At 71.0% G+C, this 57,671-nt stretch carries 47 protein-coding genes and 1 other RNA gene (1 of these 48 cut by a window edge); 32 read left to right on the forward strand and 16 right to left on the reverse strand.

Going from position 1 to position 57,671, the window contains the following annotated elements; translation table 11 throughout:
* The first annotated feature begins 130 nt into the window (after nt 1-130).
* The 4 genes from hpf to DA085_RS17265 all read left to right on the forward strand — a co-directional run bounded on the left by hpf (nt 131) and on the right by DA085_RS17265 (nt 5,636).
* Nucleotides 131-820, forward strand: a complete 690-nt coding sequence (gene hpf / locus DA085_RS17250; RefSeq protein WP_109474228.1) for a ribosome hibernation-promoting factor, HPF/YfiA family — start codon at nt 131-133, stop codon at nt 818-820.
* A gap of 112 nt (nt 821-932) precedes the next feature.
* A complete protein-coding gene (locus tag DA085_RS17255) occupies nt 933-2,132 on the forward strand; it encodes a winged helix-turn-helix domain-containing protein (protein WP_109474229.1) in 1,200 nt (399 codons plus the stop codon).
* 148 nt (nt 2,133-2,280) lie between these two features.
* A complete protein-coding gene (gene secA, locus DA085_RS17260; RefSeq protein ID WP_419866520.1) occupies nt 2,281-4,995 on the forward strand; it encodes a preprotein translocase subunit SecA in 2,715 nt (904 codons plus the stop codon).
* A gap of 164 nt (nt 4,996-5,159) precedes the next feature.
* Complete coding sequence (locus DA085_RS17265; protein WP_109474231.1) at nt 5,160-5,636, forward strand: hypothetical protein; 477 nt, start codon at nt 5,160-5,162, stop codon at nt 5,634-5,636.
* 108 nt (nt 5,637-5,744) lie between these two features.
* Here DA085_RS17265 and DA085_RS17270 read toward each other — a convergent pair whose 3' ends face one another.
* A complete protein-coding gene (locus DA085_RS17270; RefSeq protein ID WP_109474232.1) occupies nt 5,745-6,320 on the reverse strand; it encodes an Rv3235 family protein in 576 nt (191 codons plus the stop codon).
* Nucleotides 6,317-7,132: a LysM peptidoglycan-binding domain-containing protein gene (locus tag DA085_RS21400; RefSeq protein WP_202619295.1), complete on the reverse strand. Its 816-nt coding sequence runs from the start codon at nt 7,130-7,132 to the stop codon at nt 6,317-6,319. Before DA085_RS21400 ends, DA085_RS17270 begins: the two co-directional genes overlap by 4 nt.
* Before the next feature lie 153 nt (nt 7,133-7,285).
* Here DA085_RS21400 and DA085_RS17280 point away from each other — a divergent pair, with 153 nt between their 5' ends.
* Nucleotides 7,286-7,846: a hypothetical protein gene (locus DA085_RS17280; RefSeq protein WP_154402241.1), complete on the forward strand. Its 561-nt coding sequence runs from the start codon at nt 7,286-7,288 to the stop codon at nt 7,844-7,846.
* Between the two features lie 86 nt (nt 7,847-7,932).
* Here the strand turns inward: DA085_RS17280 and DA085_RS17285 are convergent, their stop codons facing one another.
* On the reverse strand, nt 7,933-8,184 hold the full coding sequence (locus DA085_RS17285) for a helix-turn-helix domain-containing protein (RefSeq protein WP_109474234.1): 252 nt from the start codon (nt 8,182-8,184) through the stop codon (nt 7,933-7,935).
* A 179-nt stretch (nt 8,185-8,363) separates the two neighbouring features.
* On the opposite strand from DA085_RS17285, the gene DA085_RS17290 reads away from it, so the two are divergent.
* The 5 genes from DA085_RS17290 (at nt 8,364) to pruA (ending at nt 14,002) form a co-directional block, all read left to right on the forward strand.
* Complete coding sequence (locus tag DA085_RS17290; RefSeq protein WP_109474235.1) at nt 8,364-9,035, forward strand: CpaB family protein; 672 nt, start codon at nt 8,364-8,366, stop codon at nt 9,033-9,035.
* Nucleotides 9,036-9,075: 40 nt separating this feature from the next.
* Nucleotides 9,076-10,419 carry a CpaE/TadZ family protein gene (locus DA085_RS17295; protein WP_202619296.1) on the forward strand — a complete coding sequence of 448 codons (1,344 nt, stop codon included), beginning with the start codon at nt 9,076-9,078 and terminating at the stop codon, nt 10,417-10,419.
* A gap of 12 nt (nt 10,420-10,431) precedes the next feature.
* On the forward strand, nt 10,432-11,847 hold the full coding sequence (locus DA085_RS17300) for a WS/DGAT/MGAT family O-acyltransferase (protein ID WP_109474236.1): 1,416 nt from the start codon (nt 10,432-10,434) through the stop codon (nt 11,845-11,847).
* A gap of 11 nt (nt 11,848-11,858) precedes the next feature.
* Nucleotides 11,859-12,296: a DUF6912 family protein gene (locus DA085_RS17305; RefSeq protein ID WP_109474237.1), complete on the forward strand. Its 438-nt coding sequence runs from the start codon at nt 11,859-11,861 to the stop codon at nt 12,294-12,296.
* 77 nt (nt 12,297-12,373) lie between these two features.
* Nucleotides 12,374-14,002 carry an L-glutamate gamma-semialdehyde dehydrogenase gene (gene pruA, locus DA085_RS17310; RefSeq protein ID WP_109474238.1) on the forward strand — a complete coding sequence of 543 codons (1,629 nt, stop codon included), beginning with the start codon at nt 12,374-12,376 and terminating at the stop codon, nt 14,000-14,002.
* Between the two features lie 52 nt (nt 14,003-14,054).
* On the opposite strand, the gene DA085_RS17315 is transcribed toward pruA, so the two are convergent.
* Entirely contained in the window at nt 14,055-14,558 is a 504-nt protein-coding gene (locus tag DA085_RS17315) for a DUF2505 domain-containing protein (protein WP_109474239.1), read from the reverse strand.
* A gap of 4 nt (nt 14,559-14,562) precedes the next feature.
* Nucleotides 14,563-15,030, reverse strand: a complete 468-nt coding sequence (locus DA085_RS17320; protein ID WP_109474240.1) for a hypothetical protein — start codon at nt 15,028-15,030, stop codon at nt 14,563-14,565.
* 182 nt (nt 15,031-15,212) lie between these two features.
* On the opposite strand from DA085_RS17320, the gene DA085_RS17325 reads away from it, so the two are divergent.
* The gene (locus tag DA085_RS17325; RefSeq protein WP_109474241.1) at nt 15,213-20,006 is read left to right on the forward strand and encodes an NAD-glutamate dehydrogenase; all 4,794 of its coding nucleotides are present in this window, start codon (nt 15,213-15,215) and stop codon (nt 20,004-20,006) included.
* 95 nt (nt 20,007-20,101) lie between these two features.
* Nucleotides 20,102-21,628 (forward strand): sensor histidine kinase, encoded by a 1,527-nt coding sequence (locus DA085_RS17330; RefSeq protein ID WP_109474242.1) that lies wholly within the window; start codon nt 20,102-20,104, stop codon nt 21,626-21,628.
* 21 nt (nt 21,629-21,649) lie between these two features.
* Here DA085_RS17330 and DA085_RS17335 read toward each other — a convergent pair whose 3' ends face one another.
* Nucleotides 21,650-21,898 (reverse strand): WhiB family transcriptional regulator, encoded by a 249-nt coding sequence (locus tag DA085_RS17335; RefSeq protein ID WP_109474243.1) that lies wholly within the window; start codon nt 21,896-21,898, stop codon nt 21,650-21,652.
* A gap of 402 nt (nt 21,899-22,300) precedes the next feature.
* On the opposite strand from DA085_RS17335, the gene DA085_RS17340 reads away from it, so the two are divergent.
* Nucleotides 22,301-23,491 carry an amidohydrolase gene (locus DA085_RS17340; RefSeq protein WP_109474244.1) on the forward strand — a complete coding sequence of 397 codons (1,191 nt, stop codon included), beginning with the start codon at nt 22,301-22,303 and terminating at the stop codon, nt 23,489-23,491.
* Nucleotides 23,492-23,510: 19 nt separating this feature from the next.
* On the opposite strand, the gene DA085_RS21405 is transcribed toward DA085_RS17340, so the two are convergent.
* The 4 genes from DA085_RS21405 to DA085_RS17360 all read right to left on the reverse strand — a co-directional run bounded on the left by DA085_RS21405 (nt 23,511) and on the right by DA085_RS17360 (nt 28,268).
* Entirely contained in the window at nt 23,511-23,798 is a 288-nt protein-coding gene (locus tag DA085_RS21405) for a hypothetical protein (RefSeq protein WP_109474245.1), read from the reverse strand.
* A 24-nt stretch (nt 23,799-23,822) separates the two neighbouring features.
* Entirely contained in the window at nt 23,823-24,638 is an 816-nt protein-coding gene (locus tag DA085_RS17350) for a (2Fe-2S)-binding protein (protein ID WP_109474246.1), read from the reverse strand.
* Between the two features lie 2 nt (nt 24,639-24,640).
* Nucleotides 24,641-27,304 (reverse strand): pyruvate, phosphate dikinase, encoded by a 2,664-nt coding sequence (ppdK, locus tag DA085_RS17355; protein WP_109474247.1) that lies wholly within the window; start codon nt 27,302-27,304, stop codon nt 24,641-24,643.
* 127 nt (nt 27,305-27,431) lie between these two features.
* The gene (locus tag DA085_RS17360) at nt 27,432-28,268 is read right to left on the reverse strand and encodes a pyruvate, water dikinase regulatory protein (RefSeq protein WP_109474248.1); all 837 of its coding nucleotides are present in this window, start codon (nt 28,266-28,268) and stop codon (nt 27,432-27,434) included.
* A gap of 88 nt (nt 28,269-28,356) precedes the next feature.
* Between DA085_RS17360 and miaA the strand changes: the two genes are divergently transcribed.
* The 4 genes from miaA (at nt 28,357) to DA085_RS17380 (ending at nt 31,747) form a co-directional block, all read left to right on the forward strand.
* Nucleotides 28,357-29,292, forward strand: coding sequence for a tRNA (adenosine(37)-N6)-dimethylallyltransferase MiaA (gene miaA / locus DA085_RS17365; RefSeq protein ID WP_237565584.1), 936 nt, complete (start codon nt 28,357-28,359; stop codon nt 29,290-29,292).
* Between the two features lie 288 nt (nt 29,293-29,580).
* Complete coding sequence (locus DA085_RS17370) at nt 29,581-30,867, forward strand: MFS transporter (RefSeq protein WP_109474250.1); 1,287 nt, start codon at nt 29,581-29,583, stop codon at nt 30,865-30,867.
* A 49-nt stretch (nt 30,868-30,916) separates the two neighbouring features.
* A complete protein-coding gene (locus tag DA085_RS17375; RefSeq protein ID WP_109474251.1) occupies nt 30,917-31,303 on the forward strand; it encodes a cupredoxin domain-containing protein in 387 nt (128 codons plus the stop codon).
* Between the two features lie 6 nt (nt 31,304-31,309).
* Nucleotides 31,310-31,747, forward strand: coding sequence for a hypothetical protein (locus DA085_RS17380; RefSeq protein WP_109474252.1), 438 nt, complete (start codon nt 31,310-31,312; stop codon nt 31,745-31,747).
* Here DA085_RS17380 and DA085_RS17385 read toward each other — a convergent pair.
* The gene (locus DA085_RS17385; protein ID WP_109474253.1) at nt 31,725-32,327 is read right to left on the reverse strand and encodes a class I SAM-dependent methyltransferase; all 603 of its coding nucleotides are present in this window, start codon (nt 32,325-32,327) and stop codon (nt 31,725-31,727) included. The two genes, DA085_RS17380 and DA085_RS17385, sit on opposite strands and share 23 nt — an antisense overlap.
* Before the next feature lie 88 nt (nt 32,328-32,415).
* On the opposite strand from DA085_RS17385, the gene hflX reads away from it, so the two are divergent.
* The 3 genes from hflX (at nt 32,416) to DA085_RS17400 (ending at nt 37,980) form a co-directional block, all read left to right on the forward strand.
* Nucleotides 32,416-33,891, forward strand: a complete 1,476-nt coding sequence (hflX, locus tag DA085_RS17390; RefSeq protein WP_109474254.1) for a GTPase HflX — start codon at nt 32,416-32,418, stop codon at nt 33,889-33,891.
* A gap of 331 nt (nt 33,892-34,222) precedes the next feature.
* The gene (locus DA085_RS17395) at nt 34,223-35,242 is read left to right on the forward strand and encodes an isopenicillin N synthase family dioxygenase (RefSeq protein ID WP_109474255.1); all 1,020 of its coding nucleotides are present in this window, start codon (nt 34,223-34,225) and stop codon (nt 35,240-35,242) included.
* Nucleotides 35,243-35,322: 80 nt separating this feature from the next.
* Complete coding sequence (locus DA085_RS17400; RefSeq protein ID WP_109474256.1) at nt 35,323-37,980, forward strand: MGH1-like glycoside hydrolase domain-containing protein; 2,658 nt, start codon at nt 35,323-35,325, stop codon at nt 37,978-37,980.
* 18 nt (nt 37,981-37,998) lie between these two features.
* Here the strand turns inward: DA085_RS17400 and DA085_RS17405 are convergent, their stop codons facing one another.
* Nucleotides 37,999-39,582 (reverse strand): PQQ-binding-like beta-propeller repeat protein, encoded by a 1,584-nt coding sequence (locus tag DA085_RS17405; protein ID WP_154402242.1) that lies wholly within the window; start codon nt 39,580-39,582, stop codon nt 37,999-38,001.
* A gap of 225 nt (nt 39,583-39,807) precedes the next feature.
* Here DA085_RS17405 and DA085_RS17410 point away from each other — a divergent pair, with 225 nt between their 5' ends.
* The 3 genes from DA085_RS17410 to DA085_RS17420 all read left to right on the forward strand — a co-directional run bounded on the left by DA085_RS17410 (nt 39,808) and on the right by DA085_RS17420 (nt 44,695).
* Nucleotides 39,808-42,072 (forward strand): ATP-dependent DNA helicase, encoded by a 2,265-nt coding sequence (locus DA085_RS17410; protein ID WP_109474258.1) that lies wholly within the window; start codon nt 39,808-39,810, stop codon nt 42,070-42,072.
* A complete protein-coding gene (gene holA, locus DA085_RS17415; protein WP_237565585.1) occupies nt 42,069-43,064 on the forward strand; it encodes a DNA polymerase III subunit delta in 996 nt (331 codons plus the stop codon). Before DA085_RS17410 ends, holA begins: the two co-directional genes overlap by 4 nt.
* A 173-nt stretch (nt 43,065-43,237) precedes the next feature.
* On the forward strand, nt 43,238-44,695 hold the full coding sequence (locus DA085_RS17420; protein ID WP_237565586.1) for a nitronate monooxygenase: 1,458 nt from the start codon (nt 43,238-43,240) through the stop codon (nt 44,693-44,695).
* A gap of 1 nt (nt 44,696) precedes the next feature.
* Here DA085_RS17420 and DA085_RS17425 read toward each other — a convergent pair whose 3' ends face one another.
* Nucleotides 44,697-45,686, reverse strand: coding sequence for an NAD(P)/FAD-dependent oxidoreductase (locus DA085_RS17425; protein WP_109474261.1), 990 nt, complete (start codon nt 45,684-45,686; stop codon nt 44,697-44,699).
* 60 nt (nt 45,687-45,746) lie between these two features.
* Between DA085_RS17425 and DA085_RS17430 the strand changes: the two genes are divergently transcribed.
* Both DA085_RS17430 and prfB read left to right on the forward strand, forming a co-directional pair.
* On the forward strand, nt 45,747-46,196 hold the full coding sequence (locus DA085_RS17430) for a MerR family transcriptional regulator (protein WP_109474262.1): 450 nt from the start codon (nt 45,747-45,749) through the stop codon (nt 46,194-46,196).
* Nucleotides 46,197-46,207: 11 nt separating this feature from the next.
* On the forward strand, nt 46,208-47,326 hold the full coding sequence (gene prfB, locus DA085_RS17435) for a peptide chain release factor 2 (protein WP_109474263.1): 1,119 nt from the start codon (nt 46,208-46,210) through the stop codon (nt 47,324-47,326).
* A gap of 10 nt (nt 47,327-47,336) precedes the next feature.
* Here the strand turns inward: prfB and DA085_RS17440 are convergent, their stop codons facing one another.
* Entirely contained in the window at nt 47,337-48,062 is a 726-nt protein-coding gene (locus DA085_RS17440; protein ID WP_109474264.1) for a L,D-transpeptidase family protein, read from the reverse strand.
* Between the two features lie 231 nt (nt 48,063-48,293).
* On the opposite strand from DA085_RS17440, the gene ftsE reads away from it, so the two are divergent.
* The 4 genes from ftsE to smpB all read left to right on the forward strand — a co-directional run bounded on the left by ftsE (nt 48,294) and on the right by smpB (nt 51,995).
* Nucleotides 48,294-48,995: a cell division ATP-binding protein FtsE gene (ftsE, locus tag DA085_RS17445; protein ID WP_109474265.1), complete on the forward strand. Its 702-nt coding sequence runs from the start codon at nt 48,294-48,296 to the stop codon at nt 48,993-48,995.
* A complete protein-coding gene (gene ftsX / locus DA085_RS17450; protein WP_109474266.1) occupies nt 48,992-49,915 on the forward strand; it encodes a permease-like cell division protein FtsX in 924 nt (307 codons plus the stop codon). Before ftsE ends, ftsX begins: the two co-directional genes overlap by 4 nt.
* Before the next feature lie 12 nt (nt 49,916-49,927).
* Nucleotides 49,928-51,430 (forward strand): M23 family metallopeptidase, encoded by a 1,503-nt coding sequence (locus DA085_RS17455; protein ID WP_154402243.1) that lies wholly within the window; start codon nt 49,928-49,930, stop codon nt 51,428-51,430.
* Between the two features lie 88 nt (nt 51,431-51,518).
* The gene (smpB, locus tag DA085_RS17460) at nt 51,519-51,995 is read left to right on the forward strand and encodes an SsrA-binding protein SmpB (protein ID WP_109474268.1); all 477 of its coding nucleotides are present in this window, start codon (nt 51,519-51,521) and stop codon (nt 51,993-51,995) included.
* A 27-nt stretch (nt 51,996-52,022) separates the two neighbouring features.
* Here smpB and DA085_RS17465 read toward each other — a convergent pair whose 3' ends face one another.
* Nucleotides 52,023-52,505 carry a hypothetical protein gene (locus tag DA085_RS17465; RefSeq protein ID WP_109474269.1) on the reverse strand — a complete coding sequence of 161 codons (483 nt, stop codon included), beginning with the start codon at nt 52,503-52,505 and terminating at the stop codon, nt 52,023-52,025.
* A gap of 150 nt (nt 52,506-52,655) precedes the next feature.
* On the opposite strand from DA085_RS17465, the gene ssrA reads away from it, so the two are divergent.
* From ssrA to icmF, 3 genes are all read left to right on the forward strand, one after another.
* Nucleotides 52,656-53,022, forward strand: a transfer-messenger RNA (tmRNA) gene (ssrA, locus tag DA085_RS17470).
* Nucleotides 53,023-53,231: 209 nt separating this feature from the next.
* The gene (locus DA085_RS17475; RefSeq protein ID WP_109474270.1) at nt 53,232-53,735 is read left to right on the forward strand and encodes a MarR family winged helix-turn-helix transcriptional regulator; all 504 of its coding nucleotides are present in this window, start codon (nt 53,232-53,234) and stop codon (nt 53,733-53,735) included.
* 70 nt (nt 53,736-53,805) lie between these two features.
* Nucleotides 53,806-57,036 (forward strand): fused isobutyryl-CoA mutase/GTPase IcmF, encoded by a 3,231-nt coding sequence (gene icmF, locus DA085_RS17480; RefSeq protein WP_109474271.1) that lies wholly within the window; start codon nt 53,806-53,808, stop codon nt 57,034-57,036.
* Nucleotides 57,037-57,085: 49 nt separating this feature from the next.
* Here the strand turns inward: icmF and DA085_RS17485 are convergent, their stop codons facing one another.
* Nucleotides 57,086-57,671 carry the 3' portion of an RDD family protein gene (locus tag DA085_RS17485; protein ID WP_109474272.1) on the reverse strand. Its footprint extends 350 nt past the window's final position, so 586 of the gene's 936 nt are visible here — the last part of the coding sequence; the start codon falls outside the window, past its right edge; the stop codon is at nt 57,086-57,088.

Below are 57,671 nucleotides of genomic sequence, written 5' to 3' on the forward strand. Positions count from 1 at the left end.
CCACCGGACCAGGTGGTCGACAGGCCTGTGAGAGGCGACTGGGGAACCGCCGCGAGGAGGTGGTGCCGAACGGGTAGAGGGCCGGGACAGCCCAAGGTTCAGCACTGTTCTTCAGTATGAGGAGGATCCTATGGAAATCACCGTGACCGGCCGGAAGAAGCAGGTCTCCGACCGCTTCCGCCGCCACCTGGAGGAAAAGCTCGACAAGATCCCGCAGCTGGCGCCGCGGGTCTCCCGTGCCGACGTGGTGCTCACGCACGAGGCCAACCCACGTCAGGCCAAGGAGAGCGAGCGTGTGGAGATCACCTGCTACATCAAGCGCACCGTGGTCCGCGCAGAGGCGGCGGCCGATGAGGACTACGCCGCCCTCGACCTCGCCATGACCCGTCTCCTGGAGCGCCTCCGCCGGTCCAACGACCGCCGCCGGATCAGTCACACCGGCAAGCACCGCCAACCGTCTGTCGCCGAGGCGACCTTCGGCCTACCCACAGATCCACTGCCGATGCCGGCCCACTCCGAGATGTCCGCCAACGGGGTGCCCATGGACAAGGAGGAGGCGGTCGCGCAGGCCCTCGGCACCGAGGGCAACAGCCCGATCGAGCTGCGGGAGAAGGTGCACCCCTCCGAGCCCATGTCCGTGGGCCAGGCCCTCAACGAGATGGAGCTGGTGGGGCACGACTTCTACCTCTTCCACGACACCGAGACCGACCAACCGAGCGTGGTGTACCGCCGACGCGGGTGGTCCTACGGAGTGCTGCGACTGGACAGCTCCGGCAGCGAACAGCCAGAGTCCGCCGGGGAGCGGCTCGCGGCCGGATGAGCCGTCCCGTCGGCGCCCCTGAGCGCTGAGCAGACACCAGGCGCCCTGAGGGCGCACACAGCCACGGACGAGGGTCCCGACCACTGTCGGGGCCCTCGTCTATGTTCGGTGCATGACAGCCCAGCTGACGGCCGGACAGGCGCGCCGGATCGCCCTGGCCGCGCAGGGCTTCCTCGACCCACGTCCCGAGCGGGCGACGATGCGGCACCTCCAACGCGTCATCGACCGGCTGCAGGTCGTGCAGATCGACAGCGTCAACGTGGTGACCCGTAGCCAGTACCTCCCGTTCTACTCCCGTCTCGGCCCCTACGACACCGCCCTGCTGGACCGCGCCCGCGACGGCAACGGTCCGCGGTCCCGCACACCCAGGAGGCTCGTGGAGTCCTGGGCCCACGTGGCCAGCCTCATCCCGCCCGAGACCTGGCCGTTCCTCGGTTTCCGGATGGCGCGGGCTGTCGAGGACTCCTGGAGCCGGCGTGTCGTGCGCGAGCACCCGGGTGTGCTGGAGCGGGTGCGTGCGGTCGTCCGCGAGCTGGGGCCCCTCACCGCCCGCGAGGTCGACGGGTATGTCGAGCACAGCGAGGTGCACAGCCGCGACAACTGGGGCTGGAACTGGTCGCTGGTCAAGGAGTGCCTGGAGCACCTGTTCTGGGCGGGCGAGATCGTCAGTTCCGGGCGCAACGCCCAGTTCGAGAGGCGCTATGCCGACCCGTCGTTCGTGCTGCCGTCCGAGGTGCTCGCCCGGGCGCCGGGACAGCCCGACGCACCCGACCTCCGCGAGTCCGGGCTCGAGCTCATGAGGCGTGCCGTGCGCGCACACGGCATCGGCACGGCGGCGGACCTGCGCGACTACTTCCGCCTCCGCCAGTCCATGGCCGGGCCGGCTCTCACCGAGCTGGTCCGACTGGGTGAGGTCGAGCAGGTGGCTGTCCGCGGCTGGGACCAGCCGGCCTACCTCGACGCTGCGGCCCGACGTCCCCGGGCGGTGGAGACGCGTGCCCTCCTGAGCCCGTTCGACTCGCTGGTCTGGGAGCGGACACGCACGGAGCGGATCTTCGGCTTCCGCTACCGCATCGAGATCTATGTGCCCGAGCCACAACGTGTCTTCGGCTACTACGTGCTGCCCTTCCTGTGGGGTGACCAGCTGGTGGGTCGGGTCGACGTCAAGGCGGACCGGGCAGCGGGCCGCCTCGTGGTGCGGCGCCTGCACCTTGAGCCGGGTGCGCCGGCCGGGTCGCGGCATGCGCTCGGGGAGGAGCTCGTCCAGCTGGCGGGCTGGCTCGGTCTGGAGCGGGTCGAGGACCAGTCGTGAGGCACGCGGCCGTCGCCGGCAGGGCGCGCGGGGCCACTCGGGTTTCGGGGGAGCGGCCCCGACGATTAGCCTTGGCCTGAGGTCCGCGTGCGGTTCACGCGGTCACCACGACGCGTCAGGAGACTCCGTGCCCAAGTTCTTCGAGAAGATGCTCCGCGCCGGTGAGGGCAAGACCCTGCGCCGGCTGGAGGTCATCGCTCAGCAGGTGAATGCCCTGGAGGAGGACTTCCAGGGACTCACCGACGCCGAGCTGCGCGAGGAGACCGACAAGTTCCGGGCCCGGCTGAAGGACGGCGAGACGCTCGACCAGCTGCTGCCGGAGGCCTTCGCAGCGGTGCGCGAGGCGGCCTCACGCACGATCGGCAAGCGCCACTTCGACGTGCAGCTCATGGGTGGTGCCGCGCTCCACCAGGGCAATGTGGCGGAGATGAAGACCGGTGAGGGCAAGACCCTCGTGGCGACCCTGCCGTCCTACCTCAACGCGCTCACCGGCGAGGGCGTCCACGTCGTCACGGTCAACGACTACCTGGCGGAGTACCAGGCGGAGCTCATGGGCCGCGTCCACCGCTCGCTGGGCCTGGAGGTCGGCGTCATCCTGTCCCGGATGACCCCCGAGCAGCGACGCGCGGAGTACGCCAAGGACATCACCTACGGCACGAACAACGAGTTCGGCTTCGACTACCTGCGTGACAACATGGCGATGGCCACCAAGGACCTCGTGCAGCGCGGTCACCACTACGCGATCGTGGACGAGGTCGACTCGATCCTCATCGACGAGGCTCGCACCCCGCTCATCATCTCCGGTCCGGCCGACGGGTCGCCACGCTGGTACACCGAGTTCGCCACGATCGCCAAGCGCCTGACCCGCGGCGAGGACGGCTCTGGTGACTACGAGGTCGACGAGAAGAAGCGCACCGTGGGGGTGTTGGAGTCCGGCATCGAGAAGGTGGAGGACTACCTCGGCATCGACAACCTCTACGAGAGCGCGAACACACCGCTGATCGGCTACCTGAACAACGCCCTGAAGGCCAAGGAGCTGTTCAAGGCGGACAAGGACTACGTCAACGTCGACGGACAGATCATGATCGTCGACGAGCACACCGGCCGGATGCTGGCCGGGCGCCGCTACAACGAGGGCATGCACCAGGCGATCGAGGCCAAGGAGGGAGTGGAGATCAAGAACGAGAACCAGACCCTGGCGACGGTGACCCTGCAGAACTACTTCCGGATGTACGAGAAGCTCGCCGGCATGACCGGCACCGCCCAGACCGAGGCGGCCGAGCTGCACCAGATCTACAAGGTGGGCGTGGTCTCCATCCCCACCAACCGGCCGATGATCCGCAAGGACCAGTCGGACCTCATCTACCGCACCGAGGCGGCCAAGTTCGCCGCGGTGGTGGAGGACATCGCCGAGCGCCACGAGAAGGGCCAGCCGGTCCTGGTGGGCACGACGTCGGTGGAGAAGTCCGAGCGGCTGTCCGAGCAGCTGCGACGCCGGGGGATCCCGCACGAGGTGCTCAACGCCAAGCAGCACGCTCGGGAGGCGGCCATTGTCGCCGACGCCGGTCGCAAGGGCGCGGTGACCGTCGCCACCAACATGGCCGGCCGTGGCACCGACATCATGCTGGGCGGCAACCCCGAGTTCCGCGCCGTGGCCGAGCTGAGGGCCAGGGGGCTGGACCCCGCCGAGACCCCGGAGGAGTACGAAGCGGCCTGGGACGAGGCGCTCGCCGCGGCCGAGGCGGCCGTGAAGGAGGAGTACCAGGAGGTTCACGACCTCGGGGGCCTGTACGTCCTCGGCACCGAGCGGCACGAGTCGCGGCGCATCGACAACCAGCTGCGTGGTCGGGCCGGCCGCCAGGGCGACCCGGGCGAGAGCCGGTTCTACCTGTCCCTGGAGGACGACCTGATGCGGATGTTCAATGCCGCCATCGTCGACCGGGTGATGCAGACGACCGGGATGGACGACAGTGTCCCGATCGAGTCCAAGGTGGTCAGCCGCTCGATCCAGAGTGCACAGGCCCAGGTCGAGGCCCAGCACTTCGAGACCCGCAAGAACGTCCTGAAGTACGACGACGTGATGAACCGTCAGCGCGTGGTCATCTACGACGAGCGTCGCCGGGTCCTGGAGGGCGAGGACCTCGAGGACCAGATCAGGGACTTCATCAACGATGTCGTCGGCGACTTCGCCCAGTCGATGCAGGGGGATGAGCTGGAGAAGGAGGAGCGCGACCTGACCAAGGTCCTGGCGGAGCTCCGGACCGTCTATCCGGTCAGCCTCAACGAGGCAGAGCTCGCGCAGGCGGTCGGAGGACCCGGCGGCCTCACCCCCGACGTCCTGGCCGAGCAGCTGACGTCCGATGCCCAGCACGCCTACGACGAGAAGGAGGCGCTGGTCGGTGAGGAGCGGATGCGCGAGCTCGAGCGGCGGGTCGTCATGCAGGTGCTGGACCGCAAGTGGCGCGAGCACCTCTACGAGATGGACTACCTCAAGGAGGGCATCGGCCTGCGCTCCATGGCCCAGCGCGAGCCCATCGTGGAGTACCAGCGCGAGGGCTACCAGCTCTTCCAGGCGATGATGGAGTCGGTCAAGGAGGACGCCGTCAGCACGCTGTTCCGGCTCGAGGTGAAGCCTGCCGAGCAGGCTCCGGCCGGAGGCCTCGCGGTGCCTGCCGCTCTCGCCGGGCTCGTGGACGCCCGGCCCACGCCCGCCAGTGCACTGACCTACACCGCCCCGTCCGAGGACGGTTCGGTGGAGCAGCGCCGTGGCTCGGGAGACGGCTCGACCCTGACGCGCGCGCGGGCCGCCCAGGCGGACTCGGGCAACCGCGCCGACCGCCGGAAGGCGCGCAAGGGGAAGTAGGCGACGGCGGAAACCCCGGTCGCCGGTCACCGGCTCCAGCGAGCAGTGCGCGCTCACCGCGGCGGAGCGGGCTGCCTCGACAAGGGTTGCCGCTTTACCAAATCTTGACTAACTTTACTTCCACGTAACCTCCAGTCGGGAGGTTCTCAGGGTAGGAGTTCGTCATGAAGTCAGCTCTGCGTTCTGCCTTGGCCGCGGTTGCCGCCGCGGCCCTGACCGTCAGCCTGGTGCCCAGCGCCATGGCCGAGAACATCGGCCACGAGGGGTGCACGCCCGGGTACTGGAAGAACCACACGGACAACTGGGAGGAGACCAGCCCCTCGATGACCGTGGGCAACCTCTACTCCGCCGCGCCGGCGTCGGTGTCCGGCTCCACGCTGGCCAGTGCGCTCAACGGCGGCGGCGGTCCCGGCGTCGACGGCGCCGCCTCGATCCTCGCCAGGGCGTCCGTGGCCTCCTGGCTCAACGCCGCCCATGAGGGGCTCGGCTTCCCGTGGCGCCGCTACGAGGCAGGCCTGGACGGTCGCACCGCCCTCGTCGCTGCGGTCAATGCCGCCTTCGCCTCCAGCGACCGGGCGACCATGCTGGCCCTGGCTGACACCCTGGATGCCGACAACAACCTCGGGTGTCCGCTCAACTGACCGGTCAGCCCCACAGCCTGTCGGTCCACACCGCTCGGCGCCCTGACGTCGAGCGGCGTGGACCGACGCCCTGTCAGCCCAGCTCGAGAGTCGCTGGCCGACGCGGCGTCAGCCCAGCTCGAGAGCCGTGATCAGCCAGCGGCCGTCCACACCGCTCATGCGCAGGGCGAGTGCCCTGACCCGCGAGCGGTAGCCGATGACCGCCGCGACCTCGGCCACGCCGTCGATGGGTTCGCACACGCGGAGGGCCCGCACCTGCAGGGCGCCGCCGGGTCGCTGGTGGCGCTGCCGGGCCAGGATGCCCCGGCGATCGATCCGTTCCCTGATGTCGGGCGCGACCCAACGGCTGAGCTGGGACGCGGGCCGCAGCCCGTCCATCGCCTCCAGGATCGCGGTGATCAGGCGCCGCGCCCAGGCCTCGGGGTCCGGGAGGTCCAGGCGCCGCGTCGACTGGGGGCCGAAGAGCTCGTCGTGCCCCTCGCGGCGGAAGTCCACCGCCAGGGACCCCTGGACGTAGCGCGGGTCGGGCGGCTCCGGTCGCGCGCCCGGCTGCAGCGGGGGTGGCTCGTTCTCCGGGATCGCCAGGACCGTCAGGTGCCCGGCGCGGCCGCGGGGTCTGCCCGCCGTGGGGCCTGACCGGCCCGCAGGTCCGGGCCGGCTCTGCGCGATCGGCTGCGCGCTCATGACGCGACCCCGGTCGCGTGATCCGTCGCTGGGGGAGGCAGCAGGCGCATTCCGGGCAGCAGGAGGTCGGGGTCGGCACCGATCACGTCGCGGTTGGCCGCGTGCCACCGCGGCCACTCCTGGGCGATCTGCGCGGCATCTGCCTCAGGCCCCAGGTGGTGGGCCGTGATGTCCCAGAGGGTGTCGCCCTTGTGCACCACGACGGCGTCGGGCTCCGCGGTGCCGCGGCTCACCAGGTTGATCGCGTCCCCTCCGGGTCCCGGCCCCCGGGGTGGGGACGTGGGGCGCCATCCGGGCTCGGGTGCCTGTGGTCCCCGGTCGGCCGCCGGCTCGGACCCGTGGTCGGCGGTCGGCGCACCGAGCGGTGCCGTCGCGACGGCACCGCTGCCCTCGGGGGCCTGCGCCTGGGCGCCCCCGGCGGAGAGCAGGACGACAGAGGCCGTGGCCAGGGCGGTGGCGACACGCGGTGCCAGCCCGGGGGTCGCGAGGCTCGCCGCCGTGCGCAGCCACGCCGCACGGTGGCCGGGCAGCACCGTCACCGCAGCCGCGAGCAGCACGAGGGCGAGCCATGCGGCGACGAGGCCGGCGGCTGCGGTCACGACGAGCTCGAGGCCGAGCGGGGCTGCGGCGACCCCCGCCGGCGTGAGCGCCGGGGCCAGGCTGGTCACGTGGTGCCAGCAGGCGGCTGCGAGCAGGCCTGCACCCCCGGCCCCCGCGACGCCGAGAACCGCGGCGCACGTCGAGACCTGCTCGTCCCCAGTCCCGGTCCCACTGCGTGTCGGCGGCCTGCTTCCGACGTCCAGTCCGTCCATGGTCCCACCCTCCCAAACCAGCGTCATGCGTTCGATTGCGTTCAGTTGCGGTCACTAGAAGGGTATTAGAGCGCATGCGCGGACCGTGCGCAAGAGGATCTCCGACCTGTGGACAAGGGACCGGACCCGGCAGACTGCGGCACAATCGGCCTCATGCGATGGTCCGACCTGTTCGACGACCTCGAGGCGCAGCTGGCTGCCCGGGAGGCCGCCGAGCTGCGGGGCGAGGTGGCGGAGCAGACGCGCGCCGCGAGGGGGAGCGTGCGGCTCACCGAGCGGCTGCTGGCCGATGTCGGCACCAGGGTGCGACTCGGACTGCGCGGCGGCGCCGTCCTGGAGGGCGTCCTCGGTGAGGTGGCGCAGGACTGGCTCGTGCTGGTCGAGCAGCGGTCCCCCCGGGACCACGAGGTCCTCGTGGTGACCGCGCACCTGATGACCGTCCTCGGGCTGTCTGGACGCTCCGACCAGGGGCGCATCAGTCGGGTGGAGCGTCGGCTGGACCTGCGGCACGCCCTGCGGGCTCTCAGCCGCGACCGGGCCGTGGCCCGGGTGCTCCTGATCGACGGTGAGGTGCTGACCGGGACCATCGACCGGGTGGGCGCGGACCACCTCGACCTCAGCACCCACCCCGAGGACCTGCCCCGCCGGTCGCGTGAGGTGCAGACCGTGGTGTCGGTCCCCTACAGTGCGCTGGTCTCTGTGGCACGCCGGTGACGCGTGAGCTGGGGGACCGGAGGCCCCGCAGCTGCACCGGCATCGAGGCCCGGGCGGTGTGGTCCAGCAGCCGGGTCAGTGACCGGTCAGGAGCCCTCGCCCCGCGCGTCGGCGGGAGGCACCTGCGCCTCGCTGTTGGTGCGCTCGATGGCCTCCCGGGTCTCGGCATACATGCGCTCGATGTAGTCCTCGAGCATGCTGACCTCGACCCGCCAGACGCCTCGGCCACCGATCTTCACAGCCGGCAGGGAGCCGCTGCGCACCAGCGCCTTGGTCTGCGCCATCGTGATGTTCAGGGTCTCCGCGACATCGGTCAGGGTCAGGAACCGTGGCTCCACGGGGCAGCTCCATCCGGTCACAGGAACGCCGGGGTGGCGAACCTTGACGGGGATTTTACTTCGTGTGGGTGGTCCGTGCTGCAGCCCTGTGGACAAGATGAGCGGCACCCGCTGGAGGCGCACTACCGTGGCCACCGGCAGAGCACGACGAGCGAGCACGGCTCGCGCGAGGGGGAGATGTGAGGGGCGCAGACCGGCAGGAGCAGGACCTCGTGCCCACGGCGCGCCGGCTGCGCCGGCCCGGCTGGCGGGACACCCGGCTGCTCGTGGGGGCGCTCCTCGTGCTCGTGTCCATCGCCGGTGGCGTGCGGGTGGTGGCCGCGCTCGACGAGAGCACCCCGGTGTATGCGGCGGCGCGCCCCCTCCTGCCCGGCCAGGAGATCGTGACCGAGGACCTGGTCCCCGTGAACGTGCGGATGGAGGCACCCCTGGCCCACTACGTGGACGCCACGCAGGCGCTCGCCGAGGGCACGGTCGCCCTCCGGCAGGTCGGCGAGGGTGAGCTGATCCCTGCGGAGTCGCTCGGCAGCGCGAGCCAGGCGCACGACAAGACGGTCACCGTGCCGATCGACCCGGCCACCGCACAGACGTTCACGGTCGGCACCGTCGTCGACGTCTGGGTGAGCCGGCGCGACCCCGACCAGACGGGCACGGCCTACCTGGAGCCGGAGCTGCTGCTGAGCCGCGCCGTCGTCGCACGGACCCCGAGCACCTCCAACGGGCTGGGCATGGGGATCGGCCGGGCAGCGGTCCAGGTGGTGGTGCCCGCCGACCGCGTGGGAGACGTCATCTCCAGCGTCGACCAGGAGGCCAAGGTCACGCTGGTGCCCGCACCGGGCGCGGCAGGGTGAGCCCCGCCGTGGCCCCACGGGTCCGCGCGCTGGAGGCACCGTGAGCCTGCCGCTCCTGACCGCGGTGACCCCTCGCTACGAGGCCGACCTGACGACCCGGCTCGGCAGCAGCAGGGCGGTGCACGTCGTGCGTCGCTGCGCCGACCTCGCCGAGCTGCTCGGTGCCGCGGCCGCCGGCATCGGTCAGGTCGCGGTCGTGTCGGCGGAGCTGAGGGGACTCGACCGGGAGGCGATCCGGCAGCTGCAGGCCGCGCACCTGCTGGTCCTGGGTGTCCACCGACCGGACGACGAGGCCGGCGAACGGATGCTGCGTCGGTGGGCCGTGCCGGTCGTGGTGCCCGTGGACGCCGACCAGACCGTGCTCGACGCCGCCCTCGCCGAGCTGTTGGACACCGGGGCGGGGGAGGAGCCTGCCGGGGCGACCACCGGTCCGGGCCAGGCACCTGCTGGCCCGGCCCCTCGGCATACGCAGGAGGACCACGGCGACCCCGCCGGAGGGGAGGACCCGCCCCGTGGGGTGCCACCGCTCCTAGCTGACGAGCCGGGCAGGGTGGTGGCCGTGTGGGGACCGGTGGGCTCGCCGGGCCGGAGCACGGTCGCCGTCAACCTCGCCGCGGAGCTGGCCGAGCCAGAGCACCCGGTCCTCCTTGCCGACCTCGACACCTACGGAGCCTCCGTCGCGCAGCTCCTGGCGGTGCTCGACGAGGCCCCCGGTGTGGCGGCCGCGGCGCGGGCGGCCGACCAGGGCACGCTGGACCGGGCCGGGCTCAACCGGATGACCCCCGAGGTGACGGCCGGGCTGCGGGTGCTCACCGGCATGCCCCGGCCCGACCGCTGGACCGAGCTGCGGGAGCACGCTGTCCAGGACGTCCTCGCCGTGTGTGCCGCGACCGTTCCGCTCACGGTGGTCGACACCGGGTTCTGTCTGGAGGCCGACGAGGAGCTGAGCTTCGACACCACGGCTCCGCGGCGCAACGGCGCCACCCTCGCCGCGCTCGACGTCGCCGACCACGTCGTGGTGGTCGGCTCCTCCGACCCGGTGTCGCTGCAGCGTCTGGTCCGCGGCCTCGACCAGCTCGCCGAGGTCTCGGCGGCGCCCACGACGGTCGTGGTCAACCGCCTGCGCGCCGGCGCGGTCGGCAAGGATCCCGCGCGACGGGTCCGCGAGGCGCTGGAGCGCTTCGCCGGCCTCACGGACCTGGTCCTGGTCGCCGATGACCAGGACGGCGTCGATGCCTCCGTGCTCGCCGGGCGGACCCTGCGGGAAGCGCGCCCCACGAGCCCTGCCAGGGCCGGGCTGCGCGAGCTCGCCGCCCGGGTCGGTGGCCGCGACCTCGCCCCGCTGAGCCAGAGCCGGCTGGCGCGTCGGCGAGCACGGGTCTGACACGATGGGGCCGTGCTAGACCGACTGACCCCCGTCGACTCCTCCTTCCTGTATCTCGAGGGGCCGGTCACTGCCATGCACGTCGGTTCCGTCCTCGTCTTCCAGAACCCTGAGGCGGGCTTCGACTACGACACCCTGCTCGACCTCGTCGCCAACCGGATCGCCTACGTCCACCGCTACCGTCAGCGGGTCCGCCAGGTGCCTGCCGGACTCGGCGGACCCGTGTGGGTGGACGACGCAGACTTCGACCTGGCCTACCACGTGCGTCGCTCCGGCCTACCGCGACCGGGCACGATGGAACAGCTGGCCGAGTTCGTCGCCCGCATCCAGTCGCGACGGCTGGACCGCGCCCGACCGCTCTGGGAGATCTACCTGGTCGAGGGGCTGGAGGACGACCGGTTCGCCCTGGTCACCAAGACCCACCAGGCCATGGTGGACGGTGTCCACGGGCTGGATATCGGACAGGTCATCCTGGACGAGGCCGCGGGGGACGTGGTGCCGATCGTGCAGACCTGGAGCCCCTCACCGGAGCCCAGCGACGTCGAGCTCATCACCCGCTCGGCGATCACCACCGCGACCTCTCCCCGGCGCCTGTGGGACGGCCTCCGCGCGGGTGTGCAGGACCTGCGGCACACGGGTGCGCGGGTCGCGGAGGTCGCCCAGCAGGCGGGGACCGCGCTGGTGCGCACCGCTGCCAGCCCGGCGCCGGACACGCCCCTCAACGGGCCGGTGGGCGCCGCCAGACGGGTGCACCTCATCGACCTCGACCTGGAGGACTTCCGCCAGGTCCGCCGCCGGAGGTTCGGGGCCGGGGACCTCGGCCACGTCACGGTGAACGACGTCGTCCTCGCCACGCTCACCGGTGCGCTCCGCGAGTGGCTGATGACGCGGGGGGAACCGATCAGCGCCTCCAGCAGTTTGCGGGCGATGGTGCCGCTGTCCGTGGAGGACGTCGAGGGCGAGTCCCGTGTCGGGGGACCGGTCGTCGCCCTGTTCGTCGACCTGCCGATCGGGGAACCGAGCCCCGCGATGCGGCTGCAGCAGGTCAGCTACCGCATGGGCAAGCAGCTGCGCGACGGACGCGCCATCGGCGCCGCCGGCATCGCCGGTCTCGCCGGTTTCGCCGCGCCGACCCTGCACTCGATGGCGGCGCGGGCGGCCAGTGCGATGTCGCGCCGGGTGTTCAACCTGGTCATCAGCAACGTGCCGGGTCCGCAGGACGCCCGGTTTGCCGGACCCGCCCGGCTGGAGGCGACCTATCCCGTGATCCCGCTGGCCCAGGGGCAGGCGCTGGCGATCGGGCTGACCTCCTACGACGGCCGGGTCTACCTCGGGCTCAACGCCGACCGTGATGCCATGCCCGACCTCGGCGTGCTGGCCGAGTGCATCGACTCGGCGCTCGCCGAGCTCGTCGCCGACGACGACTGAAGGAGACAGCAATGGCAGTGATCCCGCAGCAGATCCGGTGCTACCTCCCCCTCACCGCAGGCCAGGTGGAGGAGCTCCACGAGCAAGGCAGTATGCAGGGGGACCTGGTGGCCTTCGTCGTCACCGAGTCGGTGCGCGGGTCCGACCCGACCGGCGACGAGGAGTCCTGGGAGTATGCCGCCCTGCAGGACGCGGCCGCCCACTGCCACGAGGCGGGCCTGCCGGTGGTCGTCGCGGCAGCGGACGTCGGGAGGGACACGATCGAGGACTCCGCGTCCACCGGTTCGCGCGTGACCGTGCACGGGCCGGTCAGCCTGCCGCGCATCGCCTCGCTGCACGTGGGCGACGACCTGCTCGGTGAGGTGCCAACCGTCTCAGCCGACGCGGGACTCATCGAGCTCTCCTGGTACGACGCCACCGAGCTGGCCCACGTTCGTTCCCTCCTGTGAGCCTGTGATGATGGAGTCGGAATGATGATGACGGGTCTCGACGAGGAGACCCCACAAACGACTGGAGGAGCAGCCCGATGGATGCCGTGACAAGGGTCCCTGATCCGATCAACGAGCCGGTGAACGACTTTGCGCCCGGCAGCGCCGAGCGGGCGGACCTGGAGGCGGCGCTCGCCGAGATGGCCGCGAACCCGGTGGACCTGCCGCACGTGATCGGTGGCGAGCCGGTCGTCGGTGGCGGCGAGGCCATCGATGTCGTGCAGCCGCACGCCCACCACGAGGTGCTGGGCACGCTGCGCAACGCCCAGGCCGCCGACGCCACCGCAGCCATCGACGCGGCTCACGAGGCCGCTCCCGGCTGGGCGGCGATGGACTACGACGACCGGGCGGCGATCCTGCTGCGCGCAGCCGAGCTGTTGTCCGGGCCCTGGCGCGCGCGGATCAACGCGGCGACCATGCTCGGTCAGTCCAAGACCGCCTACCAGGCAGAGATCGACGCCGCCTGTGAGCTCATCGACTTCTGGCGCTTCAACGTCCACTACGGGCGCCAGATCCTCGAGGACCAGCCGATCCGGAACTCCAAGGGGGTGTGGAACCGCACGGACCAGCGCCCGCTCGAGGGTTTCGTCTACGCCGTCACGCCCTTCAACTTCACCGCCATCTCCGGCAACCTGCCGACGGCACCGGCCCTGATGGGCAACACCGTGGTCTGGAAGCCGGCCACCACCCAGCAGCGGGCGGCGTCGGTCGTGATGGACGTGCTGACCGAGGCCGGTCTGCCGCCCGGCGTGATCAACATGGTCACCGGGCACGGCACCGAGGTCTCCGACGTGGCCCTGGCCCATCCCGACCTGGCGGGCATCCACTTCACCGGGTCGACCAGGGTCTTCCAGATGCTCTGGGGACAGATCGGCGCCAACATCGCCAGCTACCGCTCCTACCCCCGCATCGTGGGCGAGACCGGTGGCAAGGACTTCATCGTCGCCCACCCCTCGGCCGACCTCGACGTCCTGCGCACCGCCATGATCCGTGGCGCGTTCGAGTACCAGGGCCAGAAGTGCTCGGCGGCCTCGCGGGCCTATGTGCCGGCCTCGCTCTGGGCCCGGCTCAAGGACGAGCTGGCGGAGATCACCGACGGGCTGCCGGTGGGTGACGTCCGCGACCTCAGCAACTTCATGGGAGCGGTCATCGACGACCGGGCGTTCGCCAAGCACAAGGACGTGCTCGACCGGGCGCGGGCCGACGAGGCAGTCACTGTTGTCGCCGGCGGCACCTACGACGACTCCGTGGGCTACTTCGTGCGACCGACCGTGCTGGAGGTGTCCGACCCCACGCACGACACGTTCACCACGGAGTACTTCGGCCCGATCCTCGCCGTCCACGTCTACCCCGACGACCAGTTCGAGCAGACGCTCACCCAGATGGAGTCCGTGGCCGGCTACGCCCTCACCGGCGCGATCATCGCGCGGGACCGGGCGGCGGTGGCGCTGGCCACCGAGAGGTTGCGCTTCGCCGCAGGCAACTTCTACATCAACGACAAGCCGACCGGTGCGGTCGTCGGGCAGCAGCCCTTCGGTGGCGCCCGGGCGTCCGGGACCAACGACAAGGCGGGGTCCATGCAGAACCTCATGCGCTGGGCCAGCGCCCGGTCCATCAAGGAGACCTTCGTGGCTCCGACGGACTGGCGCTACCCGCACATGGGCTGACGGCGACCCGCGCCGCGGACGGCCGGCTCGGACCCGAGCCGGCCGTCCGAGGTCAGGCGGAGTGCTGCCCGAACCACTCCCTGGAGAGCTTGCCCTCCAGACGCAGGGCGCGGGCCAGGATCGGGGCCACCGCGGCCTCGACCTTGCCCCCGATGAACGGCACGTTGGCCCTGAGCTCGCCCTCGACGGTGTGCTCTGTGCCGGACTCGCCGGCCGCGAGCACGACGCTGCCCGACATGGAGACCGGCGTGCGCGGGATCTCCACGTGCAGCGAGGCGGTGTGCCCACCCTCTGCGTCGGGGGTCAGGCCCCAGACCTGGGTCTCCACGACGTCGACGCTGTCACCGACGAACTTGCGGGCGAAGTCTGGGAACCCGTCGGTGGGGAGGCGGCGGCGCGTGACGACGGTGCGGGCGTCGTCCTCGACCTCGATGGCGACCTCGTGCTCGAGCGCACCGCTGCGCACGCACTTGAGCTCCTGGTACTCCGCGGTGCAGAGCATGTCGAACACCTGCTGGGGGGAGGCCGCGTGCTCGACCGTCTCGTGGATCCTCATGGCCTCACTCTAGGGGCGCTGCGGCGTCCAGCCGTGCCGAGGCGCCACGCAGGGCCCGCAGGAACCGCTGGCGCGCTGCCGACGGGTTCGTCGCGGGAAGGTCCTGGACGAGCCGTTGCAGCCCGTCGCCGATCGTGCGTAGGGAAACCTCCACCTCCCGGGCGAGCGGCAGGTCCCGGCACTCGCCCAGGTGCGCAGCCAGGCGGTGGCACTGCGCGGCCAGCGCCGAGCAGGAGGCGAGATCGGCGGAGCCCAGGTCGGCCGGCCGGCCCGACGGGGCTTCCGGTGCCCGTGCGAGGCCGGGGCGGGACAGCGTGCCGCGGCCCTGGGTGACATCGACCACGGCGTCGAGGACCCGGTCGAGCAGGTGGCACAACAGGCTCTCTGCTGCCGGGTCGCCGAGGTGCACCGGTGCACTGCTCAGCTCCTCGGCCAGGCCGAGGAGGTGCAGGTGAGGGGGCGTCCCGGACATGCCGCACACCCTACGTTCGACGGGTGACAGGGGGGAGCGTTGTCCACCGGCCTTGGACGCCCCGTGCGGCGCGCCGGACGCCCGGCCCCGGTCCCGCCGGAGGGTGGGGCGGGCGATAGGCTCGGGGCGGCGCACGCCGAGGTGCGCCGACGCGGCACGCACCTACAGGAGAATGCCTGATCATGTCGTCCGACGACACGCTGCTGGACCGGTTCTACCGTCACGTTGCGCACACCGACCTGGTGGCGCGGGAGCCGGAGGTGCGGGAGGTGATCGCGGGGCAGGTCGCCGAGCTGTCGCGCCGGCGCGAGCCGGCTCACCCCGAGGTCCGTGTGTTCAACCCCTCGCGCGCGGAGGACGGCTGGACCTCACGGCATACGGTCGTCCAGGTCGTGACCGACAACATGCCCTTCCTGGTCGACTCGGTCCTCGGTGAGCTGAGCCGGCGGGGCCTGGCCGTCCACGTGCTGGTCCACCCCCAGCTGGTCGTGCGCCGCAGCGGCGACTCCCACGAGGTGGCGGACGTCGACCCCACGGACGCCGCGGAGGGGGACCTGGTCGAGTCGTGGATGCACCTGGAGATCGACCGCCTGCCGCGTGAGGGCTCACGGCAGGACCTGCAGGACCGCCTGGCCGTCGTGCTCAGTGACGTGCGCCGGGCCTGTGAGGACTGGGCCGCGATGCGCGCCAAGGTGCGTGACCTCATCGAGGAGCTGCGTGCGGGGGTGCCGGACACCGTGGACCCCGCGACGGTGCAGCCGACGATCGAGTTCCTCAGCTGGCTGGAGGACAACCACTTCACCTTCCTCGGCTACCGAGAGTACGAGCTGATCGAGGAGGACGGCACGGAGGCGCTCCGCTCGGTGCCGCAGACCGGTCTGGGCATCCTGCGGATGGAGGAGGGGAAGCCCCCCTCGGTGAGCAGGCTGCGCCCGGAGGCGGTGGCCACCGCCCGGGACCCACGGCTCCTGACGATCACCAAGGCCAACTCGCGGGCCAGCGTGCACCGGCCCGTCTACCTCGACTACATCGGGGTGCGGAAGTTCGACGAGCAGGGAGCGGTCGTCGCCGAGCGCCGGTTCCTCGGGCTGTTCACGCAGAGCGCCTACGCCGAGTCCGTCTCCCGGCTGCCGGTTATCGGTGGCAAGGTCCGCACGATCCTGGCCCGCAGCGGCTTCGCGCCGGACAGCCACTCGGGCAAGGACCTCATGGGGGTGCTGGAGAACTACCCCCGCGACGAGCTGTTCCAGGCGGACACCGACTGGCTGGCCGACAGTGCCCACGAGGTGCTGCACCTGCTGGAGCGACGTGGCTCCCGGATGCTGGTCCGCAAGGACGAGTTCGGGCGGTTCGTCTCCGTGCTGGTCTTCCTGCCCAGGGACCGGTTCAACACCGCGGTCCGCCTGCGCATCGAGCGCATCCTGCAGGAGGCCTACGGTGCCGACACGGTGGACTACACCACCAGGGTCGGTGAGGCCGCGCTGGCGCAGGTGCACTTCGTCCTCCGGATGCCGGCCGGTGGCAACATCCCGGACGTCGACACCGCGGCGCTCGAGGAGCGGGTGCAGGATGCGATGCGGACCTGGCAGGAGAAGCTCAGCGACGTCATCCAGGAGCACGAGGAGGACGAGACCGTCGGGGACACCGCGGCGAGCTTCTCGGCGGCCTTCCCGGAGGGGTACAAGGAGGACTTCGATCCGGCAACCGGCTACGCGGACCTGGCGCGGATCCGGTCGGTGGTCACCGACCCGCGCCGGGCGATGCGACTGCACCTGTATGCCGAGGAGGGTGCACCCCCGGAGGAGCGTCGCCTCAAGCTCTACCGCCAGGACGCCATGACGCTGACCGAGGCGATGCCCATCTTCAGCCACCTCGGCGTCCAGGTCACCGACGAGCGCCCGTACGTCGTGGAGGAGGACGCCGACGACATCGCCATGCGCATCTACGACTTCGGCCTCCGGGCATCCGACCCGCACGCCTGGGAGAGCGACGAGCTGCGCACCGCCGAGGAGGTGGCCGCCGACTTCGAGGAGGCGTTCGAGGTCGCCTGGAGCCGACAGGGCGAGAGCGACAGCCTGAACGCCCTCGTGCTGGACGCGGACCTGTCGTGGCGCTCCATCGTGGTCCTGCGCACCCTGGTCCGCTACCTGCGCCAGGTCGGCTCCTTCAGCCTCGACTACCTCGAGGCGGCGCTGGTGGCCAACCCGCACATCGCGCGCATGGTCGTGGAGCTCTTCACGGCCAGGTTCGACCCGTCCACCGGGGCCGACGCCGATACGCGTGACGGGGCGGCGGCAGCGGTCATCGCCAGGATCCACGAGGCGCTCAACGACGTGGCCAGCCTCGACCAGGACCGGATCATCCGGCAGCTGGTCTCGGTCGTCGAGGGCACGCTCCGGACCAACTTCTACCAGCTGGACGAGGACGGCCGCCCCAAGCCTCACGTCTCGCTCAAGCTCAGCCCACAGGACATCGAGGGCCTGCCCGAGCCCCGCCCGGCCTACGAGATCTGGGTCTACGCCCCGCGCATCGAGGGCGTCCACCTCCGCTTCGGCGCCGTCGCCCGCGGCGGCCTGCGCTGGAGCGACCGCCGCGAGGACTTCCGCACCGAGGTGCTCGGCCTGGTCAAGGCGCAGATGGTCAAGAACGCGGTCATCGTGCCCACCGGGTCCAAGGGCGGCTTCTTCGCCAAGCAGCTGCCCGACCCCAGCGACCGCGAGGCCTGGCTCAACGAGGGCATCGGCTGCTACCGGATCTTCATCAAGGGACTGCTGGACGTCACCGACAACCGCGTGGGTGGCGACATCGTGCCGCCGGAGAACGTGGTGCGCAGGGACGGCGACGACAGCTATCTCGTCGTCGCGGCGGACAAGGGCACCGCGAAGTTCAGCGATATCGCCAACTCGGTCTCCCGCGACTACGGCTTCTGGCTGGATGATGCGTTCGCGTCGGGTGGTTCCGCCGGCTACGACCACAAGGGCATGGGCATCACGGCCAGGGGTGCCTGGGAGTCGGTCAAGAGGCACTTCCGGGAGCTGGGTCACGACACGCAGACGCAGGACTTCACCGTGGTCGGCATCGGCGACATGAGCGGTGACGTCTTCGGCAACGGGATGCTCCTGTCCGAGCACATCCGACTCGTGGCGGCCTTCGACCACCGGCACGTCTTCCTGGACCCCCACCCGGACGCCGCACGGTCGTATGCCGAGCGCCGCCGGCTCTTCGACCTGCCGGGATCCAGCTGGGCCGACTACGACCCGTCGCTGATCAGTGAGGGCGGCGGCGTCCACCCGCGCTCGGCCAAGGCGATCCCGCTCACCCCGCAGGTCCGGGAGGTGCTGGGGCTCGGCGCAGACGTGACCTCACTGACACCCAACGAGCTGCTGCGGGCGGTGCTGCAGGCGCCGGCCGACCTCCTCTGGAACGGTGGCATCGGCACCTACGTGAAGTCGGCCCAGGAGAGCCACAGCGACATCGGTGACCGGGCCAACGACGCTATCCGGATCAACGGCAGCGACCTGCGGGTCAGGGTCGTCGGCGAGGGCGGGAACCTCGGCTTCAGCCAGCGAGGGCGGATCGAGGCGGCCCGGGCCGGCATCCACATCAACACCGACGCCATCGACAACTCCGCGGGCGTGGACACCTCCGACCACGAGGTCAACATCAAGATCGCGCTCGCTCCCGTCGTGGCCGAGGGCGCGATGAGCCTGGAGCAGCGCGACGAGCTGCTGGCCTCGATGACCGACGAGGTCGCCGCCAAGGTGCTGCGGACCAACTACGAGCAGAATGTGCTCATCGGCAACGCCCGCGACCAGGGCGGCGTCATGGCGCCGGTCCACCGCAGGCTGATGGACTATCTCGAGGAGCACGCGGGCCTGGACCGTCGCCTGGAGTTCCTTCCGGACGACCGCGGGATGCAGGAGCACGAGGCCAGCGGCACGGGACTGACCTCCCCGGAGTTCTCCGTGCTCGTCGCCTACTCCAAGCTGGACCTGAAGAACAGACTCACCGAGTCCGACCTCCCGGATGCCGCGTTCTTCGAGGACACGTTGCAGGGATACTTCCCCGCGCCGCTCCGGGAGGAGCTGGGGGCCAGGCTGGACGAGCACCCGCTCCGGCGCCAGATCGTCGTCAACGACCTGGCCAACGACATGGTCAACCGCGGGGGCATCACCTTTGCGTTCCGTTGCACCGAGGAGACCGGTGCCAACGCGCCGCAGATCGCCCGGGCCTTCGTGGTGTGCCGCTCGGTGTTCGACATGGCCGGCTACATGGCGCAGGTCGAGGCCCTCGACAACGTCGTCCCCACCCAGCTGCAGACCAAGCTGTACCTGGAGTTCCGGCGGTTGATGGACCGTAGCGTCCGTTGGTTCCTCAACAACCAGTCGCTGACCGGGGAGATGGACAGCGAGATCGCGCGGTTCAGCACGGCCGTCACGACGCTGCGGCCCCGGTTGGGCACCTACCTGCAGGCCGCTGAGCGGGAGCGCTTCGAGCGCCAGGCGGAGGAGGCCCGCAGCGGTGGCGTCCCCGAGGACCTGGTGCTGACGTATGCGGGGCTGCTGGACTCCTTCTCGACGCTCGACATCGTGGAGGTCTCCGAGGAGACCGGGCGCCCGCTGGAGGAGACGGCGGAGCTGTACTTCGCTGTGTCCGAGCGCTTCCGGATCGACGCACTGCTCAACTGGGTGGCTGCACTGCCGCGTCAGGACCGGTGGGACTCCCTGGCCAGGGGTGCGATGCGCGACGACCTGTACGGCGTCCTGAAGGCGCTGACGCGCACCGTTCTCGGCAACACCGAGAGCTCGGTCCAGGGTGCCCGGGCGCTGGCGGTGTGGAGCGAGACCCATGCGGAGTCGCTGACGCGCGTGAGCCAGGTCCTGAGCAACGTCGACCGGCTGGAGACGCCGGGCATGGGACCCCTGTCGGTCGCCCTGCGGACCCTGCGCGGCCTGGTGCGCCAGGGCAGCAGCTAGTCCCCGGCGCAGCGCCGCAGGGCACCACCCGGTCTCACGGTGCGGTCCGGCCCCGCGCGGACACGACCCGGGGGCTCCGGGGGTAGTCTGCGGACGTGCCGACCCTCCGTGACGTGCTCGACCACAAGGCGGCCCTCTCGCGCGCTGACGCCGACTGGCTCCACCGACTCGTCGGGGACTGGCAGATGGTGGCGGACCTGTCGTTCTCGGACCTGACCCTCTGGGTGCCGACGGACGATCCGCCCGACGACTGGGTCCTGGTCGCCCACGCCCGCCCCACGACCGGGCCGAACTTCTACCACGACGACGTCGTCGGCAACACCCCCGACCCGGGACGACGGGAGATCCTCGACCAGGTGCTGCGCACCATACGGCCCGTGGACCCGCCCCAGGCGGAGTCGGTGCGGGAGCAGTACGTTCCCGTGGTGCGGGCCGGCCGCGCCGTCGGCGTCCTGGTCCGCCACACCGATCTGCACAGCATGCGGCAGCAGGGTGGCCTGGAGGTCAACTACGTCCAGCTCGCCCAGGCCCTGCTCCGGATGATCGGACAGGGCGCCTTCCCGAGCGAGCTGGCCCCGACCGGCGTCGGACGCGGCACCCCCCGGGTAGGTGACGGGGTGCTGCGGCTGGATGCCGACGGGCTCATCGAGTACGCCAGCCCGAACGGCATCTCGGCACTGCGCAGGCTGGGCCACACCGACCAGGTCGCCGGTGCGGACCTCTCCGAGATCGTCACCGCGCGGCTGCCCACCGGTGTCACGCTCGACGAGACCATGCCGCTGGTGCTGACGGGGCGGGCCCCGTGGGGGACCGAGATCGAGACGGTCCGGATCAACCTGACCCTGCGCGCGGTCCCCCTCCTGGACCACGGCTCCCGCTACGGCGCGATGATCCTGCTGCGCGACGTCAGTGAGCTGCGCCGCCGCGAGCGCGAGCTGATGACCAAGGACGCGACGATCCGTGAGATCCACCACCGGGTCAAGAACAACCTGCAGACGGTCTCGGCACTCCTCCGGCTCCAGTCGCGGCGGATGGGTGATGCCGGCGCCCGCGCGGCGCTCCAGGAGGCCGGGCGCAGGGTCGCCACGGTCGCGCTCGTGCACGACACCCTGAGCCACGGCTTCGACGAGACGGTGCTGTTCGACGAGATCGCGGTGCGGATCGCCCGGGCCACGGTCGAGGTCGCCTCGCAGGGCGGGGCGCGGGTGGCCGCCGAGCACCGGGGGACGTTCGGCCGCATCCGGGCCGAGGACGCCACGCCCCTGGCCATGATCCTGGCGGAGCTGGTGCACAACGCCGTGGAGCACGCCTTCGACACGAGCCGGCCCACGGAGGACGGTGCGCCGGTGGGCACGGTCGTCGTGGAGGCCTCGCGGGCGGAGGCGACGAGGGCAGGCGACCAGCCGACGTCCGCGCCGGGCGGGGACCTGCTCACGGTGACGGTGTCGGACGACGGCAGGGGGCTCCCCGAGGGGCACCAGCCGGGAACCGGCCTCGGGATGCAGATCGTGCAGGCCCTGATCGGCGACCTGCGTGGTGAGATCTCCTGGGAGACGCAGGAGCCGCACGGAACCGTGGTGCGGTTCGTCGTGCGGCTCCGGGGTCTGTCGGCAGAGAGCTGACAGGCGCGTCTGCGACGGCGTTCAGCCGGCTCGGCGGGCGCGTGCCTTCCGGCGCTTGAGGGCGCGGCGCTCGTCCTCGGACAGGCCGCCCCACACACCGGCGTCCTGTCCGGTCTCCAGAGCCCACTTCAGGCACGTGTCCATGACCGGGCAGCGTCGGCAGACGGCCTTGGCCTCCTCGATCTGCTGCAGGGCGGGGCCGGTGTTGCCGATCGGAAAGAACAGCTCCGGGTCCTCGTCCAGGCAGGCAGCGCGATTGCGCCAATCCATCTATGTGCTCCTCGTGTCATTGTCCCGGGCGCGTCTCGCGGGGCCGGGTGTCGTGCGGATGACCCGGGTCAGTGGACCCCGGTGTCTGGTGTAGCGTGAGACGCGGAACCTCGCGTGCGTACGCGTCCGCTCACGCCGCAGGGCACCGCTCTGTGCTCTGGTCGATCATGCTGTGCCAACGCAGGCCGTGAGCACAGTGTTCCCATCCTCACAGGTAGTTGAACCGGGCACAAGCGTTTCTCACGAGAAACCTCCTGAGAACACTGAGTGATGAGTCACACCAGTCCCAGGACACCGGTCGGCGGGGCGACACGGCGCTCGGACTAGGCTCATGAACCGGTCGGTCAACCGGTCTCGGGCTCGGTCGGTCGACCATACCGCACCCGACTCAGGAGGATCTCCATGACCCTGGCCATCACCAACGCGCACGTCGTCCCCGTGGACGGTGCCCCCTTCGAGGGGACCGTCCTCGTCGACGAGGGCCGGATCACCGCCCTCGGCGCGGACATCACGGTGCCGGACGGGGCGGAGGTCGTCGACGCCCGCGGCCAGTGGGTCCTGCCCGGCCTGATCGACGCGCACGTCCACCTCGGGGTCTGGGAGGAGGGCGAGGGATGGGCCGGTCAGGACACGAACGAGATGACGGACCCCGTGATGGCTGCGGCCCGGGCGCTGGACGGCATCAACCCCCGCGAGCAGGGCTTCGACGACGCCCTGGGCGGCGGCATCACCTCCGTGAACGTCAACCCCGGCTCGGGCAACCCGATCGGCGGTCTGACGGTGGCCGTGAAGACCTACGGCCGCTACGTGGACGAGATGGTGCTCCGGAGCCCGTCCGGCCTGAAGGCCGCCCTCGGCGAGAACCCCAAGCGGGTCTACGGGGAGCAGAAGAAGACGCCCTCCACGCGCATGGGGGTCGCCCTGATCCTGCGCAAGGCGTTCACCGAGGCCCGCAACTACCTCGAGAAGACGGCGAAGGGCACGGAGGAGGGAGAGTATGCCGAGGGGCACCTGGTCAACCAGGCGCTCGTGCAGGTCCTCAACCGTGAGATCCCGTGGCGCCAGCACTGTCACCGCGCCGACGACATCGCCACGGCGATCCGCATCGCCGAGGAGTTCGGCTACCAGCTGGTCCTGGACCACGGCACGGAGAGCTACAAGGTCGCCGACCTCGTGGCCGAGAAGGGGGTGCCGGTCCTGTACGGCCCGCTGATCGTCAGCCGCTCCAAGGTCGAGGTGCGGGACCGGAGTGCCAAGGCCCCCGGGATCCTCGACCGTGCCGGCGTCGCGGTGTCGATCATCACCGACCACCCGGTGGTGCCGATCGAGCACCTCACGACCCAGGTTGCCCTGGCGGTCCGCGAGGGGATGGACCGGGACGCCGCCCTGCGCTCGGTCACTCTCAACCCGGCGCGGGTGATGGGCGTCGATGACCGGGTGGGTTCCCTGACACCGGGCAAGGATGCCGATCTGGTGCTCTGGTCCGGTGACCCGCTCGACCTGCAGTCCCGCGCCCTGCGGGTGTGGATCGACGGACGTGAGGTCTACACCTACGACAGTGAGACGGGGGAGGGCTCGGTCCGGCCCCGGTGAGGGTGGCCAGGGGCGGGGGTCAGCCCTTGCCCCTGGCGCTCGTGCTCTTGCCTTTGTGCTTGGCGCCTTTGTGCTTGGTGCCTTTGTGCTTGGCGCCTTTGTGCTTGGTGCCTTTGTCCTTGGTGCCTTTGTGCTTGGTGCCCTTGCCCTTGCCCGCGTCCACGTCCGGGCCGGCGGCGACCTTCACGAGCCGGCGTCTCCGCACGGCGTAACCCTCGGGAAGGGTTCCCTCGGCCAGCATCCGGAGTGGGCACCGGGCGCACCGGGGCGTGCTGAGGCAGCACTTCTTCTTCGGGCGCCTGGGCACACCGTGAGCGTATGCCCGGGACGGTCAGTGCGCGCTGGCGGGACGACCGGGCCGGACCAGCACGCAGTCCGGGCACAGGCCGTGTCCGGGAAGGCGGTAGTACAGGCAGCAGCCGGTGCGCTTGAACTCCTCGGTGCCGTCAGCGGGCCGGTAGCCACCGCCCGCCGCGAGCCACGGCAGCTCCAGCAGTGACCGGGCCAGCCGATCGAGGGCGGCCGACTGCGCGGGCACCGCGCGGCCGATCACCCGGGCGGCGGCCACGAGCGAGGAGGCGGCGTTGCTCACGAGCACGTTGGCCGAGGTGCTGCCGTGCTCCCGGCAGGCCTCCGTCACGTCCGCGACAGCGCCGTGCACCACCAGGTCGCCGACCACGGTGACCGCCTCGCTGGTGTCGTGCACCCGGTGCCCCGCGGTGGGCTCCTTCAGGGCCATCGGTGAGGGGTTGCGGTGCGAGCCGGCGACCAGGAGCTGCTCCGCGCGCAGGTCGGGGACCCACGAGTGCAGCGCGACCGAGGCCAGCGCCACGGACCACAGCCGGGAGACCAGGCCCACCTGTGCGGCGGACACGGCGGTGCGGGTCAGGACGTCCTCGGTCGGCAGACCGGTCGCTGCCGCGAGCCCGGCCCGCGTGGCCGCGAAGCGGTCGAGGAGCGCGTCGGCCCGGAGGGCGGCCGGCAGCGGGACCAACCCGTCGCGCTCCACCTGCCACACGGCGAAGCCACCGAGGGCCGTGAGGTCCCTCGCCCGCTCCGCGGGGCCCGGAGGTATGCCGGGGCTCGCCGGGGAAGGGACGTCCGGCACACCCCGGGTCGGGTCCGGTGGGTGCGGGTTCGCACCCACTCTCAGTCCTGCTGTGCGTCGAGCACCGCGCGCGCGGCGGAGAAGCGTGCGATCGGCACGCGGTACGGCGAGCAGGAGACGTAGCTGAGCCCGATCGACTCGAACAGCGAGATCGAGGCAGGGTCGCCGCCGTGCTCACCGCAGACCCCGACCTTGAGGTCAGCCTTGGTGCTGCGACCACGTTCGGTGCCCAGGCGCACCAGGCCACCGACTCCGTCGACGTCGATCGAGGCGAACGGGTTCGCCGGGACCACCTCCGAGTCCACGTAGGCGGCCAGGAACGAGCCCTCCGCGTCATCCCGCGAGATGCCGATGCCGGTCTGGGTCAGGTCGTTGGTGCCGAAGGAGAAGAAGTCGGCGTGCTCGGCGATCTGGTCGGCGACGACGGCGGCCCGGGGCAGCTCGATCATCGTGCCGACGGTGTAGGCGAACTCCTTGCCGCTCTCGGCGAACTCCTCCGCCAGGGTCGTGTCGATGACCTCACGCATCCGGCGGAGCTCCTCGGCATAGCCGACGAGCGGGACCATGATCTCCACGATCGGCTCGCCCCCGCGGTCGGCGACCGCGAACGCGGCGCGGGCGATCGCCCGCACCTGCATCGTCGGGATCTCCGGGTACAGGAGCGCGAGCCGGACACCGCGGGTGCCGAGCATCGGGTTCATCTCGGTGAGCTTCTTGATCTGGCTGAGCAGCAGGCGGGCGTCGCGCAGCTCCTGCTCGTCGCCGCCCTGCAGCTCCAGACGCTGGACGAGCAGCGCCTGCTCGACCAGGTCGGGCAGGAACTCGTGCAGCGGCGGGTCGAGCAACCGGATCGTGACGGGCAGGCCGGACATCGCCTCGAAGATCGACTCGAAGTCCGCCTGCTGCATGGGCAGGATCTTCTCCAACGCGGTGGCGCGGGCGTCCTCGTCGTCGGCGAGGATCATCTCGCGGACCGCAGGAAGCCGGTCCTCGGCCATGAACATGTGCTCGGTGCGGCACAGCCCGATGCCCTGGGCACCGAACTCCCGGGCGCGGGCAGCGTCCTCACCGTTGTCGGCGTTGGCGCGCACGTCCATCCGGCGCACCTCGTCGGCCCAGCCCACGACGGCCGAGAAGTCCTCGTTGACCTGCGGCGGGACGAGCTCCAGCGCCCCCACATAGACCTCACCCGTCGAACCGTCGAGGGTGATCGTGTCGCCCTCGTGCAGGACGGTGTCGCCGATCGTGAGCCTCTTGGCGTTGGCGTCGATCTTGACCGCGGACGCACCGGCCACACAGGGCTTGCCCATGCCGCGGGCCACGACGGCCGCGTGCGAGGTCATCCCGCCGTGCGCGGTGAGCACACCCTGGGCGGCGATGGTGCCGGCGATGTCGTCGGGGGTGGTCTCCCACCGCACGAGGATGACGTGGTCGCCCGCCTTGCCACGGGTCTCGGCGGTGTCGGAGTCGAACACGACCTCGCCGACAGCGGCACCGGGGGAGGCGTTGAGCCCCTTGGTGATCGGCTTCTGCCCGTGCTCCGGGTCGATCGCGGGGTGCAGCAGCTGGTCGAGCTGGGCGGCCTCGATGCGGCGCAGCGCCTGCTCGCGGGTGATCACGCCCTCCTCGACCAGGTCCCGGGCGACCTTGAAGGCGGCGGGGGCGGTGCGCTTGCCGTTGCGGGTCTGCAGGAGGTAGAGCTTGCCCTCCTCGACGGTGAACTCGATGTCCTGCATGTCGCCGTAGTGGCCCTCCAGACGCTTCATCGTCTCGAGCAGCTGGCTGTAGGCCTCCGGCAGCACCGACTCCATCTCCGCGAGCGGCCGCGGGGTGCGGATGCCGGCCACGACGTCCTCGCCCTGGGCGTTGACGAGGAACTCGCCGTAGAGCTCCTGGGCGCCGGTGGAGGGGTTGCGGGTGAAGCACACGCCGGTGGCGGAGGTGTCACCGCGGTTGCCGAAGACCATCTGCATCACGTTGACCGCGGTGCCCAGGGTGTCCGGGATGCCGTGGGCCTTGCGGTAGACCCCGGCCCGGGGGTTCATCCAGGAGCGGAAGACGGCGTCGATCGCCCGCTGCAGCTGCTCCCGGGGGTCCGTCGGGAACTCGGCACCCATGTGCTCTCGGGCCACGCCCTTGAACTTCTCGACGAGCTCCTGCAGGTCCTCGATCGACAGGTCGGTGTCGTGCTCCACACCGCGCGTGCGCTTCAGCGCCGTCAGCTCGTCCTCGAACGCGTGCGCGGGCACGCCCTCCACGACCTCGCCGTACATCTGGATGAAGCGCCGGTAGGAGTCCCACGCGAACCGGGCGTTGTCCGCCTCGGCGCCCAGGGCCTCGACCGTGTCGTCGCCGATGCCGAGGTTGAGGATGGTGTCCATCATCCCGGGCATCGAGACGACCGCACCGGAGCGGACGGACACCAGCAGCGGGCGCTCCGCGGAGCCGAGCCGCCGACCGGTGCGCTCCTCGAGCCGCTCCAGGGCCTCCTGGGTCTCGGCCCACAGTGACTCCGGCCACGTGCCACCGGCCTTCATGGAGTCGATCGAGGCGGTGGTCGTGATCGTGAAACCGTCCGGCACCGGAACCCCGAGACGCATCATCTCCGCGACGTTGGCCCCCTTCCCGCCGAGCAGGCCCTTCATCGACGCGTCGCCGTCGGCGAGGTCGTAGAGGTATCGGGTGTTCTGGGCGTCGTCGCTCATGTCAGGCGTCTCCTCAGTGACGTCGTGTGCTCGGGGGACGGGCCGCACCGTCTCCATGTGGGCACACTACTGGCACCAGGAGGTGCAGGCCGCGGCCGGGGACGTGAGTTTCCCGACACCCGGGGGGTCAGCTCCCGGTCGCGGCCTCGCGACGGCGGTCGACGATCTCGATGACACGACCGGCCGCCTCCTCGAGGGCCAGGGCCGTCGTGTCGATGACCGGGCATCCCAGCCGGCGCTGGATCGCGCCGACCTCGTCGAGCTCGTCGTAGATCCGGACCAGCTCGGTGTAGCCGTCGCTCTGGCGCAGGCTGCCCAGGGCCCGGACCCGCTTCTGCCGGATCTCCTTGAGCCGCTCCGGGTCGAGGGTCAACCCGACGATCTTCCAGCGGTCCACCCGGAACAGCTCGTCCGGCGGGTCGATGCCACGGACCAGCGGGATGTTGGCCGTCCGGTAGCCCAGGTAGCCCAGGTACATCGACAGGGGGGTCTTGCCGGACCGCGACACCCCGATGAGGACGATGTCGGCCTGGGTGAGGGGGTTGGTCAGGTGGCCGTCGTCGTTGGCGATGGCGAACTCCATCGCCTGGATCCGCTTGAAGTAGTCCTCGCCGACGCCGACCGGGCGGATGACCCGCTCGGGGGCCGCTCCCGTCGCGGCCTGCAGGGCGCTGAGGGCCGGGTCGAGCAGGTCGGCGTGGGCGATGCCGCGCTCGGCGCAGAGCTGGGCGACCAGGGCCCGCAGCTCGTCATCGACCACGGTGGAGAAGACCGCCATCCGGTGCCGCGTCGGGTCCAGGTTGCGGATCACCGCGCGCAGGCCCTCGGCCGAGGTGACCCGTGGGTGCCGGATGATCCGCACGTCATAGGTGGCGTACTGCGCGGCGGAGGCGCGGGCCACCCGGGCGGCGGTGTCGCCGGTCGAGTCGGCGACGACGTGCAGTTCCAGTGGTGGGCCACTCATGCGCCCAGTATGTCGGGCGGCCGGGTCCGCGCCACGGGCACCGGGGTCGGGGACGGCGGGACGGGACTGCACGTGCCACACTGCGGCAGTGTCCGGGACCCAGACCCACCACCTGCCCGTGGTCGCCATCGTGGGGGCGACCGCGACCGGCAAGTCGGACCTCGGGGTGGCGCTCGCGCAGCGCCTCGGGGGTGAGGTCATCAACGCCGACGCCTCCCAGCTCTATCGGGGCATGGACATCGGGACCGCCAAGCTCACCGTCGGCGAGCGGCAGGGGGTCAGACACCACCAGCTCGACGTGCTGGAGGTTGTCCAGGAGGCGACCGTCGCCGCCTACCAGGCGGGGGCGCGGGCGGACCTCGCCGGGATCCGCTCCCGCGGGCGCGTTCCCGTGGTGGTGGGTGGTTCCGGTCTGTATGTCCGTGCCCTGCTCGACCTGCTGGAGATCCCACCGACCGACCCGGGCGTCCGGGCGCGCTGGGAGGCCGAGCTGGAGCGCGTGGGCGTCGCGGACCTGTTCGCCCGCCTCGCCCGGCACGACCCGGAGGCCGCGGCGCGGATCGAGCCGCGCAACGCACGGCGGATCGTGCGTGCGCTGGAGGTGATCGAGCTGACCGGCCGGCCGTTCAGCGCCAGCCTGCCGCGCCGGGAGTATGCCGTGCCGACCGTCCAGCTGGGGCTGTCGGCGGAGCGCACGGTGCTGGACCAGCGCATCGCCCGGCGCGTCGACCGCATGTGGGAGCAGGGACTGGTCGCCGAGGTCCGGTCGCTGGAGGAGCGGGGCCTGCGGGAGGGGCGGACGGCCTCGCGCGCGATCGGCTATGCCCAGGTCCTGTCGCTGCTGGACGGCGCGGTGGACGAGGCAGGGGCCAGGGAGGACACGGTCACCGCGACCCGCCGGCTCGTCCGTCGGCAGGAGGCGTGGTTCCGGCCGGACCCGCGGATCACGTGGCTCCCGCACGACGCGGACGACCTGGTCGAGCGGGCCCTGCGGGCCGTCGACGCGGGGACGACGACTGCCTGAGCCGGCGCGCGAGCGGGCGGCTGCCCCGGGCCGGACGGCAGGGATAGAGTCGGCCGCTCGACGATCCACCAGGAGAGGGACGTGTTCTTCAGAGCGCGCAGCGACAGCCTCTGAGTCGCCGCTGACACCTGTTGACCCGCGCACCGTGCGACGGGTCGGTGTCGACGTGCCCTGTTCCCGCTCGTCCTCCCGAGGTGACTCGTGCCTGCACACATCCCTGACCCCGTCCCACCCACGCCGGACCGACGCCCCCGGTCGTCCGCGCCCTCCCGGTCCACCGTCGGTTCCGTGCGGCGCCCGCGCGGAAGACCGCTGCTGCTCTCCAACGCGCTGGACGCCGCCGGGCGCCAGGGCGCTGAGCTCGCGACCGACGTCCTCGCGGTCGCCGTGCTCGGTGCGACCGCAGCCCAGATGGGACTGCTCAACGCCCTCGGCGCCCTGGCCTTCCTGGTGCTCGGCATCCCCGTCGGCGTCCTGGTCGACCGCTCGCCCACCGTCCGCCTGCTGCTCACCTCGGGGCTGGTCCGCGCGGGCCTCCTGGCCAGCGTGGTCCTCGCCTGGGCGCTGGGCGGTCTCACCCTGCTGCACCTGTATGCCGTGGCGACCCTCGCCGGGACGGCCGCCCTCGTGGTCGAGACGACCCAGACCGCGATCGTCCCCCGCGTGGTCGGCGTCGCGGGCGTGTCCCGGCTGGTCGCCCGGATGCAGTCCGCGGAGTCGGTGATCGCGCTGGTGGTCCCCGCCGTCGCGGGGGTCGTCGTGGCCCTCACCGGCGCGGGCCCGACCCTGGCGGCCGCGGCCGCGCTCACCGCGCTGGGCGCCGTGGTCGTCACCCGGCTGCGGGTCCCGCAGGAGGACCGGCCGGCGGACGGGGCGACCACAGCCACGGCGACGGCGGCGCTCACCCGGTTCGTGCACGAGGGGCGGCTGGGCTGGTCCACGCTGCGGGAGCGACCCACCCTGTGGCGGCTGACGCTCGGCAACATGCTGGTCAACCTCGGGCTGGCGGTGCACTCGGCCGTCGAGGTGGTCCTGGTGCTCCGCGAGCTGGACCTCGGAGCGGCAACGCTTGGGTTCATCGTCTCAGTCGGCGGGGTCGGTGGCCTGCTCGGCTCCCTCGTGGCCGTGCCGCTCGCCGACCGGCTGGGCGTGTCGTGGGTGGTGCGGGCGGCGGTGCTGCTCCTGGCTCCGGTGGCGGCGCTGACGCTGACCGCGCTGCTGGACCGGGGACACGCCCTCGCCTGGCTGCTCGTCGGCACGTTCCTGTGGGGCCTGGTGATGGTCACCTACAACGTGCTCACCGCGGGCCTGGCGGCGCGGCTCACGCCCACCGCGCTGCTGGGACGCGTCGCCGCGACCCGGCGCACCCTGACGATGGGGATCGTCCCGGTCGGCGGTGTCGCCGGTGGGCTGCTGGCCGACCAGACGGACGTGGCCGTCACCATCTCGTGCTGGGTCGTCCTCAACGCGGCCGGCGCGGCCGTGGTGCTCACGGCACGGTTCCCGCCCTCGCGCACGGCGACGAGCACGGACCCGCTCCCTGGGAGCCCCGACCCGGCCGCCGCAGCGGACTGAGCCCCCTCCCGAGGCAATCCACCGTGGGCGCCGCTCCGTACAACCGGGCATGAGCCAGCGCCGTCCCCACCCGACCACGCTCCACCGCGCCGCCGCCGCGGTCCTTGCCCTCGGCATACTCCCGGTGGTGCTGTCCGGCTGCTCCGAGGAGGAGCAGCCGGACAGTCCGGAGGTCACCGTCGAGGAGGGTGCCGGCCTGATCACGATCACCGACTTCGAGTACACCCTGACCGGCGCCGTCGAGCCCGGTGGGGAGGTCACCGTCACCAACGAGGACAGCGTGGGGCACACGGTGACCTCGGACGAGGAGGGGATCTTCGACATCGCGGTCGGCCCCGGTGAGACCGTCACCTTCACGGTCCCCGAGGAGCCGGGGGACTATCCCTTCCACTGCACGCCGCACCCGGCGATGGTGTCGGTCCTGACGGTGGGGTGAGCGCAGATGGCTCCCGGTGTCGAGCGTGTCCTGCGGGTGCTGGTGGCCCTGGCGCTGTTGACCGACGCCGTGGTCCATCTCCGGCTGGCTCCCCAGATGCAGCTCGCCGCCCCCGGCGGGATCGGTGGGGCCTGGATGTTCCGGCTCCAGGCGATCGCCGCCCTCGTGGCTGCCGGCTACCTGCTGTGGCGGGGCAGCCGGCTCGCCTACCTGATCGCGGCGGTGGTGCTGGTCTCGGTGTTCGCCGCGGTCCTGGTCTACTCGTTCGTCGATGTGCCGGCGATCGGACCGGTGCCGGCGATGTACGACCCGTTCTGGTATCCGGAGAAGACGCTGAGCACCGTTGTCGAGGGACTCGGGGCAGTGCTCGCGGTTCTCGGTTGGTGGGGGAGCGGTCGGTCGGTCGCGGCGGAGCCGCCGGTCAGGGCCGGGCGACGCGAATGATCCGGAAGCCCCCGCTGGTGGCTGGTCGGTCCACCGACAGGTCCGGGAACTGGTCGGTCAGCCAGGACAGGAGCGAGTCGGCTCCAAGGTTCTTCTGCACGACGAGCCAGGCCTGACCCGCGGGTGCCAGGCGCGGCAGCCAGGTCCGCATCATCTCGTGCAGCACCGCCTTGCCGACCCGGATCGGCGGGTTGGACCAGATCAGGTCGTATGCCGCGTCGCCGGGGGCCTCCTCCGGCGTCAGGGCGGTCACGGCGCACCCGAGCGCGGCCGCGTTGCGGCGCACCAGATCCAGCGCGCGCTGGTTGACGTCGACGGCGTGCACGGTCGCGCCGGGGGAGATCAGGGCCAGGGTCAGGGCCAGCGCTCCCCAGCCGCAGCCCAGGTCCAGGAAGGTCCCGGTGGCCGGTGGGTCGGGCACGTGCCTGAGCAGCACCGCGGTGCCCTTGTCGATCCCGTCCGGGGAGAAGATGCCACCGGCGGTCCGGACGGTGACCGGCCGGCCGGCCAGGACGACGTCCCGCTCCCGCAGCTCGGACGGCGAGGCGGGATCGGCGGAGAAGTAGTGGTCCTGGGTCATCGGGGAGCAGTGTAGGCCGGGACGGAGACGAGGCGGGGGGAGGAAAACGGTGGCTTCCGGTGTTGAACGGTGAGATCCTGAGGAGAACATGACGAACACTGATGGCAACCGGAGCAACCGGTCCCGACTGCTGGACCAGCGAGCCGCCGCCCTGAACACCGACGCCGAGGACCCCACCTACCCCGAGGGGCTCGAGTCCTTCGACGGCGAGCAGCTCGACCGCGAGGAGCGCGAGGCGCTGCGCCGGGTCCCGGGACTGTCCACGGAGCTCGAGGACGTCACCGAGGTCGAGTACCGCCAGCTGAGGCTGGAGCGGGTGGTCCTGGCCGGGATCTGGACCGAGGGCACGCTCACCGACGCCGAGAACTCGTTGCGCGAGCTGGCCGCGCTCGCCGAGACAGCCGGGTCCACCGTGCTCGACGGCCTCATCCAGCGCCGCACGAACCCCGACCCGGCCACCTACCTGGGCTCGGGCAAGGCGCAGGAGCTGCGCGACATCGTGATCGCCGAGGCGGCCGACACCGTGGTCGTGGACGGTGAGCTCGGCCCGTCCCAGCGCCGTGCCCTGGAGGACGTCGTCAAGGTCAAGGTCATCGACCGGACCGCGCTGATCCTCGACATCTTCGCCCAGCACGCCAAGTCCCGTGAGGGCCGCGCCCAGGTCGAGCTGGCGCAGCTCCAGTACCTCCTGCCGCGCCTGCGCGGTTGGGGTGAGTCGATGTCGCGGCAGGCCGGTGGCCGGGTCGCCGGCGGTGAGGGCATCGGCTCGCGCGGCCCCGGTGAGACCAAGATCGAGCTGGACCGGCGCCGCATCAACCAGCGCATCGCCCGGCTGCGGCGTGACATCTCGGGCATGAAGACCAAGCGGGACACCAAGCGCGCCTCTCGCAAGGTCAACCACATCCCGTCGGTGGCGATCGTCGGCTACACCAACGCCGGCAAGTCCTCCCTGCTCAACCGGCTCACCGGCGCGGGCGTGCTCGTCCAGGACCAGCTGTTCGCGACCCTGGACACGACCGTCCGGCGTGCCGAGACCGCCGACGGACGGCCCTACACGCTGACCGACACCGTAGGGTTCGTGCGCTCGCTGCCGCACCAGCTGGTCGAGGCGTTCCGCTCGACCCTGGAGGAGGCTGCCGACGCCGACCTGCTGCTGCACGTCGTCGACGGCTCGCACCCGGACCCCGAGGGTCAGATCGTCGCGGTGCACGAGGTGCTCGCCGAGGTCGACGCCGGTGACGTCCGCGAGATCATCGTGGTCAACAAGGCGGACGTCGCCGAGCAGGACGTGCTGGACCGGATCCAGCGGGCCTACCCCGACGTCGCGATCGTCTCGGCCCGCACCGGTGAGGGGATCGAGGGACTGGTCACCATGGTCGAGGCGGCTCTGCCCCGGCCCGAGATCGAGGTGGATGTCCTGGTGCCCTACGAGCGCGGTGACCTGGTCAGCAGGCTGCATGCCGAGGGAGACGTGCTGACCGAGGAGCACACCGCAGAGGGCACCCGCGTGACCGCCAAGGTCGCCGAGGACCTGCACGGAGTGCTCTCCAGCTACGCCGTCTGACCCATTTTTGGGGAAGTTCGGAACGGCTCGGACGCCTTTTGAGGGAAGTTCGGAACGGCTCGGACGCCTTCTGAGGGAAGTTCGGAACGGCTCAGACGCTTTGTGAGGGAAGTTCGGCACGGCGTGACGCCAGGTGGTTGTGCCCAAGCCGGGGGGGCGACCACTTCGCAACTCCGTGTGATGGGTACAGTAAGCCTGTGTTAGTTCTTCAGGAGCAGCTTCTGCTGGTGCGCCGGCTCCACGTGGACCTCGGGTGCCTGGCCAGCGATCTGTGTCGTCGGTGACTCGATCCCGCAGCCGACCACTCCGCATACCTGAAGGACCCTGACCCATGACTGACCACCTGCCTGTCCTCGACCTGTCCCTCGCCGACGATCCCGCCACAGCCGCGCAGTTCCGCGAGGACCTGCGCGAGGCCACCCACGACTACGGCTTCTTCTACCTCGTCGGCCACGGGATCGACCCGGCCCTGACGCAGGACGTCATCAGCGTCTCCCGCGAGTTCTTCGCCCTCCCGGAGGCCGAGAAGCTCGAGATCGAGAACGTCACCAGCCCGCACTACCGGGGCTACACGCGCGTCGGGGGCGAGCGCACCCAGGGCAAGGTCGACTGGCGCGAGCAGATCGACATCGGCCCCGGCCGCCCTGCGGTGCCGGCCGGTCCGGACGTGCCGGACTACTGGGTCCTGCAGGGACCGAACCTGTGGCCAGCGGCACTGCCGCGCGTGCGCCAGGTGGTGGAGACCTGGAACCAGACCCTCTCGGGGGTGGCGGCACGGCTCCTCGCGGAGTGGGCGCAGTCCCTGGGCCAGCCCCGCGACGTCTTCGACGGGACCTTCGGCGACGCACCGGCCACGCTGACCAAGATCGTGCGCTACCCCGGCCGCGTCGAGGGCGGCACCGACCAGGGGGTCGGCTGGCACAACGACGCCGGCGTGCTCACGCTGTTGCTGGTCGAGCCGGGCAAGGCCGGCCTGCAGGTCGAGCGCCGTGGTGAACCGCTGGATGCCCCGCCGATCGACGGCGCGCTGATCGTCAACATCGGCGAGATGCTCGAGTGGGCCACGGACGGTTACCTGAGGGCGACCAACCACAGGGTGCTCGCCCCGGAGCCGGGGACGGACCGGATCTCGGTGCCGTACTTCCACAACCCAGCCCTGGACGCGGTCTTCCCCAAGCTGGAGCTGCCCGCTGAGCTGGCCGCCCGGGCCCCCGGTGTCACCCTGGACGAGGGGAACCCGATTCTCGGCGTCTACGGCGAGAACGCTCTGAAGAGCCGGGTGCGCGCGCACCCGGATGTCACCGAGGCGCACCACCCGCACCTTGCGCCCGAGCAGCGGCGCAGCGCCTGAGGGAACTGGGCGGCTGACCATCTCCTGCTGGAGGGGGAGACCGGCGAGACCCCTACCAAAATTGTGGGAGGGTCGGGGGCGTGAACGCCGAGCAGCAGCGAGTCAACGAGTCCGAGGACCCCCGCGCGCCCTGGCGACAGTGGGGTCCCTACGTGTCCGCCCGCCAGTGGGGCACCGTCCGCGAGGACTACTCCGCCGACGGCAACGCGTGGGACTACCTGCCCTTCGACCACGCGCACCGGCGGGCCTACCGCTGGGGCGAGGACGGGCTCGCGGGCCTGTGCGACCTGGACGGCTACCTCAACCTGGGGCTGGCGCTCTGGAACGGCCGTGACGACCGGCTCAAGGAGCGGCTGTTCGGTCTCAGCAACCCGCAGGGCAACCACGGCGAGGACGCCAAGGAGTACTGGTGGGCGCTGGAGGGGACGCCCACCCACAGCTACGCCCAGTGGCTCTACCGGTACCCGCAGGCGGCCTTCCCCTACCAGGACCTGACCGACACCAACGCGGCCCGCGGGTTCGAGGACGACGAGTACGAGCTGTCCGACACCGGTGTGCTGGACGAGAACCGGTTCTTCGATGTGGTCGTCACCCATGCCAAGGCGTCGCCCACCGACATCGTCGTGGAGGTCGCCGCGACCAACCACGGGCCCGACGCGGCACCACTGCACCTGGTGCCGCAGCTGTGGTTCCGCAACACGTGGGCGTGGGGTCTGGACGACCGGCGCCCCGAGATCGTGCGCGCTGGGGACCGGGGGGAGTATGCCGAGGGGCAGGTGACCCTGGAGGCGCGCCACCACGAGCTCGGCCGGGTCCGACTCGTGGCCGACGGTGCGCCGCGGGCCCTGTTCTGCGACAACGAGACGAACTATGCCGCGCTCTATGGTGAGGACGCCGTCCCGGCCGGGCACACGGCATACCCCAAGGACGCGATCGACCGGGCCATCGTCCATGGTGAGGACGCAGGCAACCCCGACCAGGTGGGGACCAAGGCGGCGCTGTGGTGGGCCTTCGACGAGGTGGGTCCGGGGCAGACCGTCCGGATCAGACTGCGACTCACCCAACTGTCCGGCGGTGAGCCCGAGCGGGAGGCCGAGCAGGTGCTCGCTGCGCGCAGCAGGGAGACCGACGAGTTCTATGCCGGGGTCATCCCGGAGCACACCGGTGAGGAGGACCGGCACATCGCCCGGCGGGCCTTCGCCGGACTGCAGTGGGGCAAGCAGCTCTACCTGTACGACGTCCCGCGCTGGCTGGCCGGAGACCCCTCCCAGCCACCGCCACCCCCGGAGCGGGCCGACCGGCACACCGGCCGCAACGCCCACTGGCAGCACGTCAACCTGGCCGAGGTCATCTCCATGCCGGACGAGTGGGAGTACCCCTGGTTCGCGACGTGGGACCTGGCCTTCCACTGTGTCCCGCTGGCGCACGTCGACCCCGCCTTCGCCAAGTTTCAGCTGCTGCTGATGTGCCGGGAGTGGGCGATGCACCCCAACGGGCAGCTGCCCGCCTACGAGTGGAACTTCTCCGACGTCAACCCGCCGGTGCACCCGTGGGCGGCGTGGCAGGTCTACAGCATCGACGGCAACCGGGACCGGACCTTCCTGCAGCGGATCGTGCTGAAGATGATGCTCAACTTCCCGTGGTGGGTGAACCGCAAGGACGCCGACGGCTCCAACATCTTCGAGGGCGGCTTCCTCGGGATGGACAACGTCGGGTTGTTCGACCGGTCCGAGGAGCTGCCGGGCGGTGGCCGGCTGGAGCAGGCGGACGCGACGGCCTGGATGGGGATGTTCTGCCTGCGGATGCTGCGGATGGCGATGGAGCTGGCCCGCGAGGACGACGCCTGGGACGAGGTGGCCACCAAGTTCCTGGTCCACTTCCTGGCCATCGCGGAGACGATGGAGGACATCGGGGCCGACCACACGTCGCTCTGGGACAGCGAGATGCGGTTCTTCCAGGACGTGCTGGTGGACAGCGCCGGGGACGCGCACCGGATGCCGGTCCGCTCGATGGTCGGGCTGCTGCCGCTGACCGCCGTGTCGATCGTGCCCAACTGGGTGGCCCGGGAGCTGCCTGACCTCACCGACTTCTTCCAGGGGTGGACCGAGCGACGGCCCGAGCTGGAGGACGCCCTGCTGCACACCAACTACCGCGGCTACTCGGTCCGCACCCTGTCGATGGTCAGCCATGAGCAGCTGGAGGCGCTGCTCGGCTACCTGCTCGACGAGGGGGAGTTCCTCTCGCCGCACGGCATCCGCTCCCTGTCTGCGGCGCACCGCGACGGTCTGACGGTGCGGCTGGGGGACAGTGAGCTCGGGCTGCGCTACGAGCCGGCGGAGTCACGGTCCGGCATGTTCGGTGGCAACTCCAACTGGCGTGGGCCGGTGTGGTTCCCGGTGAACTCCCTGCTCACCGATGCCCTGCGGGTCTATGGTCGCGGCGCCGGCGTGGGGATGGCGGTGGAGTTCCCGACGGGGTCCGGGCACCGGGCGTCGCTGGAGGAGATCGCCACGGAGCTCGAGCAGCGCCTGGTCTCGCTGTTCCGGCCCGGCCCCGACGGGCGGCGACCGAGCACCCCCGTCCATCATCCGGGCGGTCCCCTGTGGGACGTGCACCCCACGTTCAGTGAGTACTTCAACGGGGACAACGGCGCCGGTCTCGGTGCCTCCCACCAGACCGGCTGGACCGCGATGGTGGCGCACTTCATCTGTGCCCCGGACGGCATCACCAACCGCTGACCCGGCCGCCTGGTCGGGTCAGGGCGCCGAGTAGGCCGTGAGCCCCTCGGGGTCGGCGACGACCCGGACGGCACCGTTCTCGAGTGCCAGCCCGATGGTCAGGGGGAGCGGCCAGGCCACCTGCTCGCCGGGTGCCGCGGCACTGCCGTCACCGGTCGCACCCGCACCGCCCTCGCGTCGCCACCGACCCCAGGTGCTGATCCGGTCGTCGTCCCTGGCGCCGGGCAGCTCCACCTCCACGGGTGTCCGGTCCTCGACCCAGCGGGCGTCTGCGGTGGTGGCCGGCCGGGCCGTGCCGCGCGCGGTGTCGATGACCACCGCGCCGTCCGCGGTCTCGACGGCGACCTCGCCCGGCCCGACGAGCTGCAGCTCCGGGGCACCAGGCTCCGAACCGTCCACCGTGGCGCCGAGAGGGACCCGCCAGAGGACCTCACCCGAGGCGGGGTCCAGCCGCACCAGGTCCACGTCGAGGTCGCGGTAGGTCGCCTCGCCGTGGTCGGTCACCACCTCGCCGTCGTGCCAGGCACAGACGAGCAGGGGGTCCTCCGGCCCGCCCGACACGTCGATGTCACAGAACGTCGAGGTGGCCGGGGCCTCCCACAGGCGGGTGCCGGTGCTGACGTCGAGCCCGACCGAGCGGCCGGCCGTCAGGTCCCAGGAGGTGCGTGTCCGAGGGGAGGACAGTGCGGTGCCGACCGTGCCGACGAGGATCGTGTCGTCCTCGAAGGACTGGAACGACCATCCCGTGTCGGTGGAGTGTCCTGCAGCGAACAGCTCGGTGGTGTCCGCCTCCCACAGGAGCGCGCCGTCCACGACGCGGCCGATGCGGGTGCCGTCCATCGCCTGGCGGCTCAGCCCCAGCGGACCGATGCTGGTCCACCCGGGGACGCCCGTGGCCGGCGGGTCGTGCAGCGCCCCCTCCGGGGTCAGCGCCTGCACGGTCCACACGCCGTCGACCTGCACGGTGAGGCAGACCTCCTCCGCGTCGTGCGGGCAGGCGGTCGGCAGGTCGGCGTGGCTCAACGGCTCGGCAAGGGTGCGCACCGCCTCCCCTGTGCGGGGGTCGCGCACGATCACGTGGGCCGTGGCCGCCTCCACGGGGGCATCCGGGTGCGGGGCGGGCGCCAGGTGGACCACGCCCCCCTCCACCTCCTCGACCGACAGGTCCTGACCGGGAGGTCGCACCGAGCGGGTGGCGGCCCGGGACCAGAGCACCCGACCGTCCGTGCTGTCGACACCGGTGATCTCCAGGCGCCTGCCGTCGAGGGTGTAGAGGACGAGGGTCTCGTCGACGAGCACGGGAGCCGTCACCGGGCGCAGCTCGTCGTTGCGCCACCGCACTCCGGCCAACGCTGAGCGGTCGACCGCCGGTGGGGTGGAGGCGCCGTCCGAGGGTTCCGTCGCGCCTGTCGAGTCCCCCCTCGTCGACGACACGCTGTCCGCGGCCGGCGCAGTGTCGGCGGCCCTTCCTTCGTCATCGTGCCCGGACGGTGTGACCGACGTGGCCGCCGTCCCTCGGGCGGACTCGTCGCTGCTCGCCCCGGCACAGGCCGAGGTGAGGAGCGCGAGCAGGAGCACGGTGGTCAGTCCGGGTCGTGGCATGCGGCCCATCGCACCAGACAGGGGCAGGGGCCCGCAGAAGTTATCTACAGGTGGGTCGTCCTCCCGCTCCTGCTGCTCCGGGGGAGTCGCCAGGTGCTCCTGGGCGGCAGTGGTCGGGACTCCAGGCGCAGGAGACCCGGCCCTCACGTGCCCCGAAGCAATCGTGGGCGTCCCCTCCTGTGGACGGCGGATCGCCGCGTCGGTCTCCCGGCATAGTCTGGGGCCATGCCTGCCGATCTCGATGCCCTCCTGCACGCGGCCGTCCAGGGCGTCGGCGGCACCGAGCGACCCGGACAGGTCCAGATGGCTCGCGCGGTCCGGGACGCGGTCGAGCGCGAGGAGCACCTGCTGGTCCAGGCGGGCACGGGCACGGGCAAGTCGTTGGCCTACCTGGTCCCGGCGATCGCCCATGCGATGGCGACCGGCAAGCCGGTGGTCGTGGCGACGGCGACCCTGGCCCTGCAGGCCCAGATCATCGACCGCGACCTGCCGCGTATCGCTGCGGCGCTGCAGCCCGTCGTGGGCCGGCGGCCCACGTTCGCCCTGGTCAAGGGCCGGTCCAACTACCTGTGCCAGCACAAGCTCACGGGCGGTTTCCCGGACGAGGACGAGGACACCCTGATGTCGGTCGGGCAGGTCGACCGGGAGCGGTCCCGGCTCGGGGAGGAGGTGCTGCGGCTGCGGGAGTGGTCCGAGCTCACCGAGTCCGGCGACCGGGACGAGCTGGTGCCGGGCGTCAGCAACCGGGCCTGGCGTCAGGTGTCGGTCTCGGCTCGCGAGTGCCTGGGCCAGTCGTGCCCGCAGGTGGGGGAGTGCTTCGTCGAGGTCTCGAGGGCCGCGGCGCACGAGGTCGACGTGATCGTCACCAACCACTCCTTCATGGCGATCGATGCGTTCGAGGGCCGGCAGATGCTGCCCGAGCACGACCTGTTGATCATCGACGAGGGGCACGAGCTCACGGACCGGGTGACCTCGACGATCACCGACGAGCTGACGTCCGGGACCGTCGCGGCCGCTGCGAAGCGCGCCGCGCGCATGGGGGAGACGAGCGACCTGACCGAGGCGGCGACCGCCATGCAGGCGGTGCTGGACGAGCTCCCTGAGGGCCGGATGACCGGGTTGCCGGACCGTTTGGTGCTGGCGCTGGGCTCCGTACGAGACGCCGCGCGCGCTCTCCAGTCCGAGCTCAAGCCCAAGGGCAAGGACGAGGCCGACGGTGCCCGTCAGGTCGCTCGCGCGGCCGTCGAGGAGATCTTCGACACCGCCGAGCGAGTCCTGGAGGAGCGCGAGCTCGACGTCGCCTGGATCACGCACGACCGGATGCGCGGCTCCGTCCTCCGCGTCGCGCCGATGAGCGTGGCCATGCTGCTGCGGGACAAGCTGTTCAGCGAGCGCACCGTCGTGCTCACCTCCGCGACCCTGGAGCTCGGCGGCACCTTCGACTCCGTCGCGGGGACCCTCGGGCTCACCGGACGGGGCGGCCCCGCCTGGAACGGTCTGGACGTCGGCAGCCCGTTCGACTACAAGCAACAGGCGATCGCCTACGTCGCCAAGGCCCTCCCGCCCCCGGGACGCGACGGCACCTCCGACAAGGTCTTCGACGAGATCGAGGCGCTGGTGCGCGCGGCCGGCGGCCGGACCCTGGGCCTGTTCAGCTCACGCCGCGCCGCCGAGGCCGCCACCGAGGAGATGCGCAACCGGCTCGGTGACAGCGGCATCACGGTCCTCTGCCAGGGCGACGACCAGACCCCCACGCTGGTGCGCCAGTTCGCCTCCGACGCGGCCACCTGCCTGTTCGGCACGATGTCCCTGTGGCAGGGCGTGGACGTGCCCGGTTCGGCCTGTCAGCTGGTGATCATCGACCGCATCCCGTTCCCGCGGCCGGACGACCCGCTCTCCTCCGCGCGCTCGGAGGCGATCGCGCGGATGGGTGGCAACGGCTTCATGCAGGTCTCGGCCACCCACGCCGCCCTCAAGCTCGCGCAGGGCGCGGGCCGACTGGTGCGCCGTGGTGAGGACCGCGGGGTCGTCGCGTTCCTCGACTCCCGGATGATGTCCGCGCGCTACGCCGGGTTCCTGCAGAAGTCGCTGCCCCCGTTCTGGCCGACGACCAACCGGCAGATGGTGCTGGACGCCCTGCGCCGCCTCGACCAGACCGCCCCCGACCCGCTGCCGGTGGCCGAGCCCGTGCTGCGCGGGACGGGTGCCTCGCGCTCCGGGGCGAGTCAGGCAGCGACGAACGGCGCGGGGGCGCCGGACGAGGAGGGCCCGGTCGCCGATCCACCGCCGGTCGCCCGCAGCGCCCGCACCGCCGTCACCGGCGGGCACGCGTGGACGGACGAGCAGGACGAGGAGCTGCGCGACGCGGTGGATGCGGGCGTGGACCTCGCCGAGCTCGCCGAGCACCTGCAGCTGCCACCCGACTCGGTGACCACCCGGCTCAACCAGCTGGGCCTGGAGCTGCAGCCCGATGGGATGCTGGAGCTGTGAGTGAGGGAGCGGTGAGCGAGTCCGAGGTCCCGGACCTGGTGCTGGTGTCGGGGCCCGAGCAGATCCTTGCCCAGCGCGCCGTCGAGTCCGTGCTGACGACCCTGCGGGCGCACGACCCCGAGGTCGACGTGGTCAAGATCCCGGCCGCCGACTACGAGCCAGGGGCCCTCGGCGTGCACGCCAGCCCCTCCCTGTTCGGGGGCTGGACGGCCATCGTGGTCGAGGACTTCGACGAGGCTGACGACGCGCTCGTCGAGGACGCCCACGCCCTGGCCAAGGACCCGCCCGAGGGGGTCACCCTGGTCGTGCGGCACAAGAGCGGCAACCGTGGCAAACGGGTGCTCGACCTGCTCAAGAAGTCCGGCCGGGTGATCACGGCCCCCGCCGTGAAGTCGGACCGCGACAAGGCCGCCTTCGTGCAGCAGGAGTTCCGGGACGCCAGGCGCCAGATCGAGGAGCCGGCGGTGACCGCTCTGGTGCAGGCGGTCGGCAAGGACGTCGCCGAGCTGGCGACCGCCTGCGCCCAGCTGGTGCGGGACACCAGCGGGCGGGTGAAGGTCGCCGACGTCGAGACCTACTACGGCGAGAAGGTCGAGACGACCGGTTTCAAGGTGGCCGACGCCGCCCTGCAGGGGGACACGGCCGAGGCGCTGCGGCTCCTACGGCACGCGCTGGCCGGCGGGCTGGACCCCGTGCCGATCGTCGCGGTGCTGGCGATGCAGCTGCGGCAGGTCGGCAAGGTCGCCGGCGCCGGACGCGCGAGCTCGGCGACCCTGGCCCGCGACCTCGGCATGGCTCCCTGGCAGGTCGACCAGGCGCGCCGGACGGCTCAGGGCTGGGACGGGGAGCGGCTGGGCAGGGCTATCCAGGCGGTCGCGGCCGCGGACGTCGAGGTCAAGGGCGGGCTCCGGACGGGCACCGCGGTCGCGCGCGACCCGGAGTATGCCGTGGAGCGGGCGGTCCTCGCGGTCTGCCGGGAGCGCCGCGGCTGAGGTCGGACCAGGCAGGGGCCCGCGCCGTGCACGCCGGTCTGGTCGCACGTTCCGACTGGCCCTACCCACCTGCTGGGTTGGCGCTCCGGCGCCTGCCTACGCTACCGTAGGTTACGCAAGCGAAACTTACGGAGACGTAAGCCGAGCACCCCAGACCCCCGAGGAGGCCCCCTGTGGCTCCCACTGCACTACCCGTCGTCATCCAGGGAGGCATGGGCGTCGCCGTCTCCTCCTGGCAGCTCGCCCGCGAGGTGGCCCTCACCGGCCAGATGGGCGTCGTCTCCGGCACCGCCATGGACGCGGTCCTGTCCCGCCGGCTCCAGGACGGCGACCCGGGCGGCCACATGCGGCGCGCGATGGCGGCCTTCCCGGACGCCGACATGGCGGCGCGGGTCATGGACAAGTATTTCGTCGCCGGCGGCCGCGAGCCCGGCACCCCCTACAAGCCGATCCCCAAGCTCACCCTGAAGACCGCCCGCGCGGGCCAGGAGCTGGGCGTGGTGGCCAACTTCGTCGAGGTGTGGCTGGCCAAGGAGGGGCACGACGGCGCCGTCGGCATCAACTGCCTCGAGAAGGTCCAGATGGCCACGCCGACCGCCCTGTTCGGTGCCGTGCTGGCCGGGGTCGACTATGTGCTGATGGGTGCGGGCATCCCGCGGGAGATCCCGCGCCTGCTCACCGAGATCTCCGCCGGACGGCCCGGCCGCATCACCGCCGACGTGCTCGGTGGCCGGATCAAGCGCCACATCGAGGTCGACCCGGTCGACCTCCTCGGGGACTCGCTGCCGGTGATGCGCCGTCCCGAGTTCCTGGCCATCGTCTCTGTCGACGCCCTGGCCAACTACCTGTACCGCGACCCGGAGATCCGGCCCGACGGCTTCGTGGTCGAGGGGCCGGTCGCCGGCGGGCACAGCGCCCCGCCGCGCGGCAAGATGCAGCTCGACGAGCACGGTGAGCCGGTCTACGGGTCGCGCGACCACGCCAACCTGGCCAAGATGGCCGAGCTGGGCCTGCCCTTCTGGCTCGCCGGCGCCTACGGCACGCCCGAGAAGGTCGAGGAGGCGCTCGCCGCCGGGGCCGCGGGCGTCCAGGTGGGCACGCTGTTCGCCCTCTCCCTCGACAGCGGCATCACCAACGCCACGCGCAGCACGATGCTGCAGGAGCTGCGGGACGGCACGCTCGAGGTGAAGAACGACCCGCTGGCCAGCCCGACGGGCTTCCCGTTCAAGGTCGCCAGCCTCGAGGACACCGCCAGCGAGGAGGAGACCTACCAGGCCCGCCCCAGGCTGTGCGACCTGTCCTACCTCCGCACGCCCTACGAGCGCGAGGACGGCGAGGTGGGCTACCGCTGCTCCGCGGAGCCGGTGCACATGTACCTCAAGAAGGGGGGCGACGAGGAAGCCACCCAGGGGCGCAAGTGCCTGTGCAACGGCCTGATGGCCAACATCGGGCTGGGTCAGGAGCGCAAGGACGGCTACCGCGAGACCCGCCTGGTCACCCTCGGTCAGGACCTCACCGGCGCGCGCGAGCTGATCACCCGCTACGTCGAGGGCTGGTCCGCCCGGCAGGCCGTGGACTGGCTGCTGACCCGCGTGCCGAGCACCCGCGTGCGACGGGTCCAGTTCGCCTGACTCACCCGGCCCGGGAGGCAGGTGCCTCCGCGGACAGGGCGAGGGCACCGGAGGCCAGCTGGGCGTTCAGGCCCGACGCGGTGACCTGACCGGCGCCGGCCGCGACCAGCACCGAGGCCATGGGCATCGGCAGGGTCGCCCGGTGGGCCAGGTCCCCGGCCGCGTAGATGCCGGGGACACTCGTCGCGCCGAACTCGTCCACCTCGATGCACCCCGAGGGCAGCAGCCGCAGACCCAGGTCCTCCGCGAACGGTGCCGACTGGCTCAGGGTGGTGCTGACGAAGAGCCCGCCCAGGTCCTCCTGTGTCCCGTCCTCGAGGGACACGACCGCGCCCAGGCTGCTGGGACTCACCTCCGTGACCCGGTGGGTCCGCACGGCGACACCGCGGGCCGCGAGCGCGGCAGCCAGCTCGGGGTCCGGCTCCGCGCCGTCGGTCAGGACGGTGAGCCGCGCCGCGATCGGCGCCAGCATGCCGACCAGGTGCTGCGTCGCGGGACCGAGCCCGAGCAGCCCCACCGGCTGACCGGCGAACTCGTGACCGTGGCAGTACGGGCAGTGCGCGACCACACCGCCCCACAGGGCCGTCAGGCCCGGGGTCGCCGGCAGGGAGTCCCGCACCCCGGTGGCCAGGACGACGGCCGCCGCCCGCACGGCATACTCGTTGTCGATCGCGACGGAGAAGTCCCCGGCGCCGCCGTCGATCGCCGTCACCCGACCCTGGTGCAGGGTGACCGTGGAGTATGCCGACAGGTCCGCCCGCGCGCGGGCGCGGAACTCCTCGGGCGGGGTCCCGTCCTGCGTGACGAAGTTGTGCAGGTGGGCGGCGGTGGCGTTGCGGTACTCGCCGGAGTCCACGAGGAGGACCTCGCGGTGCATGCGGCCGAGGGTCAGGGCCGCCTGCAGTCCGGCCGGGCCGCCGCCGACGACGACCACCTCGACACTCCTCCTCGGCGACGGGGCACTGGCGTGGCGTGCTGCTGGTGTGCTCATGATGCTCTCGCTCTCTGGTTTCGGGTTGCGTCTGCGACCAGCATCTGACTTCATGTTGACATGAAGTCAAGTCCTGGTGACGAAGGGACCGGTCCGGCCCAGAGCTGGTCGGTCGGCGAGCTCGCCGAGCGTTTCGGGCTGGCCAGCCACGTGCTGCGCTACTGGGAGGACCAGGGCCTGCTCAGCCCGGACCGTGACGGGGGAGGGAGGCGGCGCTACGGGCCAGACCAGCTGACGCGGGTGGCCGTGATCGTCCGCAACAAGGCGGCCGGGATGAGCCTGGGGCAGATCCGGGTCCTCCTGGACGCCGAGGCGTCAGGGCGGCACGCGGTGCTGGAGGAGCACCTCGCGGACCTGGAACGGCGGATGGCGGACATGGAGCGCTCGCGCGAGATGACCCTGCACGCGCTGGACTGTCGGGCCCACGACATCGCGACCTGCCCCAACTTCCGGGCCGCCGTGCAGGATCTGGTGGACGGCGCGGCAGCTCCCCGCTTCCACCTCGCGTAGTCTGTCTTCTTGTGGCTGTGGACTTCGAGAGTGAGATCAAGGCGATCCGGACGACCGTGAAGTCGGTCCGTGACGTGACCGGCATCGACCGTCTCGAGGCCCAGATCACCGACCTGGAGACGCAGGCCTCCGCGCCGGACCTGTGGGATGACGTGGAGCACGCCCAGCAGGTCACCAGCAAGCTGTCCCGGGTCAAGGCGGAGCACGACCGCGTCACCAACATGGAGGCGCGGGTCGATGACCTCGAGGCCCTCGTCGAGCTGGGTCAGGAGGAGGCCGACGCGGACACGATGGTGGAGGCCGAGGCCGAGCTGGCCAAGCTCAAGAAGGCCGTCGGCGAGCTGGAGGTCCGCACCCTGCTCAACGGCGAGTACGACGAGCGTGAGGCGGTCGTCACCATCCGCGCCGGAGCCGGCGGGGTGGACGCCGCAGACTTCGCCGAGATGCTGATGCGCATGTACCTGCGGTGGGCGGAGCGCCACCACTACCCGACCACCGTGCTCGACACCTCGTATGCGGAGGAGGCCGGACTGAAGTCGGCGACCTTCGAGGTGAAGGTGCCCTACGCGTTCGGCACGCTGGCCGTCGAGGCGGGCACCCACCGTCTCGTCCGGATCAGCCCGTTCGACAACCAGGGCCGTCGCCAGACGAGCTTTGCCGCGGTCGAGGTGGTGCCGCTGATCGAGTCCACCGACACGATCGAGATCCCCGAGTCCGAGCTCAAGATCGATGTCTTCCGGTCCTCGGGCCCCGGTGGCCAGTCGGTGAACACCACCGACTCCGCCGTCCGGATGACGCACATCCCGACCGGCACGGTCGTCTCGATGCAGAACGAGAAGAGCCAGATCCAGAACCGCGCCGCCGCCCTGCGCGTGCTGCAGTCCCGCCTGCTGCTGCTGAAGAAGCAGGAGGAGGACGCGGCCAAGAAGGAGATGGCCGGCGACATCAAGGCGAGCTGGGGTGAGCAGATGCGCTCCTACGTGCTGCACCCCTACCAGATGGTCAAGGACCTGCGCACGGAGTACGAGGTCGGCTCGACCTCGGCGGTGCTCGACGGTGAGATCGATGCCTTCATCGAGGCCGGCATCCGCTGGAAGCGCAGCCAGGAGCGCGAGGCGGCCGACGCCTGAGGGCGCCGGGTCAGACCACCAGGACCGGGGTGCCGGTCGTCATCACGCCGTTCCACAGCAGGTCCATGGCGGCGACCGAGACGCGGGCGCAGCCGTGCGAGTCCGGCCAGGGCGGGATCACGTCCGATCCGTGCACGGCGATGCCGCCGTTGAAGTACTGGGGTCGGTACAACTTGCCCAGGGGCCCGGTCTGCCAGCCGCGGGAGTATGTCGAGTAGACGGTGAACCGGCCGGCCGGGGTGGTCGCCTGCAGCTCGCGGCCGTACCAGTCATAGGGCTCGCCGTTGCCCGTCGAGGTGTTGAGGGTGAGCTGCACGACGCCGTCCCGGAGGACCGTGAGCAGCTGTCGTGAGAGGTCGATGACGACCCGCGTGCCGGGGCCGTCGTCGAGCACCGGGGGCAGCGTCCAGCTGGCCAGAGCCATCAGGGTGCGGCGACCGACGATCCCGTCCGGGACGAGCCCGCTGGCCTTCTGCAGCGCGTAGACCGCCTGCTCCGTGAGGCCGCCGAAGTAGCCGTCGGCGGTGCCGCACCAGTAGCCCCGGGCGCCCAGCAGCCGCTGCGTGGCGCCGACGTGGTCGCCGGCTGAGCCCCGGGCGAAGACGGGCCAGGCGGCCTGGCTCGGGCCCGCGGCAAGGAGCGAGAGCGAGCCGCCAAGGGCGGTCGCAGCAGCCGCGCGCAGGGCCGTCCTCCGGGTCAGTGCGCCCACCGTGCCTCGCTCAGCCGGTGCCTCCATGGTGTCCCCTTCCCCGAGTCTCGTGCTGCTACCCCATCGACGCTCTGGGGTACCGCACAGGTTGCGTTGCCCCGGGGACACACCACGCCCGGGAAGCCCGATTTACCACAATCACACGAGCCACACCCGTAACGTGGCCTGTGCCCGAGACAACCCCGTGTCGCAGGGCGGCCGACCGGTCCGGCCAGACGCCGGGCGGCCCCGCACGACGAAGGCAGCGGTACCGACGCCATGATCACGTTCGAGAACGTCACGATGCGCTATGCCCGGGGTGACGCGCCGGCGCTGCAGGGCATCGACGTGGAGATCGGCCGCGGTGACTTCGTCTTCGTGGTCGGGGCCTCGGGGTCGGGCAAGTCGACGATGATGCGGCTCATCATCCTGGAGAAGGAAGCCACCCAGGGGCGGGTGCTGGTGGCCGGTCAGGACCTGTCGCGCCTGCCGACGCGCAAGGTCCCGGGCCTGCGACGGCAGGTGGGCACGGTGTTCCAGGACTTCCGGCTGCTGGCCGGCAAGACCGTCAACCAGAACGTCGCCTACGTGCTCCAGGTGCTGGGGGCCCGGAGGCACCTCATCAAACAGCTCGTCCCGGAGACGCTGGAGCTGGTCGGGCTGGAGGGCAAGGGCAAACGCCTCCCGCACGAGCTCTCCGGTGGTGAGCAGCAACGGGTGGCGATCGCCCGGGCGATGGTCAACAAGCCGCCGATCCTGCTGGCCGACGAGCCGACCGGCAACCTCGACCCGCAGACCAGCGAGGAGATCGTCGCCATCCTGGACCGGATCAACCGCACGGGCACCACCGTCGTGATGGCCACCCACGACACCACGATCGTCAACACCTTCCGCAAGCGGGTCGTGCAGCTGCGGGACGGCGTGATCGTGCGGGACCAGGCGGACGGCGAGTACGAGGCCGTCGAGGAGGGGCTGGCATGAGGCTCGGCTTCCTGCTCGGCGAGGTCGGCAACGGTCTGCGGCGCAACACCTCGATGTTCGTCGCCGTGGTGCTGGTCACCATGGTGTCCCTCTTCTTCCTGGGCAGCGGGCTCCTGGCGCAGCGCCAGGTCGACACCCTCAAGGGCTTCTGGTACGACAAGGTGCAGGTCTCGATCTTCCTGTGCACGCCGGACTCGACGGATGTCGCGGCCTGCGCGGGCGGCGGTGTGACCGACGCCCAGCGCGACCAGCTGCGCGGTGACCTCGACCGGCTCGAGGGGCTGGTCGAGGAGTACTGGTACGAGTCCAACGAGGACGCCTACGAGCGGTTCCGCGTGCAGTTCCGCAACTCACCGGTCCTGGACTCCATCCCGCAGGAGGCGATCCCGGAGAGCTTCCGGGTGCAGCTGTCGGACCCGACCAAGTACGAGGTCGTCGCGAGTGCCTTCGAGGGCGCCCCGGGCGTGGAGAGCGTCGAGGACCAGCGCGAGGTGGTCGACAAGCTGTTCACCTTCCTCAACGCGGTCAGCCTCGCCGCCGTGGGCCTGGCCGCAGCCATGGTGGTGTGCGCCGTCCTGCTGATCAGCACCACGATCCGGCTCACCGCCTGGTCCCGGCGCCGGGAGACCAACATCATGCGGCTGGTCGGCGCCTCGGCGTTCACCATCCACGTGCCCTTCCTCGTGGAGACGGTGCTCGCCACGCTCCTCGGGGCGGCGCTGTCGATCGGGTTGCTGTGGGCGATGGTCCAGTACGGCATCAGTGGCTTCCTGACCGACCTGCTGGCCGGTCAGGCCGGAATGATCGGACTCATCGGTCCCCGCGACCTGTGGGTCATCACCCCGATCCTCGTCGGCGGCGCGGTGCTGCTGGCCGTGATCACGTCCTGGTTGGCGCTACGGAGGCACGTCCGTGTCTGAGAGGCGGTCACAATGACGAACACCCGACGATTCCGCTGGGGCAGCGTGGTGGCCCTGGCCATGGCCGGCCTGCTGGCCGCGTCGCCGGCCCTCGGGCTCGACGACATCCGGGACCGGATCCGGGAGGTGGAGGAGCGCGAGCAGCGGGCGCAGGAGGACCGGGAGGCCTCCGAGGAGCGTCAGGAGGAGCTGTCCGTCGAGCTGGAGCACACCAGCGTCGAGCTGCAGGCCGCGGACAAGCGGCTGCGCGAGACCACGGCGAAGGTCGACCGGGCCAGGATCGACCTGACCATCGCCGAGGACGAGCTGGCGGCGGCCGAGGCGGCGGAGGTGCGGATCGAGGGGGAGCTGGAGGTCGCCTACGCCAACGAGGCCAAGATCGAGAGCAGCCTGGCCGACAACGCCGCCGCGCAGGAGCAGACGCGCCTCGCCGTCGGCTCGATCGCCCGCGAGTCCTACAAGTCCGGTGGTCTGGGCCACCTCGGTGTGACCCTGGAGCTGCTGGCGGGGGAGGGCGACACGGTCCAGGAGATGTCCATGGCACGCACGGTGATGCGGGTCCAGGACAGCCAGATCCAGCGGTTGGGCACCATCCTGGCCGAGGAGACCGCCGAGCAGGACCGACTGGCCGGGGTGCGGCGCGACATCGCCCTGCTGCTCGCCGAGGCGGAGGCCACCACCATCCGCAAGCAGGAGGCCAGGGACGGCGCCGAGCAGGCCAAGAAGGACCTGGAGGCCCTCGAGGCCCAGCAGGCCAGGGACAAGAAGGCGCTCCAGCAGGAGTACGGCAAGCTCGAGAAGCACCTCGCCGCCGAGGAGGCCGAGGCCGAGGCCCTCGAGAAGGACCTGACCAAGCTGGCCGAGCAGAAGTACGGCCTGAAACAGGACGAGAAGGCCGAGAAGGCGCGCCTCGCCGAGGAGGCGCGCCTCAAGCGCGAGGCGGAGGAGCGGGCCCGGAAGGAGCGCGAGGCCGAGGAGCGCCGCAAGCGGGAGGAGGCCGAGGAGGAGCGCCGCAGGGCCGCCGAGGAGCGGGAGGCCCGCTACAAGGACGACCCAGCACCGCCGCCGTCGGAGGACCCGCCGGCACCACCGCCCCCGGCGCCGGAGCCCCCGCCGCCCTCCGCAGGCATCATCGACTGGCCGGTGAACGCACCGGTCACGAGCGAGTACGGCTGGCGGGTGCACCCGATCCTGGGCTACGCCAAGCTGCACGCCGGGATGGACTTCGGCTCAGGGTGTGGCGCACCGGTCTATGCCGCCGAGTCCGGCACCATCATCGCCACCACCTACAACAGCATCGCCGGCAACAAGGTGATCCTGGACCACGGCGTGATCGACGGGGTCAACCTGGTCACCACCTACCACCACCTGCAGAGCTTCGCCCGCGGCACCGGCTCGGTCAGCCGGGGCGAGCTGGTGGGCTACTCCGGCACGACCGGCGGCTCGACCGCGTGCCACCTGCACTTCGAGACTCACGAGAACGGCAACAAGGTCAACCCGCGAAACTGGCTCTGAATCCTGCTCCCCAGCCGGTAACCTAGAGGGTCGTGCCGGATCCCACTGACCGGCGCACTCGGCATACTGTGGAGGAGGTGGCACGACCGTGGTCAGGGAGAGCGGGCGCAAGCTCATCGCCAGCAACAAGAAGGCCAGGCACGACTACCTCATCGAGGACGTCGTCGAGGCGGGTCTGGTGCTGACCGGCACCGAGGTGAAGTCGTTGCGGATGGGACGCGCCTCACTGGTGGACGGCTACGCGACCGACTACAACGGCGAGCTGTGGCTGGAGGGTGTCCACATCCCCGAGTACGTCCAGGGGAACTGGACCAACCACGCTGCCCGCCGCCGGCGCAAGCTGCTGCTGCACCGGCACGAGCTCGACAAGCTCCTGGCCAAGGCGGGTCAGCAGGGGCACACGATCGTGCCGCTGTCGCTGTACTTCAAGGACGGCAGGGCCAAGGTCGAGATCGCCCTCGCCAAGGGCAAGAAGATCCACGACAAGCGCCAGACGCTCCGTGACCGGCAGGACTCCCGTGAGGTCCAGCGGGCCATGTCGGCCCACCTGCGCCAGCACGGCTGACGGCCCGTCGTATGCCGCGGGGTCGGGTCAGGCGACCCGGCCCAGCAGCTTGTCGGTGAGCTGGGTGCGCGCACCGGCCGCGTCAAGGGCCCGCTCGTAGCGGCGCAGCACGCCCTCGTGGGGGAAGACGAGGACCAGCATCAGCAGGACCGTGGGCGCCGCCGTGATCGCGACGGTGAGCCAGGACGGCTCTGAGGAGATGAACATGAGGGCCAGCGCCACGAACACCGGGGCCTCCATCAGCGCCAGCCGCAGGATGTGCACGGACTGGACCTTGGACATCAGTGCGCCGAGGTCGTCACCCGGCGACGCGGCCGGCACCCGGCCGACCATCACCACGGAGACCAGCGTGACGACTGCCACCAGGCCGAGGAGGACCGCGAGAACCCAGGGCTCGGGGAGGAGGGGGTCCGGTGCGACAAAGAGCATCATCACCGTGATGATCACGATGCCGCCGATGAAGGCACCGGAGAGGAAGCGCTGGGTCATGAGGAGCGGGGAGGAGTTCACGGCGATGGACTCTATCCGAATCGTGGTCGCGCCGCGGGAATCATGTGGACCGGCCCGGCGTTGGACGGGTAGGCTGGATCCTCCGACCGCGGTGCGAGCCACGGTTCGGGCTGGTTGACAACTGCACAGTGTGACGTGCCCCTGCTCCATGGGGGTGATCGGTTTCGACGTTGTACGCAACTCCAGGAGAAGCGGGTCGAGAACGCAGGGTCAACTCGTTAATGTCCCTTGCAAACTATTAGGTGCCGATTCCAAGCGCACCGACTTCGCCCTCGCCGCCTGAGCGAGCCACGAAGTCTGTCAGCCTGAGCTAGTTTCCGACTCAGTGTCTGGCATCAGCTAGGAAACTTGCTGCGTGATCATGTTGGGGGATCACGTGGGACTCCTACTCAACTGGGCCTGTCAGGGAACGTGTGCGCGCGAGCCCTGGGGCCGAGAAACTCCATAGCGCACTGCACCCGGAGAAGTCCTGGTCTTCCGGCAGCGGACGCGGGTTCGATTCCCGCCACCTCCACCATCGCGGTGGTCACGTCACGAGTGCAAAGCACAGAGATCCCCAGACTTCGCGGAGACGCAGAGTCTGGGGGTTTCGTGTGCGCGAGCTCTGCTCCACCGGGGTCAGGAACCTGACACACTCAACCGCTAAGCCGTGCGTGGAGAACCGCACGCACGGAGTGAGAGGAGGGTGGGCCGGAATCCCGCCACGGAACCGGGCCCTGACGACCAATGAACAGCCAGAAGGATCCCATCGCCCAGGCCCATAGCCAGTGGGTGCGTCATGGATGGCCGGAGGCCGCTGACGGCATGGCGATGGTGACTTCGCTGGTGCGGGTCAACCAGCTCTTCCTTGAGCGTATTGACGCGGTGCTGCGCCCTCTTGGTCTGACGTTCGCGCGTTACGAGGTGCTGCGCCTCCTGACGTTCGTGTCGGGTGGTGCGCTGCCGATGGCACGGTTGGGGTCGCTGCTGCAGGTTCATCCCACGAGCGTGACCAGTGCGGTGGAACGGCTGGTCCGGCAAGGGTATGTCGAGAGGGTGCGCAGCACCGAGGACGGACGCGTCGTGCTGGCTTCGCTGACCGACTCCGGTCGGGCGGTGGTGGAGGAGGCGACGGAGGGTCTGAACGCCTCGGTGTTCGGCGACCCCGGGCTGCCGCCGGGCCAGGTCCGTGAGCTCACCAACCTCCTGGGCGCGCTCCGCGCCGAGGCCGGTGATCATGTCGTCACGTAGGTGCTGCACCTGACAATTGCTTGGATGTCCTAGTATCTTGGGTGCGACCCTCCGATCAAAGGACTTCCTCATGCCCGAGCGCGCCCAGGCCCTGCAGCACCCTGTCCGTATCGTCACGGCGGCGAGCCTGTTTGACGGGCATGACGCGTCGATCAACATCATGCGGCGGATCATGCAGTCCCAGGGGGCTGAGGTGATCCACCTGGGGCACAACCGGTCGGTGCAGGAGGTGGTGCAGGCGGTCCTGGACGAGGATGCCAACGGGGTGGCGGTGTCGTCCTATCAGGGTGGGCACGTGGAGTACTTCGAGTACCTGGTTCAGGAACTGGCTGCGGCGGGGGCCGGGCACGTCAGGGTCGTCGGTGGTGGGGGCGGGGTCATCGTCCCCGAGGAGATCGCGAGGCTTCGCGAGTCCGGGGTGACGATCTTCAGCCCGCAGGACGGGCAGCGCCTGGGTCTGCCGGGGATGATCGGTGAGGTCATGGCGGACTGCGACTTCGGGCTCTGGGACGTCCGCGCCGCCGAGGTGGAGGAGGTGCTCGCGGGGGAGCGCACGGCGTTGTCGCGGGCGATCACGGGCGCCGAGCTGGGCCGGCTTCCGGAGGCGGACCGGGCTCGGTATGCCGAGGTGGCGGCCTCGCGCACGGTGCCGGTGCTGGGGATCACGGGGACCGGTGGGTCGGGCAAGTCCTCGCTCACCGATGAGCTGCTGCGCCGGCTGCGTCTGGACCAGGATGACCGGCTGCGGGTCGCGGTGCTGGCGATCGACCCGACGCGGCGGCGTGGCGGGGGAGCGCTCCTGGGGGACCGGATCAGGATGAACTCGATCGGTGGCGCGCAGACGTATTTCCGGTCGATGGCGACCCGGGGGGACAAGGAGATCCCGGAGGCGTTGCCGGCAGCTATCGATGTGCTGAAGTCGGGCGGGTTCGACCTGGTCATCGTCGAGACACCGGGCATCGGTCAGGGGGACGCGGGCATCGTCCCGTTCGTGGACACCTCCTTGTACGTCATGACACCGGAGTTCGGGGCGGCCTCGCAGCTGGAGAAGATCGACATGCTCGACTTCGCCGACGTCGTGGCGATCAACAAGTTCGAGCGTCGCGGCGCGATGGACGCACTGCGTGACGTCGGCCGTCAGCTGGTCCGCAACCGGGAGGCGTTCGGGAAGCGACCCGAGGACATGCCGGTGTTCGGCACCTCGGCCGCGACGTTCAACGACGACGGAGTCACCGCTCTGTATCAGGAGCTGCGGTCGTCCCTGGCGCAGGAGGGTCTGCCGGTCCAGGAGGGCGCGCTGCCCCGGGTGGATGTGCGCTACTCCTCGGGAATCCGGCAGGTGGTGCCGACCAAGCGGGTGCGCTATCTGGCCGAGATCGCCGACACCGTCCGCGGCTACCACGCGGACACCGAGCAGTTTGCCCAGGCGGCCCGTCGGGTGGAGCGCCTCGAGCTCGTGAGCAAGGAACTGGCGGCGGCTGGTGAGACCGGCACCGGGGTCGCTGGCCTCCTTGAGGTGGCTCGCCGTGAGGTGCCTGGCGAGATCCAGGACCTGATCGAGGCCTGGCCGGGCCGGGTCGAGGCCTACTCCGGTGACGAGCAGGTGGTCCGGGTGCGGGACAAGGAGATCCGCACCAGCCTCACCAAGGAGTCGTTGAGCGGCAACCGGGTCCCTCGGGTCGCGCTGCCGACCTACGACGAGACTGGCGCCCTGGTGCGGTACTGGCGCAAGGAGAACCTCCCGGGCTATTTCCCCTACACGGCAGGCGTCTTCCCCTTCAAGCGTGACAACGAGGACCCGGCCCGGATGTTCGCCGGCGAGGGTGACCCGTTCCGCACCAACCGCCGGTTCAAGCTCCTCTCGGAGGGGCAGCCGGCCACCCGGCTGTCGACCGCCTTCGACTCGGTCACCCTGTACGGGCAGGACCCGGCGCAGCGGCCGGACATCTACGGCAAGGTCGGCACGTCCGGGGTGTCGATCGCGACGCTGGAGGACATGAAGGCGCTGTACGACGGGTTCGACCTGCTCTCGCCGAACACCTCGGTCTCCATGACGATCAACGGTCCGGCCCCCACCGTGCTGGCCTTCTTCCTGAACACCGCGATCGACCAGCAGATCGAGGCGTTCCGGGAGAAGGAGGGTCGAGAGCCCTCCGGTGCGGAGGCAGAGGAGCTGCGTGCCTACGCGCTGGCCAACGTCCGCGGGACGGTGCAGGCCGACATCCTCAAGGAGGACCAGGGACAGAACACCTGCCTGTTCACCACGGAGTTCTCCCTGCGCATGATGGGCGACATCCAGCAGTGGTTCATCGACCACGAGGTCCGCAACTTCTACTCCGTGTCCATCTCCGGCTATCACATCGCCGAGGCCGGGGCGAACCCGATCAGCCAGCTGGCCTTCACACTGGCCAACGGCTTCACCTATGTCGAGGCCTACCTGGCCCGTGGGATGGACATCAACGACTTCGCGCCCAACCTGTCGTTCTTCTTCTCCAACGGCATGGACATCGAGTACTCGGTCATCGGCCGTGTCGCGCGGCGCATCTGGGCGGTGGCGATGCGGGAGAAGTACGGCGCCAACGACCGCAGCCAGAAGCTGAAGTACCACGTGCAGACCTCCGGTCGCTCCCTGCACGCCCAGGAGATGGACTTCAACGACATCCGCACCACCCTGCAGGCGTTGATCGCCATCTATGACAACGCGAACTCGCTGCACACGAACGCCTATGACGAAGCGGTGACGACCCCCTCGGCCGAGTCGGTCCGTCGTGCCCTGGCCATTCAGCTGATCATCAACCGCGAGTGGGGCCTGGCGATGAACGAGAACCCCAACCAGGGCTCGTTCATCATCGACCAGCTCACCGACCTCGTCGAGGAAGCGGTGCTGCTCGAGTTCGACCGGATCTCCGAGCGCGGTGGCGTGCTGGGGGCCATGGAGACCGGCTACCAGCGGGGCCGGATCCAGGACGAGTCGATGATGTACGAGCACCGCAAGCACGACGGCAGCCTGCCGATCATCGGCGTCAACACCTTCCGTGCCCCTGAGTCCGAGCGCGAGCCGGTCGTCGTGGAGCTGGCGCGAGCCACGACCGAGGAGAAGGAGTCGCAGCTCGCACGGGTCGCGGACTTCCAGAAGCGACACGAGGACGATGCGGCGGACGCCATCGCCCGCCTCCGGCAGGCAGCGCTCGCCGGTGACAACGTCTTCGCGGTGCTCATGGACGCCGCCCGCGTCTGTTCGCTCGGCCAGATCACCGAGGCCTTCTTCGAGGTCGGCGGGCAGTACCGCCGCAACGTCTAGGAGGCGGGCATATCGGAGCGGCCGTATCACGGGCTCTCCGTGACGTCGGTCAGCCTCCGCCCGACTCCTTCGGGGGCTGTGTGAACGACTCGACCACGCCGCGCAACCCTTCCTTCCGGTAGACCTCCCCAGTTGGCGTGCGAGCGCCGTAGCGGCGGGCCTGCGCGATCGCAGAACGGACGCGCGGGTCGTGCTCGGCGATGCGCGCCGCCCGCTGGGCACCGGGGGTCCGGGCCGCCTGCTGCAGCTTGTGGAGGTACTCGTCGGCGTTGCCGGTGTGGTACACGATCTGGTGCTCAGCCTCCTGTCTGAGCTCCTGCCACTCGAACCCGACGACCCGGGTGCCGGTGACCAGTCCGTGCAGGCCGACCCCGCCCGCGAGCCAGGCGATGAGCAGGACAACCGTCAGCGCGATAAACATTTCGGCAAGGTCGACGGCTCCCGGCACCGCCAGGGCTGCGGCGAGCAGCATCCCGGCCGCCAGGGTCGGGGGTCCAACGACGAGACCGGCGCGCAGAGCCATCCGCAACGGGCGGTCGACCCAGGACCGGCCGGCCCGGAGGTCTGGGGCGAGTGTCGGTTCGGCGCTGCTGTGGTTCCTCGTCACCCGCACCCGGGTGAACGCCTTGCCGATG

The organism is Ornithinimicrobium cavernae, from assembly GCF_003121625.1.
GTDB classification, from domain to species: Bacteria; Actinomycetota; Actinomycetes; order Actinomycetales; family Dermatophilaceae; genus Ornithinicoccus; species Ornithinicoccus cavernae.

Excerpts from the sequence above, each read along its gene's own strand:
- hpf (WP_109474228.1), top strand. The coding sequence starts at position 131 with ATGGAAATCACCGTGACCGGCCGGAAGAAGCAGGTCTCCGACCGCTTC.
- DA085_RS17255 (WP_109474229.1), top strand. The coding sequence starts at position 933 with ATGACAGCCCAGCTGACGGCCGGACAGGCGCGCCGGATCGCCCTGGCC.
- secA (WP_419866520.1), top strand. The coding sequence starts at position 2,281 with ATGCTCCGCGCCGGTGAGGGCAAGACCCTGCGCCGGCTGGAGGTCATC.
- DA085_RS17265 (WP_109474231.1), top strand. The coding sequence starts at position 5,160 with ATGAAGTCAGCTCTGCGTTCTGCCTTGGCCGCGGTTGCCGCCGCGGCC.
- DA085_RS17270 (WP_109474232.1), bottom strand. The coding sequence starts at position 6,320 with ATGAGCGCGCAGCCGATCGCGCAGAGCCGGCCCGGACCTGCGGGCCGG.
- DA085_RS21400 (WP_202619295.1), bottom strand. The coding sequence starts at position 7,132 with ATGGACGGACTGGACGTCGGAAGCAGGCCGCCGACACGCAGTGGGACC.
- DA085_RS17280 (WP_154402241.1), top strand. The coding sequence starts at position 7,286 with ATGCGATGGTCCGACCTGTTCGACGACCTCGAGGCGCAGCTGGCTGCC.
- DA085_RS17305 (WP_109474237.1), top strand. The coding sequence starts at position 11,859 with ATGGCAGTGATCCCGCAGCAGATCCGGTGCTACCTCCCCCTCACCGCA.
- pruA (WP_109474238.1), top strand. The coding sequence starts at position 12,374 with ATGGATGCCGTGACAAGGGTCCCTGATCCGATCAACGAGCCGGTGAAC.
- DA085_RS17315 (WP_109474239.1), bottom strand. The coding sequence starts at position 14,558 with ATGAGGATCCACGAGACGGTCGAGCACGCGGCCTCCCCCCAGCAGGTG.
- DA085_RS17320 (WP_109474240.1), bottom strand. The coding sequence starts at position 15,030 with ATGTCCGGGACGCCCCCTCACCTGCACCTCCTCGGCCTGGCCGAGGAG.
- DA085_RS17325 (WP_109474241.1), top strand. The coding sequence starts at position 15,213 with ATGTCGTCCGACGACACGCTGCTGGACCGGTTCTACCGTCACGTTGCG.
- DA085_RS17335 (WP_109474243.1), bottom strand. The coding sequence starts at position 21,898 with ATGGATTGGCGCAATCGCGCTGCCTGCCTGGACGAGGACCCGGAGCTG.
- DA085_RS17340 (WP_109474244.1), top strand. The coding sequence starts at position 22,301 with ATGACCCTGGCCATCACCAACGCGCACGTCGTCCCCGTGGACGGTGCC.
- ppdK (WP_109474247.1), bottom strand. The coding sequence starts at position 27,304 with ATGAGCGACGACGCCCAGAACACCCGATACCTCTACGACCTCGCCGAC.
- DA085_RS17360 (WP_109474248.1), bottom strand. The coding sequence starts at position 28,268 with ATGAGTGGCCCACCACTGGAACTGCACGTCGTCGCCGACTCGACCGGC.
- DA085_RS17375 (WP_109474251.1), top strand. The coding sequence starts at position 30,917 with ATGAGCCAGCGCCGTCCCCACCCGACCACGCTCCACCGCGCCGCCGCC.
- DA085_RS17380 (WP_109474252.1), top strand. The coding sequence starts at position 31,310 with ATGGCTCCCGGTGTCGAGCGTGTCCTGCGGGTGCTGGTGGCCCTGGCG.
- DA085_RS17385 (WP_109474253.1), bottom strand. The coding sequence starts at position 32,327 with ATGACCCAGGACCACTACTTCTCCGCCGATCCCGCCTCGCCGTCCGAG.
- hflX (WP_109474254.1), top strand. The coding sequence starts at position 32,416 with ATGACGAACACTGATGGCAACCGGAGCAACCGGTCCCGACTGCTGGAC.
- DA085_RS17395 (WP_109474255.1), top strand. The coding sequence starts at position 34,223 with ATGACTGACCACCTGCCTGTCCTCGACCTGTCCCTCGCCGACGATCCC.
- DA085_RS17405 (WP_154402242.1), bottom strand. The coding sequence starts at position 39,582 with ATGCCACGACCCGGACTGACCACCGTGCTCCTGCTCGCGCTCCTCACC.
- DA085_RS17410 (WP_109474258.1), top strand. The coding sequence starts at position 39,808 with ATGCCTGCCGATCTCGATGCCCTCCTGCACGCGGCCGTCCAGGGCGTC.
- DA085_RS17425 (WP_109474261.1), bottom strand. The coding sequence starts at position 45,686 with ATGAGCACACCAGCAGCACGCCACGCCAGTGCCCCGTCGCCGAGGAGG.
- DA085_RS17430 (WP_109474262.1), top strand. The coding sequence starts at position 45,747 with ATGAAGTCAAGTCCTGGTGACGAAGGGACCGGTCCGGCCCAGAGCTGG.
- DA085_RS17440 (WP_109474264.1), bottom strand. The coding sequence starts at position 48,062 with ATGGAGGCACCGGCTGAGCGAGGCACGGTGGGCGCACTGACCCGGAGG.
- ftsE (WP_109474265.1), top strand. The coding sequence starts at position 48,294 with ATGATCACGTTCGAGAACGTCACGATGCGCTATGCCCGGGGTGACGCG.
- ftsX (WP_109474266.1), top strand. The coding sequence starts at position 48,992 with ATGAGGCTCGGCTTCCTGCTCGGCGAGGTCGGCAACGGTCTGCGGCGC.
- DA085_RS17455 (WP_154402243.1), top strand. The coding sequence starts at position 49,928 with ATGACGAACACCCGACGATTCCGCTGGGGCAGCGTGGTGGCCCTGGCC.
- DA085_RS17475 (WP_109474270.1), top strand. The coding sequence starts at position 53,232 with ATGAACAGCCAGAAGGATCCCATCGCCCAGGCCCATAGCCAGTGGGTG.
- icmF (WP_109474271.1), top strand. The coding sequence starts at position 53,806 with ATGCCCGAGCGCGCCCAGGCCCTGCAGCACCCTGTCCGTATCGTCACG.